Annotated in this window: 57 protein-coding genes (1 of these 57 only partly in view); 31 read left to right on the top strand and 26 right to left on the bottom strand. The window is 64.9% G+C overall.

Translation table 11 applies throughout. The features are described 5' to 3' along the window. The 4 genes from WG900_RS13730 to WG900_RS13715 all read left to right on the top strand — a co-directional run. Nucleotides 1–335, top strand: the 3' end of a protein-coding gene (locus WG900_RS13730) for a glycosyltransferase (protein ID WP_339967836.1). 793 nt of this gene lie to the left of the window's left edge; 335 of the gene's 1,128 nt are visible here — the last part of the coding sequence; its start codon lies off the left edge, out of view; its stop codon occupies nt 333–335. Nucleotides 336–441: 106 nt separating this feature from the next. Next, complete coding sequence (locus WG900_RS13725; protein WP_339967835.1) at nt 442–1,215, top strand: tetratricopeptide repeat protein; 774 nt, start codon at nt 442–444, stop codon at nt 1,213–1,215. 31 nt (nt 1,216–1,246) lie between these two features. Beyond that, the gene (locus tag WG900_RS13720; protein WP_339967834.1) at nt 1,247–2,587 is read left to right on the top strand and encodes a PQQ-like beta-propeller repeat protein; all 1,341 of its coding nucleotides are present in this window, start codon (nt 1,247–1,249) and stop codon (nt 2,585–2,587) included. Between the two features lie 40 nt (nt 2,588–2,627). Next, nucleotides 2,628–3,989 carry a methyltransferase family protein gene (locus WG900_RS13715; protein WP_417597932.1) on the top strand — a complete coding sequence of 454 codons (1,362 nt, stop codon included), beginning with the start codon at nt 2,628–2,630 and terminating at the stop codon, nt 3,987–3,989. Nucleotides 3,990–3,993: 4 nt separating this feature from the next. On the opposite strand, the gene WG900_RS13710 is transcribed toward WG900_RS13715, so the two are convergent. The 4 genes from WG900_RS13710 to WG900_RS13695 are packed head-to-tail and all read right to left on the bottom strand — an operon-like array spanning nt 3,994 to nt 7,374. Next, a complete protein-coding gene (locus tag WG900_RS13710; protein WP_339967830.1) occupies nt 3,994–4,296 on the bottom strand; it encodes a putative quinol monooxygenase in 303 nt (100 codons plus the stop codon). Next, nucleotides 4,296–5,669 (bottom strand): glutamate--cysteine ligase, encoded by a 1,374-nt coding sequence (locus WG900_RS13705; RefSeq protein WP_339967829.1) that lies wholly within the window; start codon nt 5,667–5,669, stop codon nt 4,296–4,298. The genes WG900_RS13710 and WG900_RS13705 overlap by 1 nt, the downstream gene beginning before the upstream one ends. Nucleotides 5,670–5,713: 44 nt before the next feature. Then, nucleotides 5,714–6,463: a 16S rRNA (uracil(1498)-N(3))-methyltransferase gene (locus WG900_RS13700; RefSeq protein WP_339968135.1), complete on the bottom strand. Its 750-nt coding sequence runs from the start codon at nt 6,461–6,463 to the stop codon at nt 5,714–5,716. A gap of 59 nt (nt 6,464–6,522) precedes the next feature. Beyond that, complete coding sequence (locus tag WG900_RS13695; RefSeq protein WP_339967828.1) at nt 6,523–7,374, bottom strand: OmpA family protein; 852 nt, start codon at nt 7,372–7,374, stop codon at nt 6,523–6,525. Between the two features lie 189 nt (nt 7,375–7,563). Here WG900_RS13695 and ubiA point away from each other — a divergent pair, with 189 nt between their 5' ends. Next, nucleotides 7,564–8,484 (top strand): 4-hydroxybenzoate octaprenyltransferase, encoded by a 921-nt coding sequence (gene ubiA / locus WG900_RS13690; protein ID WP_339967827.1) that lies wholly within the window; start codon nt 7,564–7,566, stop codon nt 8,482–8,484. Next, the gene (locus WG900_RS13685) at nt 8,484–9,134 is read left to right on the top strand and encodes an SOS response-associated peptidase (protein ID WP_339967826.1); all 651 of its coding nucleotides are present in this window, start codon (nt 8,484–8,486) and stop codon (nt 9,132–9,134) included. Before ubiA ends, WG900_RS13685 begins: the two co-directional genes overlap by 1 nt. Here WG900_RS13685 and WG900_RS13680 read toward each other — a convergent pair. Further along, nucleotides 9,131–9,505, bottom strand: coding sequence for a VOC family protein (locus WG900_RS13680; RefSeq protein ID WP_339967825.1), 375 nt, complete (start codon nt 9,503–9,505; stop codon nt 9,131–9,133). The two genes, WG900_RS13685 and WG900_RS13680, sit on opposite strands and share 4 nt — an antisense overlap. Before the next feature lie 110 nt (nt 9,506–9,615). Between WG900_RS13680 and soxR the strand changes: the two genes are divergently transcribed. Both soxR and WG900_RS13670 read left to right on the top strand, forming a co-directional pair. Further along, nucleotides 9,616–10,056, top strand: a complete 441-nt coding sequence (gene soxR / locus WG900_RS13675; RefSeq protein ID WP_339967824.1) for a redox-sensitive transcriptional activator SoxR — start codon at nt 9,616–9,618, stop codon at nt 10,054–10,056. A 77-nt stretch (nt 10,057–10,133) separates the two neighbouring features. Continuing rightward, nucleotides 10,134–11,951, top strand: a complete 1,818-nt coding sequence (locus WG900_RS13670; RefSeq protein WP_339967823.1) for a DUF885 domain-containing protein — start codon at nt 10,134–10,136, stop codon at nt 11,949–11,951. Between the two features lie 18 nt (nt 11,952–11,969). Here WG900_RS13670 and smc read toward each other — a convergent pair whose 3' ends face one another. From smc to WG900_RS13650, 4 genes are all read right to left on the bottom strand, one after another. Next, nucleotides 11,970–15,398 carry a chromosome segregation protein SMC gene (gene smc, locus WG900_RS13665; protein WP_339967822.1) on the bottom strand — a complete coding sequence of 1,143 codons (3,429 nt, stop codon included), beginning with the start codon at nt 15,396–15,398 and terminating at the stop codon, nt 11,970–11,972. Nucleotides 15,399–15,427: 29 nt separating this feature from the next. Further along, nucleotides 15,428–16,195: a thioredoxin domain-containing protein gene (locus tag WG900_RS13660; protein ID WP_339967821.1), complete on the bottom strand. Its 768-nt coding sequence runs from the start codon at nt 16,193–16,195 to the stop codon at nt 15,428–15,430. Nucleotides 16,196–16,303: 108 nt separating this feature from the next. Continuing rightward, complete coding sequence (locus tag WG900_RS13655; protein WP_339967820.1) at nt 16,304–16,999, bottom strand: thioredoxin domain-containing protein; 696 nt, start codon at nt 16,997–16,999, stop codon at nt 16,304–16,306. Next, entirely contained in the window at nt 17,000–17,611 is a 612-nt protein-coding gene (locus WG900_RS13650) for a DUF721 domain-containing protein (protein WP_339967818.1), read from the bottom strand. A 14-nt stretch (nt 17,612–17,625) separates the two neighbouring features. Here WG900_RS13650 and WG900_RS13645 point away from each other — a divergent pair, with 14 nt between their 5' ends. The 3 genes from WG900_RS13645 to nudC are packed head-to-tail and all read left to right on the top strand — an operon-like array spanning nt 17,626 to nt 20,856. Next, nucleotides 17,626–18,675, top strand: a complete 1,050-nt coding sequence (locus WG900_RS13645) for an A/G-specific adenine glycosylase (RefSeq protein WP_339967817.1) — start codon at nt 17,626–17,628, stop codon at nt 18,673–18,675. Further along, nucleotides 18,668–19,990, top strand: a complete 1,323-nt coding sequence (locus WG900_RS13640; RefSeq protein WP_339967816.1) for a serine hydrolase domain-containing protein — start codon at nt 18,668–18,670, stop codon at nt 19,988–19,990. The genes WG900_RS13645 and WG900_RS13640 overlap by 8 nt, the downstream gene beginning before the upstream one ends. After that, a complete protein-coding gene (nudC, locus tag WG900_RS13635; protein ID WP_339967815.1) occupies nt 19,990–20,856 on the top strand; it encodes an NAD(+) diphosphatase in 867 nt (288 codons plus the stop codon). The genes WG900_RS13640 and nudC overlap by 1 nt, the downstream gene beginning before the upstream one ends. Here nudC and WG900_RS13630 read toward each other — a convergent pair. Both WG900_RS13630 and mgtE read right to left on the bottom strand, forming a co-directional pair. Next, on the bottom strand, nt 20,853–21,251 hold the full coding sequence (locus tag WG900_RS13630; protein ID WP_339967814.1) for a DUF1489 family protein: 399 nt from the start codon (nt 21,249–21,251) through the stop codon (nt 20,853–20,855). The two genes, nudC and WG900_RS13630, sit on opposite strands and share 4 nt — an antisense overlap. Beyond that, nucleotides 21,251–22,696 (bottom strand): magnesium transporter, encoded by a 1,446-nt coding sequence (mgtE, locus tag WG900_RS13625; protein WP_339967813.1) that lies wholly within the window; start codon nt 22,694–22,696, stop codon nt 21,251–21,253. The genes WG900_RS13630 and mgtE overlap by 1 nt, the downstream gene beginning before the upstream one ends. A 110-nt stretch (nt 22,697–22,806) precedes the next feature. Here mgtE and WG900_RS13620 point away from each other — a divergent pair, with 110 nt between their 5' ends. Both WG900_RS13620 and WG900_RS13615 read left to right on the top strand, forming a co-directional pair. After that, entirely contained in the window at nt 22,807–23,262 is a 456-nt protein-coding gene (locus WG900_RS13620; protein ID WP_339967812.1) for a peptidylprolyl isomerase, read from the top strand. Between the two features lie 7 nt (nt 23,263–23,269). Further along, nucleotides 23,270–24,703: a hypothetical protein gene (locus tag WG900_RS13615; RefSeq protein WP_339967811.1), complete on the top strand. Its 1,434-nt coding sequence runs from the start codon at nt 23,270–23,272 to the stop codon at nt 24,701–24,703. Between the two features lie 6 nt (nt 24,704–24,709). Here the strand turns inward: WG900_RS13615 and WG900_RS13610 are convergent, their stop codons facing one another. The 12 genes from WG900_RS13610 to WG900_RS13555 all read right to left on the bottom strand — a co-directional run bounded on the left by WG900_RS13610 (nt 24,710) and on the right by WG900_RS13555 (nt 33,933). After that, a complete protein-coding gene (locus WG900_RS13610) occupies nt 24,710–25,588 on the bottom strand; it encodes a LysR substrate-binding domain-containing protein (protein ID WP_339967810.1) in 879 nt (292 codons plus the stop codon). Nucleotides 25,589–25,594: 6 nt separating this feature from the next. Next, nucleotides 25,595–26,497 (bottom strand): hemolysin family protein, encoded by a 903-nt coding sequence (locus WG900_RS13605; protein ID WP_339967809.1) that lies wholly within the window; start codon nt 26,495–26,497, stop codon nt 25,595–25,597. Between the two features lie 60 nt (nt 26,498–26,557). After that, nucleotides 26,558–27,043, bottom strand: coding sequence for an rRNA maturation RNase YbeY (ybeY, locus tag WG900_RS13600; RefSeq protein WP_339967808.1), 486 nt, complete (start codon nt 27,041–27,043; stop codon nt 26,558–26,560). Between the two features lie 92 nt (nt 27,044–27,135). Beyond that, nucleotides 27,136–28,155, bottom strand: a complete 1,020-nt coding sequence (locus WG900_RS13595; protein WP_339967806.1) for a PhoH family protein — start codon at nt 28,153–28,155, stop codon at nt 27,136–27,138. A gap of 108 nt (nt 28,156–28,263) precedes the next feature. Further along, complete coding sequence (gene miaB / locus WG900_RS13590; RefSeq protein WP_339967805.1) at nt 28,264–29,610, bottom strand: tRNA (N6-isopentenyl adenosine(37)-C2)-methylthiotransferase MiaB; 1,347 nt, start codon at nt 29,608–29,610, stop codon at nt 28,264–28,266. A 62-nt stretch (nt 29,611–29,672) separates the two neighbouring features. Further along, nucleotides 29,673–30,446, bottom strand: a complete 774-nt coding sequence (locus WG900_RS13585; RefSeq protein ID WP_339967804.1) for a lysophospholipid acyltransferase family protein — start codon at nt 30,444–30,446, stop codon at nt 29,673–29,675. Then, on the bottom strand, nt 30,446–30,889 hold the full coding sequence (locus WG900_RS13580; RefSeq protein ID WP_339967803.1) for a Fur family transcriptional regulator: 444 nt from the start codon (nt 30,887–30,889) through the stop codon (nt 30,446–30,448). The genes WG900_RS13585 and WG900_RS13580 overlap by 1 nt, the downstream gene beginning before the upstream one ends. A gap of 91 nt (nt 30,890–30,980) precedes the next feature. Next, nucleotides 30,981–31,463: a Ros/MucR family transcriptional regulator gene (locus tag WG900_RS13575; RefSeq protein WP_339967802.1), complete on the bottom strand. Its 483-nt coding sequence runs from the start codon at nt 31,461–31,463 to the stop codon at nt 30,981–30,983. Between the two features lie 163 nt (nt 31,464–31,626). After that, nucleotides 31,627–32,082 carry a GNAT family N-acetyltransferase gene (locus WG900_RS13570; RefSeq protein WP_339967801.1) on the bottom strand — a complete coding sequence of 152 codons (456 nt, stop codon included), beginning with the start codon at nt 32,080–32,082 and terminating at the stop codon, nt 31,627–31,629. Further along, nucleotides 32,079–32,747, bottom strand: coding sequence for a tRNA (adenosine(37)-N6)-threonylcarbamoyltransferase complex dimerization subunit type 1 TsaB (tsaB, locus tag WG900_RS13565; RefSeq protein WP_339967800.1), 669 nt, complete (start codon nt 32,745–32,747; stop codon nt 32,079–32,081). The genes WG900_RS13570 and tsaB overlap by 4 nt, the downstream gene beginning before the upstream one ends. A 14-nt stretch (nt 32,748–32,761) precedes the next feature. Further along, nucleotides 32,762–33,361 carry a malonic semialdehyde reductase gene (locus WG900_RS13560; protein ID WP_339967798.1) on the bottom strand — a complete coding sequence of 200 codons (600 nt, stop codon included), beginning with the start codon at nt 33,359–33,361 and terminating at the stop codon, nt 32,762–32,764. Beyond that, nucleotides 33,358–33,933, bottom strand: coding sequence for a NifU family protein (locus WG900_RS13555; RefSeq protein WP_339967796.1), 576 nt, complete (start codon nt 33,931–33,933; stop codon nt 33,358–33,360). The genes WG900_RS13560 and WG900_RS13555 overlap by 4 nt, the downstream gene beginning before the upstream one ends. A 316-nt stretch (nt 33,934–34,249) precedes the next feature. Here WG900_RS13555 and WG900_RS13550 point away from each other — a divergent pair, with 316 nt between their 5' ends. Together WG900_RS13550 and WG900_RS13545 are read left to right on the top strand one after the other, a co-directional pair. Then, nucleotides 34,250–34,627 (top strand): hypothetical protein, encoded by a 378-nt coding sequence (locus tag WG900_RS13550; RefSeq protein ID WP_339967795.1) that lies wholly within the window; start codon nt 34,250–34,252, stop codon nt 34,625–34,627. 24 nt (nt 34,628–34,651) lie between these two features. Next, the gene (locus WG900_RS13545; RefSeq protein WP_339967794.1) at nt 34,652–35,179 is read left to right on the top strand and encodes an FKBP-type peptidyl-prolyl cis-trans isomerase; all 528 of its coding nucleotides are present in this window, start codon (nt 34,652–34,654) and stop codon (nt 35,177–35,179) included. Between the two features lie 21 nt (nt 35,180–35,200). On the opposite strand, the gene WG900_RS13540 is transcribed toward WG900_RS13545, so the two are convergent. Then, nucleotides 35,201–35,713 carry a hypothetical protein gene (locus WG900_RS13540; protein WP_339967793.1) on the bottom strand — a complete coding sequence of 171 codons (513 nt, stop codon included), beginning with the start codon at nt 35,711–35,713 and terminating at the stop codon, nt 35,201–35,203. Between the two features lie 165 nt (nt 35,714–35,878). Between WG900_RS13540 and WG900_RS13535 the strand changes: the two genes are divergently transcribed. The 13 genes from WG900_RS13535 to WG900_RS13475 all read left to right on the top strand — a co-directional run bounded on the left by WG900_RS13535 (nt 35,879) and on the right by WG900_RS13475 (nt 49,103). Then, on the top strand, nt 35,879–38,830 hold the full coding sequence (locus WG900_RS13535) for a M16 family metallopeptidase (RefSeq protein ID WP_339967792.1): 2,952 nt from the start codon (nt 35,879–35,881) through the stop codon (nt 38,828–38,830). Nucleotides 38,831–38,918: 88 nt separating this feature from the next. Next, complete coding sequence (locus WG900_RS13530) at nt 38,919–40,292, top strand: class II 3-deoxy-7-phosphoheptulonate synthase (RefSeq protein WP_339967791.1); 1,374 nt, start codon at nt 38,919–38,921, stop codon at nt 40,290–40,292. A 109-nt stretch (nt 40,293–40,401) separates the two neighbouring features. After that, nucleotides 40,402–41,154, top strand: coding sequence for an SDR family NAD(P)-dependent oxidoreductase (locus WG900_RS13525; protein WP_339967790.1), 753 nt, complete (start codon nt 40,402–40,404; stop codon nt 41,152–41,154). 96 nt (nt 41,155–41,250) lie between these two features. Further along, nucleotides 41,251–41,913: a carboxymuconolactone decarboxylase family protein gene (locus WG900_RS13520; protein ID WP_339967789.1), complete on the top strand. Its 663-nt coding sequence runs from the start codon at nt 41,251–41,253 to the stop codon at nt 41,911–41,913. Further along, nucleotides 41,889–42,383 carry a nuclear transport factor 2 family protein gene (locus WG900_RS13515; protein ID WP_339967788.1) on the top strand — a complete coding sequence of 165 codons (495 nt, stop codon included), beginning with the start codon at nt 41,889–41,891 and terminating at the stop codon, nt 42,381–42,383. Before WG900_RS13520 ends, WG900_RS13515 begins: the two co-directional genes overlap by 25 nt. After that, entirely contained in the window at nt 42,380–43,165 is a 786-nt protein-coding gene (locus WG900_RS13510; protein ID WP_339967787.1) for an SDR family NAD(P)-dependent oxidoreductase, read from the top strand. Before WG900_RS13515 ends, WG900_RS13510 begins: the two co-directional genes overlap by 4 nt. Before the next feature lie 29 nt (nt 43,166–43,194). Next, nucleotides 43,195–43,638, top strand: a complete 444-nt coding sequence (locus WG900_RS13505; RefSeq protein ID WP_339967786.1) for a hypothetical protein — start codon at nt 43,195–43,197, stop codon at nt 43,636–43,638. Further along, on the top strand, nt 43,635–44,111 hold the full coding sequence (locus tag WG900_RS13500; protein ID WP_339967784.1) for a nuclear transport factor 2 family protein: 477 nt from the start codon (nt 43,635–43,637) through the stop codon (nt 44,109–44,111). The genes WG900_RS13505 and WG900_RS13500 overlap by 4 nt, the downstream gene beginning before the upstream one ends. 100 nt (nt 44,112–44,211) lie before the next feature. Beyond that, nucleotides 44,212–45,402 carry an FAS1-like dehydratase domain-containing protein gene (locus WG900_RS13495; protein WP_339967783.1) on the top strand — a complete coding sequence of 397 codons (1,191 nt, stop codon included), beginning with the start codon at nt 44,212–44,214 and terminating at the stop codon, nt 45,400–45,402. A gap of 3 nt (nt 45,403–45,405) precedes the next feature. Beyond that, the gene (locus WG900_RS13490) at nt 45,406–45,927 is read left to right on the top strand and encodes a nuclear transport factor 2 family protein (protein ID WP_339967782.1); all 522 of its coding nucleotides are present in this window, start codon (nt 45,406–45,408) and stop codon (nt 45,925–45,927) included. A 13-nt stretch (nt 45,928–45,940) separates the two neighbouring features. After that, the gene (locus WG900_RS13485; protein ID WP_339967781.1) at nt 45,941–46,408 is read left to right on the top strand and encodes a pyridoxamine 5'-phosphate oxidase family protein; all 468 of its coding nucleotides are present in this window, start codon (nt 45,941–45,943) and stop codon (nt 46,406–46,408) included. 41 nt (nt 46,409–46,449) lie between these two features. After that, the gene (locus WG900_RS13480) at nt 46,450–46,926 is read left to right on the top strand and encodes a (2Fe-2S)-binding protein (RefSeq protein WP_339967780.1); all 477 of its coding nucleotides are present in this window, start codon (nt 46,450–46,452) and stop codon (nt 46,924–46,926) included. Continuing rightward, nucleotides 46,923–49,103, top strand: a complete 2,181-nt coding sequence (locus WG900_RS13475; protein ID WP_339967779.1) for a xanthine dehydrogenase family protein molybdopterin-binding subunit — start codon at nt 46,923–46,925, stop codon at nt 49,101–49,103. Before WG900_RS13480 ends, WG900_RS13475 begins: the two co-directional genes overlap by 4 nt. Here the strand turns inward: WG900_RS13475 and WG900_RS13470 are convergent. Beyond that, nucleotides 49,100–49,924: an enoyl-CoA hydratase-related protein gene (locus WG900_RS13470; RefSeq protein WP_339967778.1), complete on the bottom strand. Its 825-nt coding sequence runs from the start codon at nt 49,922–49,924 to the stop codon at nt 49,100–49,102. The two genes, WG900_RS13475 and WG900_RS13470, sit on opposite strands and share 4 nt — an antisense overlap. Nucleotides 49,925–49,991: 67 nt before the next feature. On the opposite strand from WG900_RS13470, the gene WG900_RS13465 reads away from it, so the two are divergent. The 3 genes from WG900_RS13465 to WG900_RS13455 are packed head-to-tail and all read left to right on the top strand — an operon-like array spanning nt 49,992 to nt 53,473. Next, the gene (locus WG900_RS13465; protein ID WP_339967777.1) at nt 49,992–51,224 is read left to right on the top strand and encodes an MFS transporter; all 1,233 of its coding nucleotides are present in this window, start codon (nt 49,992–49,994) and stop codon (nt 51,222–51,224) included. Next, complete coding sequence (locus WG900_RS13460; protein ID WP_339967776.1) at nt 51,221–52,240, top strand: DUF2889 domain-containing protein; 1,020 nt, start codon at nt 51,221–51,223, stop codon at nt 52,238–52,240. Before WG900_RS13465 ends, WG900_RS13460 begins: the two co-directional genes overlap by 4 nt. 57 nt (nt 52,241–52,297) lie before the next feature. After that, complete coding sequence (locus tag WG900_RS13455) at nt 52,298–53,473, top strand: amidohydrolase family protein (RefSeq protein WP_339967774.1); 1,176 nt, start codon at nt 52,298–52,300, stop codon at nt 53,471–53,473. A gap of 124 nt (nt 53,474–53,597) precedes the next feature. Here the strand turns inward: WG900_RS13455 and WG900_RS13450 are convergent, their stop codons facing one another. Further along, nucleotides 53,598–54,575 (bottom strand): AraC family transcriptional regulator, encoded by a 978-nt coding sequence (locus WG900_RS13450; RefSeq protein ID WP_339967773.1) that lies wholly within the window; start codon nt 54,573–54,575, stop codon nt 53,598–53,600. Nucleotides 54,576–54,744 lie beyond the last annotated feature (169 nt).

Below are 54,744 nucleotides of genomic sequence, written 5' to 3'. Positions count from 1 at the left end.
TCGGCCTGTTCGATCTGTTCGCGCTGTCGTCTGACAGTGAACAGTTCCCGATCTCGGTGGTCGAGGCGATGGCAGCGGGCCTCGCAGTTGTTTCCACCGATGTCGGCGATGTCGCGCAGATGGTGTCGGAAGCCAACCGGCCCTACGTGATTCCTAAGGAGCGCGAGAGCGACTATGTCGACGCGCTTGAGGCGCTGGCGCTCGATCCGGTGGGCCGGAAAAAGGTCGGCGAGGCCAACCGCACACGGGCGCGGGCCGAATTCGACGAGGCGACGATGGTCGCCGCTTACCGTCAGGCGTACGCGAAAGCGATGAAACGCGAACGATTCGGGTGACAAACCCGGTTATTCAGGCGGGCTTCACGATCAATTCCGTTGAAAAGGCCCGGTCCGAACCCTAAACAGCCGCCAAACCGGACCCGCTTGCCGAAAGACACCAGACTTGGCCCTCAGCCCTGAAAATTCGAAATCCCCCGCACTCAGCCGCGATGATGCCCAGAAAGAGGGCTTCATGCGCGAGGTGGACGAGGCGCTGCGCGAAGATCAGGCACTTGACCTGATCAAGCGCTGGGGCAAGCCGATTGGCGCGGCGATATTCCTCGGCCTTGCTGGCCTTGGCGCGTGGATCGGCTGGGATTATCATCAGGATCAGGGCCGGGCCGAGCGCGCCGAAACCTATGTGAAGGCGCTCGACCAACTCGAAGCTGGCAAGCTCGATGAAGCCAGCAAGCTGCTCGATCCGCTGACCAAGGGCAGCAATGACGGCAGTCAGGCTTCGGCGCGGATGCTGCAGGCCGGGATTCTCGCCGAACAGGGCAAAAGCAACGATGCCGCCAAGGCCTTTGCCGCGATCGCCGCAGACAGCAGCGCCCCGCAGGCGTACCGCGATCTCGCAACGATCCGCCAGACCGCGCTAATCTTCGATAGCGCCGCGCCTGACAAGATTGTCGCCGCGATGAAGCCGCTGGCAGTGCCGGGCAAGCCGTGGTTCGGCTCTGCAGCGGAACTGCTCGGCATGGCCTATCTCAAGCAGGGCAAGAATGATCTCGCCGGCCCGCTTTTCGCCTCGATTGCGCGCGACAAGACAGTGCCCGACAGCCTGCGCCGCCGCGCGCGGCAGATGGCAGGATACCTTGGCGTCGATGCGGTCGATGACGTGAACGAGGCCGTGAAAGATGTGACCGCGGCCAATGCGCCGCAGCAGGGGCAACAGTAAGATGACTGGGATTAAAATGAAGGATGCCCCGATGACCTCCAAGACCCCGCTTCGCCGCGCGGCGACTCTGGCCGCGCTTGCCATGGCGGTGACGCTTTCGGGCTGCGGCGTATTCGGCAAGAAGGGCCCGACCACCCCCACCGTGGGCAACCGCGTGCCGATCCTCAGTCGGGTCGAATCGGGTGCCAAGGTCGATCCCAACCTCGCCTCGGTCGCTGTCGTGCTGCCGCCGGCAGAGCCCAATGCCGATTGGCCGCAGGCCGGCAACACGCCTACCAAGTCCTATGGCCACCTCGCTCTGGCCGAAGCGCCGGCGCGCGGCTGGACCCAGTCGATCCAGGGCAACAGCAAGAGCCAGCGCCTCGCCGCATCGCCGGTGATCGGCGGCGGCATGATGTTCGTGATGGACACCGCCGGCGTGGTTCACGCCTTTGACGCGGCCACCGGTGCCCAGCGCTGGACCAAGTCGTTCAAGATCACCGGTGACGGCGCCAGTTCAGTATTCGGCGGCGGTGCTGCCTATGATGACGGCAAAGTCTATATCACCACCGGCGTCGGTGAAGTCGCCGCGCTCAACGCCAATGACGGCAGCCAGCTGTGGAAGGTAAAGCCCGCCGGTCCGCTGCGCGGTTCGCCGACCGTGGAATTCGACCAGGTCTTCGTCATGACCCAGTCGAACCAGTTGATCGCGCTCAACGGCGCCGATGGCGCGCTGCTGTGGAATGAAAGCGGCTCGAACGGCCTGTCGGGCATCTTCGGCGTTGCCGCGCCGACTGTCGGGCAGGGTTCGGTGATCGCTGGCTATTCGACTGGCGAACTGGTTGCCTACCGCTATGAAAACGGCCGCACGCTGTGGTCCGACGCATTGGCGCGCACCTCGCTTTCGACCACCGTGGGCGTGCTGACTGACATTGACGCCGATCCGATCGTCGACCGGGGCCGCGTCTTCGCGCTCGGTCAGGGCGGCCGTATGGCGGCCTATGAATTGCTCACCGGCCAGCGCGTCTGGGAGCTAAACCTTGCAGGCATCTCCACCCCGGCGATCGCGGGTGAATGGATCTTCACGCTGACTGACGACGCCAAGCTGCTGTGCATCGCGCGCGGCACCGGCAAGGTGCGCTGGGCGACCCAGTTCCAGGCGTTCGAGAACGTCAAGAAGAAGAAGAACCCGATCTTCTGGACCGGCCCGGTGCTGGCCAACAACCGCCTGTGGGTGGCCAATACCGAAGGCGAAATCTACTCGGCCAGCGTGGCAGACGGTTCGGTGGCCCTGTTCACCAAGCTGTCGAGCAGCGTCAGCCTGGCGCCGATCGTTGCCGGCAACACGCTCTACATCCTCGACGACAGCGGCCGGATCACCAGCTTCCGCTGATTTGTCGCCGGTTTTACCGGGCGCTTAACCATTTGGCCTTATGGCGCAGGCTGTGAACACGCCTGCGCCTGTCGCCGATCCGCGGCCCAAGAGTGACGTTGCCGGAGCCGTCGGGCTCGTCGGCCTGTTGGGCCTCGCTGTGTGGGTGGCGTTCTGCCACTTCTGGCCCGAGATCGTCGATGCCTTCGTCCTGAGCAGCCCGCGCGAGCGGTTGACCGGGCCGAACGCAGCGCTGATGGGTCTGGTTTTCTGCGCTCTGCCGATGGTCCTGTGGTCGGTGCTGGTCGAAAAGGTCCACTTGCGCCCCTCGACCGGGATCGACTGGAAGATCAAGCGCCCGCTCGCCTCGGTGGTCGACATTTCGATCACCAAACTGGCCGGCCTCTGGGCGACATGGGCGATCATCGGCTTCCTCTATTGCCTGTTCCGTTGGTACTGGGATGGCCCCTATCAGGTGGCGATGACGGTACTCGGCTGGTCGGCGGTGCCGCTGTTCCTGCTCTCCGTGCCTTATGTCCTGTGGCTCGACCGCGTGCTGGTGGAGCCGCGCGATGCCTGCTGGCACCTCGGCGCCTGGCTGATCGGGCGCGAGGCGCATGACCCGGCGCAGATTGCGATTCACTTGCGGGCATGGGCCGTCAAAGGCTTCTTCACCGCCTTCATGATCTCGATCGTTCCGGGCGGTTTCGCCGACCTTGTCGGGCGCGACTGGGCCGGCTTCTGGCGCGATCCCGTTGCCATCGCCAACCTGCTGGTGCTGATGATGTTCGTCGTCGATGAACAGATCGGCACGGTCGGCTATATCCTGACGATGAAACCGCTCGATGCGCAGATCCGCTCGGCCAATCCGTTCCTTGCCGGCTGGGTCGCGGCGCTGATGTGCTATCCGCCGTTCCAGATGATGAACCAGGGCGGCCCGCTGTTCTACGAGGCGGCGACGGCGGACTGGACGTGGTGGCTGCAGGGGCAGACGGTGCTGCTGTGGGTCTGGGCGGCGCTGCTGGTTACCCTCACCGGCATCTATGCCTCGGCGACCGTGGCTTTCGGTATGCGCTTTTCCAACCTTACCTATCGCGGCGTGCTGACCCATGGCCCCTACCGCTGGACGCGGCACCCGGCCTACCTGTCAAAGAACGCGTTCTGGTGGCTTGCGACGATGCCGTTCCTTGTCACCAACGGGTCGACAACTGACGCGGTGCGCAACGCTGTCTGCCTCGCCGGCGTGAGCGCAATCTATTTCTGGCGTGCCAAGACCGAGGAAAAGCACCTGCTCTCGGAAGATGCCAAGTACCGCGAATACCACGCGTGGATGGACCGCAATCCCACGGTAACGCGCTTTATCAACCGGTTGTTGGCAGGGCTGAAGCCCCAGCGCGGCGCGGTGGTGCAGCCGGCTGAGTAGTCAATCAGACGGCGCGTTCGCTGGCGATTTCGTACATCGTCACCGAGCGGCCCGTCAGGCCAAAACCCTCACGCACCCGCTTCCACTCGTCCATGTGCGGCGCAGCAAGGTGCGCGGCGAGCGCTTCGGCGCTTTCCCACTTCTCGGCTATGCGGATCAGGCAGGGATCGAGCAGGTCGGGCGCATAGGAATAGCCGAGGCAGCCGTCCTCTGCGCGGGTCAGCGTGACCACCCGTTCCATCGCCGGGCGCGCGGCTTCGAGGTTCTCGGCGGGCAGGCGGAACTCGCCCATGACAATAACGCTCATCAGAAGCTCTTTTCTTCGTAGACGCGCGAAACGTCGCCGCCCCATTCGCCGTGGAAGCGGTCGAGCAGGCGCTGGGCCGGCACTTTCCCGCTGGCGACGATATCATCGAGCGGGCCGAGGTAGCCGCTTTCGTTGTCGCCGGCAGCGTTGAGCTTGGCTCGGGAGTTCAGGCCCGAACGTGAAATCGCCAGCACTTCGGCAGCGATATCGCGCAGGCTGCCGCCGCCGGGGATCGGCGCATCGAGCGCCAGCTTGGGCACCGAGGCGCGCAGTTTCTCGCGCCCTTCCATGTCCCAGTCCTTGACGAGGTTCCACGCCGCATCGAGCGCGCCCTGATCGTAAAGGAGGCCGACCCAGAAGGCGGGCAGGGCACAGATCCGGCCCCAGGGACCGCCATCGGCGCCGCGCATCTCGAGGAAGCTTTTGAGCCGCACTTCGGGGAAGGCGGTGGAAAGGTGGTCGTTCCAGTCGCTCAGCGTCGGCTTTTCGCCGGGCAGGACCGAGAGCTTGCCATCAAGGAAATCGCGGAAGCTGAGGCCGGCGGCGTCGATATATTTGCCGTCGCGGTAAACGAAGTACATCGGCACATCGAGCATGTAGTCGACATAGCGTTCGTACCCGAAGCCGTCCTCGAACACGAAGGGCAACATGCCGGTGCGCGCGGGATCGGTGTCCGACCAGATGTGGCTGCGATACGAAAGCATGCCGTTGGGCTTGCCTTCGGTGAAAGGCGAATTGGCGAACAGCGCGGTCGCCAGCGGCTGCAGGGCGAGCGACACGCGGAACTTCTGCACCATGTCCGCCTCGCTCGAATAGTCGAGGTTGGTCTGGATGGTGCAGGTGCGCAGCATCATGTCGAGGCCCATCGATCCGACCCGCGGCATATGGCGCAGCATGATGGCATAGCGGCCCTTGGGCATGATCGGCAGCTCTTCGCGGGTCTTGTCAGGCCACATGCCAAGGCCAAGGAAACCGATGCCGAATTTCTCGCCGATTTCCTTGACCTGAGCCAGGTGGCGGCCGGTTTCGGCGCAGGTCTGGTGCAGGTTTTCCAGCGGCGCGCCGGAAAGTTCGAGCTGGCCGGCGGGTTCCAGGCTGACATTGCCGTCCGCGCCCGACAGCGCAATGATCTTGCCACCTTCCAGAATCGGCTTCCAGCCATAGTCCTGCAACGCGACCAGCAGGTCGAGAATGCCGCCCTTTTCGTCGTAACTGGGGGCGTGGTGATCGCTCTGCGCATAGACAAATTTCTCATGCTCGGTGCCGATCCGCCAGTTTTCGCGGGGCTTTTCACCCTTGGCCATCGGCACGACGAGATCCTCGCGGCGCTCGATCACGGGATCGTTGCGTTCTGAAACCTGTCTTGTGCTCATGCGGGCGAGGTAGTGTTTTGTTCGCTCCGGCGCCAGTGCAAAAATCAGTCGGTCCAGTCGCCCGCAATCCCCATCCACAGCGCCATGCCGCCGATCGCCGCGGTTTCGCCGCGCAGCACACGGGGGCCAAGGGTTATCGCGCGGGCTTGCGGCAGGGCGCGGATCGCGGCGCGCTCGCTCTCGTCAAAGCCGCCTTCGGGGCCGGTGAGCAGGGCTGCCGTGCCGGAATGGGCGGAAAAGGACGCCGCTGCCGGTTCCCCGCCATTCTCGTCAGCGAAGAACAGCGCGCGGTTTCCGTCCCAATCCCGCAGCAGGGCATCGAGCTTCACTGGCGCGGAAATCTCGGGCAGCGCCGTGCGGGCGCATTGCTCGGCGGCTTCAACCAGCACGGCGCGGGCGCGTTCAAGGTTGAGCTTGTCCGCCACGCAGCGCCGGGTCAGCAACGGCTGAATGCGTGCTGCGCCCAACTCGCAGGCCTTTTCGAGTACAAGGTCGAACCGGTCCTTCTTGAGCAGCGCGGCGCAGAGGGTGAAATCGGGCACGCCCTCGCGCGGGCGCAGCAAGGTCTCAGGCGAAAGCAGGACCTCGCGCTTGCCGGCAGAGGCGACCCGCGCCGCCCATTCGCCAGTGACATTATCGCACAGGATCACCGCATCGCCCGCGGCCACGCGCATTACGCGGGAAAGGTAATGGGCCTGCGGGCCTTCGATCGAGATGGTTGCGCCTTCGGCCAGAACCTGTTCGACGAACAGGCGCGGTGCGCTTTTGGGCGGCCAGGCCGGAACTTTGGGCAGGGGCGTTGCGGGCATGGCGCAGCCATAACGACTGCGCCCGCCCGCGTCACGCCTGGTTCTTACAGCCCGTCGAGGCCCTTGCTGACCAGCACGTTCACCGCCACGCGGCGGTTCTGCGCCTTGCCTTCTTCGGTGGAATTGTCCGCCAGCGGGTCGGCCTTGGCCATGCCGGTCGGCGTCAGCATCCGGTACGGCTTCCAGTGGCACTGCTGCTGGAGGTAGTTGATCACGCTATTGGCGCGCTTTTCGCTGAGCACCTGGTTGTATTCGTCGCTGCCGACCGAATCGGTATAGCCGACGACAAGCAACAGCGCGTTGTTCGTGCCTTCCGCCGCAGCGGCGGCATTGCACAGTTCGGCCCGTGCCTGCGGGGAAAGCGCGGATTTGCCGGTATCGAAATAGACGTTGGTCGTTGCCTTGACGTTGTACTTGTCGATGTCGCCCATGCGGCCCTTGAGCGCCTCGGTGGCGGCGGTCTGTTCGCCAAAGCGCTGATCGGTGGCATTGCGGATCATCGCCGCCGTTTTGTAATCGCCGCTCTTGAAGCTGACCTGGCTGGCCATCAGCCCGGCTTCGGATTGCATGGTCTTGACCGTCACCGGCATGCCATTGAGCAGGGCTGCACTCGATGCCGGGTTCTTCTTCGAGAATCCGCCGCCGCTCGTTTTGAACTTCGTCGTTTCGCTCAGATCGATCACCGTTGCCGTGCCGTCCATCGCCGTCACCTTGATCCGGTTTTCGTTGCGCGCAGTGATCACGCCCTTGATTTCCGGACCTGGGGTCAGCACCGGCGCATTGACGACGATGTTGGCATTTGCCGTTTCCTGCTGGGCATGAACGCCTGCCGAAAGCGGCAGCGCCATCATGGCCAGAGCGATGTGCACCCCTGTTTCTCCGGAAATGAAACGCATGAAGTCATCCTTGATAGTGAACCTGCGCGGACCCGTGTTGGCCGCTACCTTGCTCGCAGATGAATGCAAGCATAAGTCGGGGTCGGGTAGTGAGCGGGGCGCGACGAGCGGAGCAATTCGGCTCAACTCCTGCCGCTGAGGGGAAGGGGCAAGTTGTCCAGACAGGCCTGCCTGTGCCATGGTGAGTCGATGACAGACACTCCTGCCAGCACTTCCGGCATCGTTCCCGACAGCCAGCACCGCGGCATCGTCGCCGCCCTGCCGCAACGATTGCGTGACTATGCCCTGCTTGCCCGGTTCGACCGGCCGATTGGCTGGTGGTTACTGTTCTGGCCCTGTGCCTGGGGCGTGCTTCTGGCGGGCGGACAGGCGCGGTGGGACCTGATCGCCTGGCTGCTGCTGGGTGCAATCACCATGCGCGGTGCGGGCTGCGTCTACAACGATCTCGTCGATGCTGACCTCGACCGGCAAGTGACGCGCACCGCCAGCCGTCCGGTGGCGAGCGGGCGGGTGAGCAAGCGCGCGGCGTGGATCTGGCTGCTGGCGCTGTGCCTGATCGGGTTGGTCGTGCTGCTGCAATTGCGCTGGGAGGCGCAGATCGTGGCCCTTGCCTCGATCGCGCCGGTGGCGGCCTATCCTTTCATGAAGCGCATCACGTGGTGGCCGCAGGCGTGGCTGGGCCTCGTGTTTTCGTGGGGCGCGCTGGTGGGGTGGAGTGAATTGCGGCTCGACCGGCTGGAGGTGCTGGCGCTGCTCTATGCCGGGTCGATTGCCTGGGTGATCGGCTATGACACGATCTACGCGCTGCAGGACCGTGAGGATGATGCGCTGGTCGGCATCCGTTCCTCCGCGCGGGCGCTGGGCGGCAGGGTGCGCGGCGGTGTCGCGGGATTCTATGGCGCGGCGATTGTCTGCTGGGCTGCGGCCTTCTGGCTCCTGCGCCCGGACCTGATCGCCAGCCTTGCGCTGCTGCCGGTCGCCGCCCACCTTTTCTGGCAGGTGACAACGCTGAAGCCGGGCGACAACGATAATGCGCTCGCCCGCTTTCGTTCGAACCGCATGGCTGGCTTGCTCATGGCGCTGGCTTGCTGGATCGTCGGGAACGCTTGATGTGCAACCTCTACCGCATGACCAAGGGCACAGCCGAAGTCGCCAAGCTGTTTGATGCGGAGGCACCGGTCGGCCTGAATGTCGCGGACGAACTCTATCCCGGCTACCCGGGCCGAGTTGTTGCAGAAGGGCAGGTGCGGGCGATGACCTGGGGCTTCCCGCTCGCGCTGAAGGGCAAGCAGGGGCAGAAGCTGAAATCCAAGCCAGTGACCAACGCGCGCGAGGACAAGCTGCTGACCGGCTTTTGGCGCGACAGTTTTGTCCGGCGCCGCTGCCTCGTCCCCGTCTCCGCCTGGGCCGAGGCCGAGGGCGAGAAGGGGCGCATGACCCGCACCTGGTATGGCCTACCGGGTGAAGACCTGTTCGCCGTCGCCGGCCTGTGGCGCTGGAGCGAGGAGTGGGGCGAGGTCTACACGATCGTCATGGTCGACGGGCATCCGCAGATGGCCGAAGTGCATGACCGGATGCCGCTGATCCTGTCACGCGCTGCTCAAAAGTATTGGCTGGAGGGCACGCCCGAAGACGCGCTCGCTCTCTGTGCGACGTGGGAAGACTCGCTGACCGTCGAGCAGACGCAGGAGCGCTGGACTGGCGGCGGCGCGGCCATGAACGCGCCGCTGAAGCCACCGGTCCAGCCCGGCTTGCTTTAGCCGTAAGTGACGATTTCGAACTCGATCCCGTCCCAGTCGAAGAAGTAGAACCGCCGGCCGGGATCGTAGTCGCCGTGGGCAAAGGGCTCGAGCCCGGCCGTCACGACGAGCGCCTCGGCGGCCTCAATATCGTCGACCACCAGTGCAACATGGTTGAGCGGCGCTCCCTTTGTGAACGGCCCGGCAGCACCGTCGGCGCGGGCATAAAGCGCGAGGTATTGCTTCTCGGTTCCGACATGGATTGTCCGCCTGCCAAGCTGCGCCGGGCCGCTCCAGCGTTCGTGCCAATTGCATAATTGCTGCAGCAGGCCGGACAGGCGGTCAGGATCGCTGACGGTGAGGTTGGTGTGTTCAAGGAATCCGTTTGGCACAATAAAGCTCCTGATTACATGCATTTGCTGCAGCTTCGAATTAAAGCGCTTTATCTTTGTACAACCTCAAGTTAACTTGAGATCAAGCAAAATCGACCGAAAGGGCGGCCATGGACAAGAACGATCTGCTCCCGATCGGTGAACTGGCGCGGCGTACCGGGCTCGCGGTATCGGCGATCCGCTTCTACGAGGATCGCGGACTGGTGCAGGCGTTCCGCACCATGGGCAACCAGCGCCGCTTCCTGCGCAGCGACATCCGCCGCCTGTCGTTCATCCTCATCGCGCAGAAGCTCGGGCTGAACCTGACCGAGATCGAGGAGCAACTCTCGCGCCTGCCGCAGGGGCGCACCCCGACACTCGCGGACTGGCAAGCGATCAGCCGCTCGATGCGCGCGCAGATCGATGCGCGGATCCAGTTGCTCACCCGCACCCGTGCCAAGCTGGACGAGTGCATTGGCTGCGGTTGCCTAAGCCTGCAACGCTGCCAGCTCTACAACCGCGACGACAAGATTTCGGCGGCTGGGGCAGGGCCGCGCTTCGTGCTCGGTTGACGCTGGTCGAATAGCCGCGCCCGCCAGTTGAGTGCGGCGGCAAGCCTGTTAGGCTGACGATCATGAAGGAGAATTCCATGAAGCGTTCGCTGTTCGCTATTGCCGTCGTCGCCCTTGTTCCGCTCACCGCCCCTGCCGTCCTCGCTGCGCCCACCGCTGCGTCTGCCGAGGCTGAGGATGCGCGTCTGACGGCCTTCCTCGACAATGAATTCGCCGCCGACCTGCGGCTGCGCCCGCAGCTCGCGACGCGGCTGGGGATCAAGGACGGGATCGACCGCTGGGATGATACGACTGCCGCCGGCCAGCTCGCCCGCCTGCAAGCGCGCCGTGCCAGCGCCGCGCGGATGAAGGCGGCGTTCAAGCGCGCGGGCCTCTCGGCCACGGGCAAGGCGAACTACGACATGTGGCTGGTCGAACTGGAACGTCTGGAACTGCAATACAAGTTCCGCCGTTATCAGCCGCCGTTCTATTCGACGCTCTATTCGGCCCACGCGCAGCTGCCCGACTTCCTTATAAACACCCACACGGTGAAGGACGCTGCGGACATGCGCGGCTACATCGCGCGGCTGAAGGGCCTGCCCAGAATGCTCGACGTCGCCCGCGTGCAAACGCTGCAGGCGCAGGCCCAGGGCATCAACGTGCCCAAGTTCCAGGTCGAGCGGATTATCGGTTCAGCCAAGGCGCTGACCAGCGGCGTGCCCTTCGATGGCGGCGCGGATTCGGCGCTGATGGCCGACGCCCGCACCAAGATCGGCAAGCTGGAAGCGGACGGCAAGGTCAGCGCGGGCGAGGCCAAGGCCCTGCTGTCTGATGCAGCCGCGGCCATCCTTGCCGCCAAGCCCGCCTATGACCGGGTCGGTGCATGGGCGAAGACCGCGCTGCCGGGTGCGCCCGCCGGCAAGGTCGGTGCCGGATCGCTCCCCGGTGGCACAGCTTGGTACGCCGCCGCGCTCAAACTCAACACCACGCTCGATCTGTCGGCCGCGCAGGTCCACGCCATCGGCCTTGGCGAGGTCAAGCGGATCGAGGCCGAGCAGGACGCGCTCGCGCAGGCTGCGGGGCTGGCCGACCGTCACGCCTTCTACGCCGACCGCGCGAAGAAATTCCCGCCGCAAATCTATACCGACGAACTGCGCAAGGCTTACCTCGATGCCTCGAACGCGGCAATTGCCCGCAACCGCGAACTGCTCGGCGCGCGGTTCAACCTCAAGCCGGTCCACCGCATCGAAGTGATCCGCGAACCCGCGTTCAGCGAAGTCGCGGGTGGCGCTGCCCATGCTTCCGGCCCTAGTCCCGACGGCTCGCGTCCGGGCCGCGTCTATCTCCACCTCCTCGGTCAGACGCTCGACCCGGCCAAGACCATCGACCTGATGTGCCACGAAGGCGTTCCCGGCCACGTCATGCAAGGCGACATCGCCGTGCGGCAGACCGGCGTGCCAAAGTTCCGCACCGCCAGCGGCTATGTCGCCTACAGCGAAGGCTGGGCGCTCTATTCGGAGCTGCTCTGCAAGGAAATGGGCGCATACCCGGATGTCGCGGCAGACTTCATGCGGCTCGACGCCGAACTGTTCCGCGCCTCGCGCCTCGTCACCGACACCGGTTTGCATGCCATGGGCTGGAGCGAGGATCAGGCGGTCCAATATATGACCGCCACCGGACGGTTGCCCGCGCAGCAGGCGCGTTCCGAAGTGCGTCGTTACATCACGCTGCCGGGGCAGGCGACCGGCTACAAGATCGGCATGATCAAGATCATGGACCTGCGCGCCAAGGCAGAGAAGGCACTTGGCGCCAGGTTTGACATCAAAGCCTTCGATGACCTTGTCGTCGGCGGCGGATCAATGCCGCTGCCGGTGCTAGAAGCCCGCGTCGACGATTGGATTGCCGGGCGGAAGTGAAAGTAATCTGGCGGCGGTCTACTGCGCTGCCGCCAGCAATTCCTCCGCCCCGCCAAGGTCGACGCTGACGAGGCGCGACACGCCCTGTTCGATCATGGTCACGCCGAACAAGCGGTGCATCCGGCTCATGGTCACGGCATTGTGCGTGACGATGAGGTAGCGGGTGTCGGTTTCGCCGACCATGGTATCGAGCAGATCGCAGAACCGTTCGATATTGGCATCGTCAAGCGGCGCATCGACCTCGTCGAGCACACAGATCGGTGCCGGATTGGTTAGGAACAACCCGAAGATAAGTGCCACTGCGGTTAATGCCTGTTCGCCGCCCGAAAGCAGCGTCAGCGATTGTAGCCGCTTGCCCGGCGGCTGGGCGAAGATTTCCAGCCCAGCTTCGAGCGGATCGTCGCTGTCGACCAACGCGAGGTGGGCCTGCCCGCCCTGAAACAGCTTGGCGAACAGCACCTGAAAGTGGCCGTTGACCGCCTCGAAAGCGGCGCGCAGCCGCTCGCGGCCCTCGCGATTGAGGTTGCCGATTGATCCGCGCAGCCGGTTGACCGCTTCGGCCAGTTCAGCCTGTTCGGCGAGGCTGGTGCCGTGGCGTTCCTCGGCGACCTTGAGTTCCTCGGCGGCGACAAGGTTTACCGGTCCGATACGCTCGCGCTCGGCAACTAGCCGGTCCATCGTCGCCGATTCCTCGCCCGATCCGGAGACTTCGGCGGCGGCGAATGCGAACCGCTCAGGCAGCAGCGGCGGCGGGCACTGGAAGCGCTCGCCTGAAATGCGGCCCATTTCCGCGCGACGCTCTTCCTCGTTCTCGGCGCGGGCGGCTGCGCCGGCGCGGGATTCGCGCGCCGTGGCGAGCACTTCGTTGGCGCGAGCGAATTCGGCATCGGCCTTGCGCGCCTCATCGGATGCGGCGGTCACGGCAGCTTCGGCGGCGACGAGTTCGGCGGCAAGGCGCGCGCGCACGGCATCGCCGGCCTCGATCTCTTTCATGAGTGACGCCGGCTTGGCCCCGACGATGGCGCGCTCGGCCTCGATCTCTTCATAACGCATGCCCATCTGGGCGAGGCGATTGGCGGCGTCCCCGGCGCGCGCCTGCCAGCCGGCCATGTCGGAGCGCTGCGCATTGGTCCGCTCGCGCGCCACGGCCAGCGCCTGGTCATGCGCGGCGAGCGCAGCGGTGGCGCCCTGCATCGCGGTGCGCGCGGCATCGTTCTTGCCTTGCGCGGCGGATAGCTGCGCGCGGCCGCTTTCAGGATCGGGCAGCGCGGCGCGGGCGCGTTCGGCAGCGGAAAGTTCGCCCTCGGCAGTGGCGCATTGGGCGGCAAGTTCGTCAGCTGCCGCAGCGAGTTCGACTTGCCGTGCTTCCAGCCGCGCCTTGGCGGCTTCGGCCTGATCGAGCGCGCGCAAGGCGCTGCGTTCAGCATCGGCCGCAGCGGCGACCGCGCGTTCCGAAGCGATCACCTTCAGCTGCAGTTCGCCGAGTTCGGATTGAAGCGCCTGCGCCGCCGCTTCGGCGGTCGCAGCGGCTTCACGCAGCGCTGGAAGTACTTCCACCAGCGCTGCGAAGCGGTTCTCCGCTTCCAGCCGGGCAGCCTCGGCCGCCCCTTCACCGCGCGCGAAGAAGCCGTCCCAGCGGCGCAGCGCGCCGTCGCGGGTGACCAGCCATTCGCCGGGAGCGAGGCTGCGGCCATCGTCGGCATCGGCAACGTGAACCAGCGCTAGGCGGGCGGCGAGTTGCGGTGGGCAGGTGCTGACGTGCGCGGCGAGGCTGCCCTTCACCGGGGCGGGGGCCTCGGCGCCAGCCCAGAAGCGGCCTTCCGCGCCTGCGGGAGCCGCGCCCAATCCCGCCTTGGCATCGCGCCCCAACACGGCGGCAAGCGCGCGTTCGTAACCGGGCGCTGCGCGCAAGGCGTCGATCGCGGCGGTGAGGCCGTGGCCGCCCTTTGCCTGCCGTGCGCGCGCTTCACGGTCGCGGGAAAGCGCGGCGTGTTCGCGCTCGACCCCGGCCAGTTCAGCGCGGGCCGAGGCGAGAGTGGAACTGACCGCATCGCGCGCCGCCTGCAATTCGGCCTTGCGCGCCTGCTGGCCTTCCAGCGCGGCGCGGGCATCGGCAAGCGCGGCTTCGGCATGCTGGCGCGCCGCATCGGCGGCGGCGAGCGCGGCGGCGGGATCGCCTTCACGGGCAAGCGAGGCGCGCAGGTCGGCCTGTCGGGCGATTTCGCTATCGAGCCGTTGCAGCCGCTGCTGCGCGGCAGACAAGGCCGCATCTGCAACGCGCCATTCGGCTTCAACCCCGGCCTGTGCGGCGGTCGCCTGCGCTAGCGCCAGTTCGGCCTGCCGCGCGGCGCGGTCGGCATTGTCGAGCGCAGCAGCCAGTTCGGGCCGGCGCTTTTCGTCGCGTTCAAGTGCGGCCAGACCTTCGGCGAGATCGCGTTCCAGCCGGGCCAAAGCCTCGGCAGCATCGCGGGTCAGCCGGTCGGCATCGCCGCGATCTTCCTCCAGCCGGGTGCGTTGCCGGTCGAGGTTTTTAAGCTGATGTTCCGCCGCTTCCAGCTGGGTGGTCAGCGCCGCCTGCCGGTGGCCGTGGGCCGAGGCATCGTCGCGCCGATCGGCCAGTTCGTCGCGCATCTCGGCGAGCTTTTCCGCGCCTTCGAACTGAGCCGTCTGCGCGACCTTCAGCACAGCCTGCGCCTCGTTGACGCGGGCCTCTGCCCCTTGCGCCTCGGCCCGCGCGGCATCGGCGGCGGCGGCGGCATCGCGCCAGCGGGCGAAGACCAGCCGTGCCTCGGCAAGACGGATCTTTTCCGACAGGGCGGTGTAGCGTTCGGCCTGCCGTGCTTGCCGGCGCAGCGCGCCGATCTGCTGGTCCAGCTGGCCCATGATGTCTTCGAGCCGGGCGAGATTGGCCTCGGTCGCGCGCAGCTTCTGTTCGGCGTCCTTGCGGCGTACGTGCAGCCCCGCGATGCCGGCGGCTTCCTCGAGCATCTGGCGGCGCTCGGCAGGCTTGGCAGCGATGACGGCTGCGATCTTGCCCTGGCTGACCAGCGCGGGGGAATGCGCCCCGGTGGCGGCATCTGCGAAAACCAGCGCAACGTCTTTGGCCCGCACGTCGCGCCCGTTGACGCGGTAGGCGCTGCCGGCGCCGCGCTCGATCCGGCGGACAACCTCAAGCTCCTCGCCCTCGCCGTCCTCGGCGTGGAGCACGACTTCGGCGAAATCGCGCGACGGGCGCTGGGCGGTACCTGCGAAAATCACGTCTTCCATGCCGCCGCCGCGCAGCGACTTGGCTGAATTTTCGCCCATCACCCAGCGGATGGCTTCGAGCAGGTTGGACTTGCCGCAGCCGTTAGGGCCGACAACCCCGGTCAGGCCGGTTTCAATGCGCAGTTCGGCCGGCTCGACGAAGCTTTTGAAGCCGCTGAGCTTGAGCCGCTTGATCCGCATCGCCGTGCCTGTCTGCCCTCGTGGCCTGCCTAACGCAGGCCGGCAGCCATCAGGGCCGCATCAAGGCTGTTCCATTCGGTCTTGTCGGTCTGGACATCGTTGATGAACAGCGTCGGGGTGGAGCTGATGCCCTTGGCGCCGTAAGCTTCGGCGTTCTTGGCGACCTGCGTGGCCTTGGTGAAATCGGCGAGGCAGGCCTTGCCCTGATCGACTGAAATGCCGCGCTGGGCGAAGAATTCGGTCAGGCCGAGCGCCTGTGCCATGGCGACGAAGCGCTGGTTTTCCGGCAGGGTCAGCGCCTGTTCGGCAGCCTGCGCTCCGCGCTGCGTGGCCTGGCCCAGCTCGTCAAAATTGGCGTAGACCTGTTCCACCCGATTGACGAAACCGTCAGGTGAACCACACTGGACCAGCACGGTCAGCGGCACGTCCTGAGGATGGATGGCAAAGGAGCGGAATTCAAAGCTCAGCCGGCCCGAAGTGATATATTCGCCGAACAGCTTCTTGAAGCTGTCCTGAGCCAGTTTCGCGCAGTGCGGGCATGACAGCGAGCCATATTCGAGCAGCCTTACCGGCGCGTCCGGATTGCCGACGCGGTAGCCGCCATCGGGGGTGACTTCGACCACTTCGACCCACGACTTGCCGGCCGGCGGGGGGACATTGGCGTGCGGCGTGGCCGAGACGACCGGCATGCCCGATGCGGCGGTCGAGGAATCTTCCTTGCCGCAGGATGCCAGGCCCAGAACGAGAGCGGCGGCAGTGGTGGTCAGGGCAAAGCGGCGGGCGACTCGGAAGTTCATTTCAGCATCCTTGGATATGGGCCATGTAGGCTAGCAAACGGCGGATTTAAGGGAAGGGGCAAGTCTCGCCTGCCCCCATATGTGTCCACAGCCGGTGCAGACAGGAATTCAGCGCGTGGCAGCGGCGAGGTAGGGGCGCAGCGAACGCCAGTCGCCCGCGTCGATCAGCCGGTCGTTGAGCACGAAGCTGGGCGTGCCCTGGATGCCAATGACGGATTCCGCCGTCCGGTTTTCCGACGCGATGCGGCGTGCCAGTGGTTCGTTGGTGAGGCAGCGTTCCAGTTCGATGCGGTTGTAGCCACGCCTGATGAACAGGTCGTAGAGCTTGAGGTCGTTGGCCACGGCCTGCATCTGGCTGGCGAATGTGCCGGTCTGCCAGCGGCGCATCTGCGCGTTGGTCACCGGGGTCAGCCAGCCTTTTTGCCCGCGCAGCAAGGCGGCGTGGTTGCCCATGAAGCGGCTGGGCGGGCCGCAATAGGCCATCAGGGTAGCGGCAATGTCGATCGGGTTGCGAAAATAGGGGCGCAGTTCCAGCGATCCGGTGCCGGGCTTGATGAAGCCCAGCGCCAGTTCGCTTCCGGCCTGAATCTCGAAATCGGCGCAGTGCGAGCAGGTGTAGCTGACATATTCGATCAGCTTGACCTTCGCCGCGGGGTTGCCGAGCAGGTGCGCCTCGCCCGACGTGCGAACGACGGTTGCGGTCCAGTTGGCTGGTGCCTTTGGCCCAAGCTTCGGGCTGGGCTTGCCCGCGCCGATCGAGGCGGTAGCGGTGAGGAGGAGAAGAGCGGCACGAAGGACGGTCATTCAGGCTTTTCCATTGTCAGATCGGGCATCGATGCTGCGCGCCAGTGATTCGAGCACGGTGCGCAGTTCCGGATCGCCGATATCGCGCAGGCTTTCGCCCAGTTCCATCGGAATGGGCTTCAGACTGGGCGGAGCGGACGGTTTTTCTCCAGCAGGCGGCGGCTTAACCGCACCTTGCCGAAGCTTGACGCGGACCACGGCATTATAGCCGAAGAAGCGGTTCACCCGGTCGATGATCTCGGGCACCACGTGCTGGATCATTGGCGCATGGGCAGCGACAACGACAAGGTCGAGGATGCCCTCGCTCTTTTCACCGGGGGGGAAACGGATCGCCTCGGGCATGCAGACGCGGGCGTGGCGGGCGCCGACAATCTCGGGCCAGCGGGTGACGACGCTCGATTGCACGAAGCCGAAGCGGCGGAAGGCGGTGCGACCTATATCGGGCATGAGATCAGCCACCGCGCGCGCCGCCCCGCCGCGCGGGCGTTCATACCGGCGCTGGCCAAGGCCGTCGTTGGCCTTGGCCCCGGCCTTGGAGCTCGCCTTTTGGCCGCCCTTCTTGGGCTTGCCGCCCTTGCTGTCGTCATCCCGTTCCATTGCGCCTCGCGCCATGCCATAGCGAGCCGATGGACGCCAGTGTGCAGGAAATTCCGGAACGCCTGCTCGGCTGGTATGACAACCACGCCCGAAGCCTGCCGTGGCGCGCGCCGCCGGGATTGCCCGCGCCGGATCCCTACAGAGTCTGGCTGTCCGAAGTCATGCTGCAACAGACCACGGTTGCGGCGGTGCAAGCCTATTTCGCGAAGTTCACCCAGCGCTGGCCGACCGTGATGGACCTCGCAGCGGCGGACGATGCCGATGTGATGAGCGCATGGGCCGGCCTGGGGTACTACGCGCGCGCCCGAAACCTGCTGGCCTGCGCCCGGGCCATTGCGGCGCGCGGCGGAGCTTTCCCCGATACAGAGGCCGAACTGCGCGCTCTGCCGGGGCTGGGCGACTATACCGCCGCTGCCGTCGCCGCGATCGCCTTTGGCCGCCGTGCCGTGGTGATCGACGCCAATGTCGAGCGCGTGGTCGCACGGTTGTTCGCCATCGACACGCCGCTCCCCGCAGGCCGCAAAGCAATCCGCGATGCGGCGGATCATATCACGCCGGACGATCGCTCGGGCGACTTTGCGCAGGCCATGATGGACCTCGGCTCGGCCATCTGCACCTCGCGCAGCCCGCACTGCCTGCTCTGCCCGCTGAGCGCCGCCTGTCGGGGCAAAGAGGCTCCCGAGCGCTATCCGGTGAAGCCAGCGAAGAAGGCCAAGCCGCAGCGCGGCGGCACTGCGTTCTGGATTGAGCGTGATGGCGAGGTCTGGCTTATGCGCCGTGCAGACAAGGGGATGCTTGGCGGAATGCGCGCGCTGCCTGACGATGGCTGGAACGCGCGGGCTGACGGAAATGGCGAACCTCCGCTCGCCGGGGAATGGCAGGCCGCCGGGCAAGTCGAGCACACCTTCACCCATTTCCACCTGTCCCTGTCGCTGAGGCTTTATTCGGGCAGCGTTCACGCTAGAACGGCAAATGACGATGGCGAATGGTGGCCGGTCACGCGCCTTGACGAGGCGGGGCTGCCCACGCTGTTTGCCAAGGCGGCGCGGCTGGCGCTGGCGCTGCGGAGAGATGACTGACGTGCCGATGCCCTTCGCCGACCCTTCGCGCCGCGCCTTCCTAGGCGGTAGCCTTGCCAGCCTGCTGCTCGCGCATCCCGGCCTTGCCCGCGCTGCATCGGCGGCGCTTGCGAGCGATGTTGCGGCAGACTGGCCGCAGGTGGCCGATCTGATCCGGCGCTATGTGGCCGAAAAGAAGCTGCCAGGCGTGGTCGCAACTTTCGGCTGGGGCAGCGCGCCGCCGCGGTCGCTGCTGCTGGGCAGTCAGGCTTTTGGCGATGCGGCTGCCGTGGGTCTCGACAGCCTCTACCGAATATATTCGATGACTAAGCCGGTTACCGGTCTGCTGACGGCGATGCTGATTACCGAGCGCAAGCTGTCGCTCGATACCCGGCTGGCCGACGTATTCCCCGCCTTTGCCGCTATGAAGGTGCAGGACGGCGGCAAGGCGGGTGCGCCGCTGCGGCCGACCGATAAGCCGATCACCGTGCGCCACCTGCTCACCCATACCTCGGGCTTTGGCTATGGCGGTATCGGGCGCGATGCGGTGAGCCTTGAGCTGACCCGGCGAGGCGTGGTGCCGGGGGCGGTGTCTCGGCAGATCATCCCGGGTGTGACCTCGCCCACGCCCACTCCCGGACCGAAGGAATTTCTACGCCGCGCGTCCGAAGTGCCTCTGATGTTCGATCCGGGGGTGCAGTTCCGCTATTCGATGAGCCTCGATATTCTTGGCCTGATGCTTCAGGAAATGACCGGCAAGCCGCTGTCGCGCCTGATGCAGGAACGGATTTTCGTGCCGCTCGGCATGACCAGCACTGGCTTCCGCGTGCGCGAGGCGGACGCGGGGCGGCTGACGACAAATTACGGCGTGCTCGGCAATATGCCGCTGCCGATCGATCCGGGCGCGAAGTCGGTGTTTCTTGATGCGCCGGCCTTTGAATTCGGCGGTGCGGGCCTCGTTTCCAGCCCGCGCGATTTTGACCGGTTCGCGCAAGTGCTGGTCAATGACGGCAAGCTGGACGGCAAGAAGGTGATCGACCCGGCGGCGGTGCGGCTAGCGGTGTCGAATCTGCTGCCGGCGGGCGCGGCGACCAAGGGTACGGGCATCGAAAGCGCGGGCTATGGCGCGGGCGGGCGCGTGGGTCTGGGCGATGACGCGGGCATGTTCGGCTGGTCGGGCGCAGCGGGGACGCTGTTCTTCGTCCAGCGCCGCATCGGGCTGCGCGCGGCGCTGTTCGCGCAGTTCATGCCGCCTGAGATCTACCCGCTGCAAAAGGAATTCCTCGCCGCCGCGAGGCTGGACGTCGCCCCGATGCTGACCAAGAAGGCTGCCTGATGAAGCTCGATATCGCGTTTTCCGGCTGCCGCATTGACCGCGCCGATCATTTGCGCGGTGATCCTCAGGCGCTGGCCGCGTTGATGACGCACCATGCGAGGCTGCTTGGCATGGGTGGCCTCGACCCGGCGCTGACAGCAGACGGCGAACTGGTCTGGACCAGCCTTGCCGAGGCTGACCCAGAAGGCGAACTGGTGTTCCTCGGCATCGAGGATGGCCGTGCATGCTTTGCGCCGGTTCCAGCCATCGCCAATGTCGGTCCGCCGAACCCGCGCTTGTGGCAAGCGCTGGCGGCTGTCTCCAGCGAAGACCTCGCGGCATATGGCGTCGCCCGCGCGCTCGTCGGCTGGCACGCGCGGCACCGCTTCTGCGCGCAGTGCGGCGGGGCGACCGTCCTGACAAAGGGTGGCTGGCAGCGCAATTGCACGGCGTGCCCCGCCGAACACTTCCCGCGCACCGATCCAGTGACGATCATGCTGGTCGAGCATGACGGCGCGCTGCTGCTTGGCCGCCAGCCACGCTTTCCTGCCGGGCGATTTTCAGCGCTTGCCGGCTTTGTCGAGCCGGGCGAGACGGTCGAGGAAGCGGTCGCCCGCGAAGTGCTTGAGGAAGCGGGGGTGACCGTGCGCGATGTGACCTATGTCGCCAGCCAGCCCTGGCCGTTTCCATCCTCGCTGATGATCGGTTGCCACGCGATTGCGGAAGGCACGGCGATCACCATCGACGTCAATGAACTCGAAGAAGCGCGCTGGTTCAGCCGGCCCGAGGTTGAGGCCGCGATGGCGGGTGATCCGGATGCCCTGTTCATCGCGCCGCCGGTCGCCGCAATCGCGCACCAGTTGCTGCGGTGGTGGCTGGCGCGCTAGACCAATCCCAGCCGCGCCAGATCGCCCGCCAGCTTCGACGGCATCAGATCACCGCTGTCCTCGCCATCGGCAATGTCGCGCGGGGCGTCGCTCTCGGCGAGGTAGCGCCAGCCCTGATGGGCGCGCTTGGGGCGGGGGTGGACCGGGATCATCTTTGCGGCGATGACGATGTTGGTGCGGCCGTCGGCAGCTTCCTCGAAGCGCAGGATCGGTGAACGCGCGACCAGCTGGTGCTTGAAGATCCAGAACAGTGAACCGCCGCCCACGATCTCTTCATGTCGCTTGGGCAGGTAGCGTGTGGTCAGGTACACTTCATCGCCGCGCCCGGTGAACCACTCGCCGATTTCCTCGAGCGACTGCGCGCCATAGGCGACCTTGGTTATCGACAGCGCCATCAGCCGACCAGTCCGCTGGCAACGGCAAGGCCGAGGAAGGCGAAGAAGCCCATCGAATCGGTGATCATCGTCACGAAGACAGAACTGGCCACGGCGGGGTCCTGATCGAAGCGATCGAGGAGGACGGGGACGACAAGGCCCGCGATCCCGGCGGTGAGAATGTTGAGGATGACGGCCGTCGCAATCACGCCGCCCAGCAACGGGTTGCCGAAGAAAGCCCATGTCGCACAGCCGATTAGCGTGGCGACCGTCGCGCCGTTGAGCATGGCGACGCGCATTTCGCGCCACAGGATGCGGCGGGTGTTGGTTCGGGTCAGCTGGTTGGTCGCCAGCGCGCGGACGGTGACGGCCATGGTCTGCGTGCCGGCATTGCCGCCGATCGAGGCGACCATCGGTGACAGCGCGGCCAGCGCAACCAGCTTCTCGATTGCACCGCCGAAGCTGGAAATGATCGTTGCGCTGAGCAGCGCCGTGACAAGGTTGGCGATCAGCCAGCGCACACGGGCGAAATAGGAATCGCGGATCGGCTCGTTGATGTCGCCATCGCCGGCGCCCGACAGCAGCAGCGCGTCTTCGCCCGCTTCTTCCTGAATGATGTGCACCACGTCATCGACGGTGATCTGGCCCACCAGCCGACCGCTAACATCGACCACGGCGGCGGAAATCAGCGCGTATTTCTGAAAGCGCAGCGCGACCTCTTCCTGGTCCATGCCGACGTCGATCAGCGTCTGATCGCGCTTCATCACGTCGGACAGGGCAACAGTGCGCGGGCTGCGCAGGATCCAGCTCAGCGAGCACGTGCCGACCGGGTGGTGGCGCGCATCCACGATGAACACTTCCCAGAATTCGGTGGCAAGGTTGGGCCGTTCGCGCAGGTAATCGATGAGGTCGCCGACGCGCATGTGTTCGGGCGCCGCGATGAAGTCGCGGCTCATCAGGCGGCCGGCCGACTCCTCGGGGTAGGCGAGCGCCGATTCGATCGCAGCGCGATCCTCGGGCTCCATCTCGGCAAGGACGGCCTCGCGGTCCTCCTCGTCGAGATCCTCGATCATGGCGACGGCGTCGTCGGTTTCGAGCTGTTCGGCGATGTCGGCGACTTGATCGGCTGGCAGGTCCTCGACGATCAGTTCACGGACGTGGTCGTTGAGCTCGGCGAAGACCTCCGGGCTCATCTGGTCGGAAATTGCCCGCGCCAGCGCGCCGCGTTCATCGGCATCGACCAGTTCGAACAGGTCGGCGATGTCGGCGGGGTGCAGCGGTTCGACAAGGTCGTAGACCACATCGCGCTCGCCCGCTTCCAGTGCTTCGCGCACCTTGCGAACGAAAGCGGGCTTGAGCCGGTTATCCTCGTCGAGGGTGTTCGATTCCTGCGCGTCGCCAGCACCGACACCGGCCAATTCGGCAGGTTCGATCAACACGGAAATGTCGCGATCCTCGGGAGTCATGCGGCTCGGTCTAGGCGACTCGAAACCAATTGCAACACCAGCAACCGCAGGGGCGTGACTTTATTTCCCGGCACCCTATATCGTGCCCGAAATTACTGGAGACTACGCAAATGGCCGAAGAATATCTCACCCTCTCGCTCGACACCGGTGACGTGAAGATCAAGCTGCGGCCTGACCTTGCGCCGGGCCACGTTGCCCGCATCAAGGAACTGGCCGGCGAAGGTTTCTACGACGGCGTGAAGTTCCACCGCGTGATTCCCGGGTTCATGGCGCAGGGCGGCTGCCCCAATGGCACCGGCATGGGCGGTTCGGACAAGCCCGACCTGCAGGCCGAATTCAACGCCGAACCGCACGTGCGCGGCGTCTGCTCGATGGCGCGCACCAGCGCACCGCACTCGGCCAACAGCCAGTTCTTCATCTGCTTTGACGATGCCAGCTTCCTTGACCGCCAGTACACGGTCTGGGGCCAGGTCGTCGAAGGCATGGAAAACGTTGACGCGCTGCCCAAGGGCGAGCCGCCGCGCGAGCCGGGCAAGATCATCAAGGCGACCGTAAGCGAAGGCTGACGGGAACTTGGCGCGGGGGGCGCCCGGTTCCGCTGAGCGGCGCACGATCGGCGAGGCCCTGACCGGGGCGGCGTGGATCGCGGTGCCGCTTTTGCTGGGCTGGTTGCTTCTCCAGCGCGAAATCAACGATTCCGATATCTACTGGCAGGCAGCGCTGGGGGACCTGGCGCTGCAGGCTGGCGGACCAATCACCCGCGAGGTGCTGGCCCCGACCTATGCCGGCACGCCCACGCCGCCGCTTTCCGCGCTGGGGCAAGTGATCCTCGCGCTGGTCCGCCGACTGGGCGACTGGCGCGCGGTGCAGGTATTTGACGCAGCGCTGTGTGCCGGCGGGTTTTTCTTCGCTGGCCTCGCCGCAAGACGGCGCGGGGCGGGCATGGTGACCACCGCTGCGGCGCTGGTCCTCGCTTGCGGCATAGCACTTTCCTTCCTCTCGCTGCGCCCGCAGAGCTGGTCGGTGCTGGGCTTCGGCCTCTTGCTGTGGATCCTGACGTGGCGCGGCAAGCTGGCGTGGCAACTCGCTGGTGGAGCGGCGGTACTGGTGCTGTGGCAGAACATGCACCCATCGGTGATGATCGCGGCGGTCTACTTGGGGGCGCGCGCGGTTCCGGGCTGGCTATCGGCGCTGCGTTCGCGGGACTTGTCGGCCATTCCGCTGCCTGAAACTGCGCTCGCTGCCATCGCCGCCGCCGCTCAGTTTGCCACGCCAGCTGGCTTCGACGTATTGGCGGTCAGTCTCGCCAACCAGAAGATGAGCGTCTTCATGGCGGCGACTGAATGGCTGCCAGTGAGCGACCCCGGCGCGCGCGACCTGCATCCGTTGCTGCTCACTCTCCATGCGGGCGTGCTGGCGATGATCGCGTTTAATTGGCAGCGGATCGACTGGGGCGTGGCGCTGGGCGCGCTGGCATTTCTGGCCCTCAGCTTTGTCTGGGCGCGGTTCATGCTGCCATGGGCGATTGCGCTGGCACCGCTGCTGGCGGTTCGTGAGAAAGTTGAACCGCAGGGACGGCATGAGGGCTGGGGCTTCTCTGCCGGTTTCGCCGCATTGGCGGCACTGGCCGTGCTCAAGACCCCGGTCGCGATATGGCCACTCGCGCCAGAAGGCGCCATCTCCCAGCTCAGGGCCCTGCCGCAAGGTGGCCGCATCTTCGCCAATTCCTACTTCGGCGGCATCATCGCGGATGAGACAGGGCGCAAGTGGCAGTCGCTCTACGACGGCCGCTATTACCGCTTCAGCGAGGACGAATGGCGCCTCTACAACCGCACCTTCGGCGGCGAGGCTGGGCTGGCCGAAATCGAGGCGCGCTTCCGTCCCGATGCGTGGCTGATCGCGCCAAATGACGCCAAGCGGTTGGTGGCGGACCTGCGCGCCGCGCCATCGCGTTGGCGGGAAGTTCCCGGCGATGGCAAGGCGCTGTTCTTCGTTAAAGCTCCGTAAGCGCCGTCAGATACCGGCGCCGACAAGCCAGTCGTGGAACAGCCGCACAGGCCGCGCATCCAGTGCGCGCGGGCGGCAGACGAACCAGTAGGAATAGGGGCTTTCCACCTCGACATCATAGAGCCGCGCCAGTCGCTGGTCACCCGAGCGGCGGAAATGGTCATCGTGCATGATGGCAATGCCGAGGCCTTGCGCCGCCGCTTCAAGGATCAGCTGACCCGAATCGAAATGGTCGATCGCTGCGGGTTCCAGCCTGGTCAGGCCCAGAGCTTCCTTCCACGCGGTAAAACTGTCGGGCAGCTCGTTGTGGATCAGGAAGGTCTGGCGCGAAAGTTTGGCGGCGTCGGGATTGGTGCCCAGTTCCTCCGCCAGCGCCCGCGAAGTGAAGGCATAGACCTTGTTATGGTCGAGCCGCACCGAATAGAGCGCGTCGTCAGGCGCCCCAGCCACGACAATCGCCGCGTCGAGCGTGTCGCCCAGTCGCGCGTCAAGGTGCGGGCCGGTGTCGATATCGATGTGCAGGCGCGGATGCAGCTTGCGCAGTTCCAGTAGGCGCGGGAACAGACGCTGCTCGGCAAACAGCGAAGGCGTGCCAAGGTGCAGGCGCAGCAGCTTGCCGGTATCGATCTGCGCCTCGACGGCTTCGGCGAGGTCTTCGATCAGCGGGCTGACGACTTCGTAGAAGGCTTGGCCTTCCTCGGTCAGCTTGAGCGCCTGATGCTGGCGCAGGAACAGCTTCTTGCCGAGGAATTCCTCCAGCGCCTGCAAGCGCCGCGACAGAGCCGAGGGGCTTAGGCCGAGCTCGCTTGCGGCGGCCTTGGCCGAGCCCTGGCGCACGACACGCAGGAACGCTTCAAGCGCGCGGAGTGGGGGAAGGCGGCGCATGGTCGCTTAGCCGTCTTCGCTCGTAGCGGTGTGATTCACCGGCGGGTGCAGACGCAGCCGCGTGACGTGGCGTTCATTGCCGGCGATCACTTCCAGCCGCCAGCCGCTCGAATGGTCAAGCATGGCGCCCACCGGCGGCACTTGCTCGGCGAGCAGGGAGGCCAGTCCGCCCAATGTATCGACATCTTCTTCCACTTCGCCAAGGCGCGGGTCGATCCGTTCGCCCACGTCCTCGAGTTCAGCCCCGGCGTCGACTTCCCACATGCCGTGTTCAAGCGGAACGAACAGGTCGGTCGGGGCGTCGTCATGCTCGTCTTCGATGTCGCCGACGATCTCCTCGACGAGGTCTTCGATCGTGACGATGCCTTCGGTGCCCGAATATTCGTTGAACACCACGGCGAGGTGCGTGCGGCTGGCGCGCATGTCGGCCAGCACGTCGATGGCGTTGCGCGATTGCGGCACGAATAGGGGCTGGCGCATCAGCGTGGTCCAATCCTTCGGCGGCGCCTTGGCCCCGGCGAGGAACGGAAACACGTCCTTGATGTGGATCATGCCCTTCACCTCGTCGAGGGTTTCGCGGTAGACCGGCATACGGCTGTGGCCGTGTTCGGCGAAGGCAGCGACCAGTTCGTCCCAGGTGAGAGAGGTGGGCACGGCGACAATCTCGCGCCGGGGGATCGCCACGTCATCGGCATCGTGTTCGGAAAAATGCAGCAGGTTGCGCATCATCTGCCGCTCGATCGGGGAAAGGTCCCCGGCGGGCGAGGGCGAGGTGTCTTCCTCATGCTCGTCGATCGCGTCTTCGAGCTGCGAGCGCAGGCTCTGGTCCTTGTTCATGCCCAGCATGGCGCGCAGGCTGCCCAGCAGCGAGCGTCTACTGTCCGCGTCTCCGGAATTATGGTCGGCCATTGCTGGAAGCAGTCCCTCAGAATCGCTGGCTTTTGAGAATCGCTAGCACTTGCGTTTCGTTCAACCGCAATATGGGTCGGCAATGCCCATCAGTGCAAGCGCCTTTGTTTCGAGCGCTTCCATTTTGGTGGCATCCTCGCTCGAATTTTCATGATCGAAGCCGGCAAGATGCAGCAGCCCGTGAACCAGCAGATGCGCGGCGTGATGTTCGAGCGGCACGCCTTTGTCCGCCGCCTCCCGCGCGCAGGTCTCATGCGCGAGCGCGATGTCGCCGAGCATTTCGGGCGGACCGTCAGGGGCGAGATCGAGCAGGTCGTCGCGTTCGATCATCGGGAATGACAGCACGTTGGTCGGCTTGTCCTTGGCCCGCCATTCGCGGTTGAGCACGTGGACTTCGGCGTCGGACGTGAACAACAGGCTAGTGGTCAGGCGCACATTGCCGAGCTCGGGGGCGACTGTTGCGGCCGCCTCTGCCGCCTGAAAAGCTAGGTCGGCCCAGTCAGGCGTGCCCGGCCAAGGGGCGTCGATATCGATTTCGAGATCCATGACGCGGGGCTAGGCGAGCGCGGGGGCTTCGACAAGCTCAGCCTTAGCGGGTTTTGCGAAACCTCCGCTCCTCCTGAGCCTGTCGATGGATTTCATCCGTCCTTGCCCTCGTAAGCCTCAACGATCCGCCCGACGATCGGGTGGCGCACGACGTCGGCGGCGGAGAAGCGGACGGTGGCAATGCCTTCTATGCCTTCCAGCCGGTCTACCGCGTCCTTCAATCCGCTCATTTGCGGTCCGCCGGGAATGTCGACCTGCTTGGGATCTCCGCAGATCACCATGCGGCTGTTCTGGCCAAAACGGGTGAGGAACATTTTCATCTGCGCCGGCGTGGTGTTCTGCGCCTCGTCGAGGATGACGAAGGCATCGGCGAGCGTGCGGCCGCGCATGAAGGCGATCGGCGCAATCTCGATCTCGCCGCTGGCGATGCGGCGCTCGACCTGTTCAGGCGGCATGCAATCATTGAGCGCATCGTAGAGCGGGCGGAGATAGGGATCGACCTTCTCCTTCATGTCGCCAGGCAGGAAGCCCAGCCGCTCGCCGGCTTCGACCGCCGGTCGCGAAAGGATCAGCCGCTGCACCGAACCGGCCATAAGCTGACTGACCGCCTGGGCCACGGCGACATAGGTCTTGCCGGTACCCGCCGGGCCCAGCGCGAAGATGATGTCTTCACGCGCCAGCGCCTGCATATATTCGATCTGGGTGGTCGACCGCGGGACGATGGTTTTCTTGCGGGTTCGGATCATCACCGAAGGGTTTTCGAGTTCCTTCGAGACGATGCCGTCTAGCGTGGGTTCGGCAGACATGGCGATCAGGGATTCAACAGCGCCGGCATCAATGTCATGTCCTTGCAAAAGTCGCTGGTGAAGTCCGCGAAGAACATCGCGCGCGCGAGCCACGTCGTCGCTCCTGCCTTCGATCTGGATGCGGTTGCCGCGAGCTGAGATGAACACGCCGAGCCTGTTTTCCAGTTGGACCAGGTTGGCATCGAATTGTCCGAACAACGCGCCGAGAACGGCTGGTTCATCGAATTCCAGTTCGGCCCGGGCACGCTGAGGTGGTTCGGGCCTGATTTGCGCCACATTGTGGGCACGTGCAGCTTTGCGGGCCATGCGCTCCTTTCACGATGGGGCCGCAGGGCAGCGGCCCGACTGCGATCAAGATAGGCCAAGCAAACCCGGGCGCAAGCCGTGCTGCGACGGGTGACGGTGGAAAACTGCTCAGGCGAGTGCAGGATGCAGCAGGCGCGCCGACAGCGAATTGGCTCCCGCTTCGGTCAATTCGACATCGACGAGATCGCCGATCGCCGCGTGGCCGGTGAAATGGGCCGATTGCAGCCAGGGCGTCTTGCCCAGCCGCTGTCCTTCCAGCTTGCCGCGCCGTTCGACGAGGACTTTACACTTCTTGCCGACCGAAGCCTTGTTGAACGCCATTTGATCGCGGTTGACCGCCGCTTGCAGGCGCTGGAGCCGATCGTCCATGACTTCGGGCGCAATCTGTCCGTCCATCGTCGCGGCAGGGGTTCCCGGGCGCGGTGAATACTTGAAACTGAAGCACTGGGCATAGCCGACGGCATCAATCAGGCTCAGCGTCTCTTCGAATTCCGCGTCGGTTTCGCCCGGGAAGCCGACGATGAAGTCGCCGGACAATGCCATGTCCGGCCGCACCGCGCGGACGCGGTCGAGGATCTTGAGGTAACTGTCCCGCGAGTGGCTGCGGTTCATCGCTTTCAGCACGCGGTCGCTGCCCGACTGCACCGGCAGGTGGAGGAACGGCATCAGCTTATTCAACTCGCCATGCGCGGCGATCAGGCCGTCGGTCATGTCGTTGGGATGGCTGGTGGTGTAGCGAATTCGGTGCAGGTCCGGGTATTTGGACAGCTCTCTTGCGAGGCCATCGAGGCCGACCGCGCGGCCAGCGGCATCTTCGCCGGACCATGCGTTGACGTTCTGGCCCAGCAGGGTGATCTCGCGCGCACCGGCATCGACCAGTCTTGCCGCTTCCTCGATCAGGTCCTTGAACAGGCGGGAAACTTCCGCGCCGCGGGTATAGGGCACCACGCAATAGGTGCAGAACTTGTCGCAGCCTTCCTGCACGGTGAGGAAGGCGCTCGGCCCCACCTTGCGCCGGGCGGGGAGTGAATCGAACTTCATCTCGGCCGGCATGTCGGTATCGACCGCGCGGCGGCCTTCCACGGCCTCGGCGATCATGCCGGGCAGGCGGTGATAGGCCTGCGGGCCGACGACCATCGACACGGCCGGCGCGCGCTTCATAATCTCCTCGCCCTCGGCCTGAGCGACGCAGCCAGCGACGGCGATCAGCGGCGCCGAACCATCTTCGCGCTTCCAGTTCTTCACCAGCCGACCGATGTCTGAATAGACCTTGTCGACCGCCCGCTCGCGGATGTGGCAGGTGTTGAGCACCACGAGGTCCGCTTCCTCGCCCTCGGGAGCCGGCGCAATGCCCTGATCGGCGAGCAGTTCGGCCATGCGCTCGCCGTCATAGACGTTCATCTGGCAGCCGAAGCTTTTGACGCGGTAAGTGCGGGGGGGCGAGGTTGAGGACATAGCGGCGGCGCTTACGGCAATTCGGCGGCGAAATGAAGAGGCGCGGGTGGTGAGATCGCCGCTCAGGCAGCCGCTGTCCTGAAGCTGGCCGAAAGCGCGTCACGCGCCGCTGCGGCCATGGTCTTGCGGTCGCGCACCTGTTCGCCTGACAGTGGTTGGCAGAAGGTCATGGTCACGACCACTGGGCGCCGGCGGGCCAGGATGCGCAGGAAATTGTCCACCCCGTGCTCCTCCCCCACCCAGGCGAGCGACGCGGCTTCGGCGCCGTAGTCGAGCAGCACCGGAACCACGCGCACGTTTTCGGGCACGGGTTCCAGCGCAGAAAGCAACGAGGACTTGAACGGCAGCAGGCCGGTTCCGTCGCTGGTCGTTCCTTCCGGAAAGATGGTCAGCGCGCCAGTATCGCGGATCGCGCGCCGCACGTCCTCGACCTGCCTGTGCACACTGGCGCGGTCGTGGCGGGCGATGAACACAGTGTCGTTCATCGCGCAGAGGTGCTTGATCAGCGGCACCGAGGCGAGGCCGTCATGCCCGACGAATGCGCTGCCGGTGCCCTGGGCGATGGCCGGAATGTCGATCCAGCTGACATGATTGGCGATCAGGAAGGCGCTGCCTTTGGGCCGTTCTCCCGAAACCCTGATCTGCACGCCGGCGATCCAGCAAATGCCGGCCAGAAAGGTGCGGGGCCACGGATTGCGCAGCCGGAGCAGGGCGAAAAGGTAATAGGGCAGCAGGCAGGCCAGCAGCAGGACCACCATCGCAAAGACGCGAACGATGATGCGCAGGATCGCAAACAGGCCGAAACGGCGGCGCGAGGCCTGCACCGCGGCCGCCATCAGCTTTCGCCCGAAGCTCCGCCGCCTTCGCGCACCAGCTTGACGCCGAATAGTTCCATGCGGTGATCGACCAGACGATAGCCGAGCTTTTCGGCAATCTGGCGCTGCAACGCTTCGAGTTCGGGATCGACGAATTCGATGACCTTGCCGCTTTCCACGTCGATCATGTGATCGTGGTGCGCTTCAGGAGCAGCTTCATAGCGGGCGCGGCCATCGCCGAAATCGTGCCGGTCAAGGATGCCGGCCTCTTCGAAGAGGCGGACGGTGCGATAGACCGTGGCGATCGAAATGCCCGGATCTATGGCGACAGCCCGTTCGTGCAGCTTGTCCACGTCCGGGTGGTCAGTACTTTCGGACAGCACCTTGGCAATCACCCGGCGCTGGTCGGTGATGCGCAGGCCGCGTTCGGCGCAGAGGGCCTCGATGTCGATTGCTTGGCGCAAGGGTTATGTTCCGAAACAGAATGCCTCGCGGGATATTAGTCCCGCGAGGCATTTGTGCAACCGGCGATACCGGTTCTGGTCAGGTAGTTGGTTAGGCGACCTTCTTCGGGCGGCCGCGCTTGGCGGGCGGCGCATCCGGAGAGACAACCTTTTTCGGCATCTTGGTGCCGGGCTTGCGGCCAAGGCCGATCTTCTTCGCCAGTTCGCGGCGACGTTCGGCATAGTTGGGGGCGACCATCGGATGGTCGGCCGCCAGGTTCCACTTGGCGCGGTAATCATCGACCGTCATGCCGTGGTGCGTCATCAGGTGGCGCTTGAGCATCTGCAGTTCCATGCCGCAATCCATGCAGACCACCTTGCTGGGCCTGACCGAGGCGCGCGCCGTAACGGCGGGCTTGGCTGCTTCGACGACCGGCGCTTCGACGGTACCCAGGCCGGCAAGGGCCTTGTAAACGTTCGTAATAAGCGCGGAGACTTCATCCGGCGAAACATTGTTGTTGCTGACGTGGGCTGCGACAATGTCGGACGTGAGCGTAATCAGCGTCTCCGTCATATCATTTTCAGGGTTATTCATTCCTGTATCCTGTTCTTTTGCGACCCTGGTTTTTTTATTCATGCGCGCCGCGTTAAACCGGCATTGCATCGCCGCGTTTAGTCCCGAACGGCAGCGAGATTCAAGCTTTGATCTAGGAATTGCGAATCCAATGCCTTGTCCCAAGTCAAAACAGGCATTTAAATCACTCCAAGGGGCAGGAAAACGTAAGGGCATCGATACTTTCGCCATTACCTTGCCGATAATACTTAGGCCGCTCGCCAATCTGGACGAATCCGAAGCCGCGATACAATCGCTCTGCAGGATTGCCGCGCCGCATTTCGAGCAGAAGGCGGCGCGCCCCGCGCCGTTTTGCTGTCTCGGCAAAGCGCGCAAGCAGGCGGGCGCCGATACCCTTGCCGCGGTGGTCGGGATGGACGGCGAACAGCAGCAGTTCCTCTTCCTCGAACCCATAGCGCGACAACGAGAAACCGACGGCGTCATCATCCGCCGAGTCCTCGCCATCAGTTCCGGCAAGGAGGTAATGTGTGTGCCCGAATACCATGGCATCCTCGACCTGCCGGCGGTTCCAGGCCTCGCCATAAAGCGGGTCGAAGGCGGCCTGCATCACCGCCATGATGCGGTCGACGTCGTCGGTCACGCGGCTTGCCCTGCCACCTGACCCGTTCGTCCCCCCCGCTGTTCGGGATTTGGCTTTTGGCCGGGGATCTGAGCATCGGGCGCGCGGCCATAGATCAGCGCGATGTCGCTGGTCAGCAGCGCGGGGTCCAGCAGGCCAAAGCTGCGCGCGTCGGGATGGATGGCCAGCGCCTCGCCAGATCCGCGCAGTTGGACCAGTTCGCTGGCCCTGGTTCCCGCAACCAGCGACTGCGCAGCCGTGGCGGCTTGGGCGGGTGCCAGCGAGGCCAGCGGCGCCGTCGTCACCAAATTGCGATCAAAGCCTTGCACGAACAATTCGCCATGGCCGCCGGTCATGCAGACCAGAACGTCGTCTGTCTTGCTTGCTTCCAGTGCCTGCGCAGCGACAAGCGCCAGAGTCGGATAGCCGAGCACCGGGCAATTCCACGCCAGCCCCAGTGCCCGGGCGGCAGCGAGGCCGACGCGCAGTCCGGTAAAACTGCCGGGTCCGAGCGATACGGCGATCCGATCGGCGCGGCCCTTGCCGGGCAGTGCGGCGACCATCGGCACCAGCGCCTCGGCATGGCCGCGGCCCAGCAGGTGCCAGTCGCCGGCCACCAACACATCGCCGTCAAACATGGCGACTGAACAGGCCTCGGTGGCACAGTCTATGACCAGGGTGCGCATCGCTGCCGGCAAGGTCAGACGACGGTATTGAAGCGCGCGAAATCGGGGCGCGGCAGGCGGGCATGCGGTGTTCCGGGTTCGCCGTAGCCCAGCGTGGCGATGAAGTTCGACTTCACTCCCGGCATATCGGCAAAGAACGCTTCGTCGACGGCGGCATTGTTGAAGCCCGACATCGGTCCTGTATCGAGGCCGAGCGCGCGGGCAGCGATGATGAAATAGGCCCCTTGCAGCGAGGAATTGCGCAGCGCCATCATTTCGCGCGCAAGTTCGGGAAGGCCATCCATCATCGTCTTCATCGCCGGCGCGTGCGGGAAGAATTCGGGCAGGTTGTCATGGAAGTTGACGTCCATGCCGATGATCGCGGTGACCGGAGCCTTGCGCACCTTGTCGGCATTGGTGCTGCTGCACAGCGGCGCGAGCTTTCCCTTGGCCTCGTCGCTGACGCACCAGACGATCCGCGCGGGCAGCGAATTGGCCGAGGTCGGGCCGAATTTCACCAGATCCCAGATCGCCTCAAGCACGTGCCCCTCGACCGGCTTGTCGAGATAGTGGTTGTAGGTCCGGGCATTGCGAAACAGCTGGTCGAGCGCTGCTTCTGGCAAGGCAGCGCTCACGCCGCGCGGACTTCGACGACTTCGGGGACGTAATGCTTGAGCAGGCTTTCGATCCCCTGCTTGAGCGTCGCGGTCGAACTGGGGCAACCGGCACAAGCGCCCTGCATGGTAAGGAAAACCACGCCGTCGCGGAAGCCGCGATAGATGATGTCGCCGCCGTCATTGGCCACGGCGGGGCGGACGCGGGTTTCGATCAGTTCGCGGATCTGCACGACGATATCCTCGGTGCCGGGATCGTCACCGAAAAGGTCATCCTCGGCCGGGACCATGATGCCGCTGGCATCGGCCTCGTTGAACAGCGGCGCCCCGGAAACGAAGTGATCGAGCAGCACCGCAACCACCTGCGGCTTGAGCGCCGACCAGCTGACGCCTTCGCCGGCGGTGACCGAAACGAAATCGCGGCCATAGAAAACCCCCGAAACGTCTCCGAGCGAAAACAGCGCGGCGGCCAGCGGCGAAGCTTGGGCCTGTTCCTCTTCGGCAAAGTCACGCGTGCCGGCGGCCATGACCTCGCGGCCCGGAAGGAACTTCAGAACCGCAGGGTTCGGCGTGGTTTCGGTTTCTATGTACATGGCACTGCATTTAGGAAGCTGGGGCCGGGGGTCAAGGGACTGCGCGAAAGCCGCAGAAAACCGTATCGACTGGACACAGTGGACACAGTCCTGAGAGAAAATGTCACCTTGGCGCCAAAAGTGTCACCTTTTCCGGCGCAAGTGTCACTTTCCAAGGCGCGGCCGTCATTCAAGAGCGGGGGCGCTGGGCGCGTGCCGATAGGGAGAGGCGTACTGTCCATCGGCGGCATCATGCCAGATAGGGCGCATGTAGGACATGCGCAGCCGCCCCTCAATCCATTGCCTGCCCGCCGGCAATGACCTAGCGCAGGCCGCGATGCCCATTGATCTTCCCAAGATGATTTATTTCGCCAAGATGTTCCTGGAGCGCAGTCTGGCGTTTCATAACGATGCCCTGCACGTGATGGTGGGGATGGGGCTGGCGCTGGTTTTTGCCGCGCTGCTGCGCCGGTCGCTGGCGGACTGGCTGCCCTGGCTTCTCGTCCTTGCGCTCGAACTGGCGAACGAGGTGAATGATTATTTCTTCGAAATCTGGGCCAATGAAGTGCCGCAGCAATTGGGGGAAATAGCCAAGGACATTGCCTTGACCATGGTTCTGCCAACGCTGGTGCTGATCGTCGCGCGGCGCTGGCCGCACCTGCTCACCGGCCAGCGCGGGTGCGATCCGGTGGACGATTCTGCTGGCGAGGGATGATTCCAGCGATTAGACGCCGACGCCATGAACATCACGATCAAGGCCGTTGCCGCCACCGCCCTGCTGTGCTTTCCCGCCATCGCATCGGCGCAGGTTGCCAGCCCGGTCATCCCGCTGCCGCTTAACCCGGTGGTCGATGCGGGACACCGCTCCTGCACGGCAAAGACCGCCTCGGGCCTCGGCTATACCGAGCTGCGCGCCGCTCCCGCCGGAGCCGCCAAGCCGGGTGACGCCGATGTCGTGCTGATCAATTACCTTGGCTATCTGGCGGCCAATGGCGCCGTGTTCGATCAGGCGATGCGCACGCCGATGCCGGTGTCCGGTGTCATCTCGGGCTTTGGCGAAGGCATCAAGCTGGCGGCCAAAGGAGCGGTGATGCGGCTCTGCATCCCGGCGGCGATTGGTTACGGCGCGCAGGCCAGTGGCCCGATCCCGGCCAATTCGGATCTGGTGTTTCAGGTCGAACTGATCGACTTCAAGTCGATGGCCGAGATCGAGGCGATGCAGAAGCAGGCCGAAGCGCAGACCGAGCCCAAAACCGCTCCGAAGTAACCAACACTCCGGGGGCAGGCGTCAGTTCTTGCTTGCGGTATATTCCTTCACACAGGCGCTGACGTAGCTGCTGAGGTCCTTGTTGACCTGCGCCTGCGCAGTGGCGGCTGACCAGACCAGCAGCCCGCCCTGGTTGCAGTACATGACCTTGCCGAAGTGCGCGCCCTTGGTCACCGGGTTGGTGAAATTGGTGTTGCCGTAAAGCTCGTAATTGATGCTGTAGGCGCAGGCCCCGGTTTCCTTGCCGCCCTGACCGACGGGCAAGGCGTTGATGTTGACATAGGCCAGCACGACGTCGCGCGACAGGGTGTTCGCCGTGTGAGTCACAGTGCGGATGCCGTTGCTGCGCAATGTCCGTTCGGTCGCGGCGACTGATGAGGCGTGGGTGACCCGGCAGGCCGCCATGTTCTCGTCATCGGTTTCACCATAGGCGCTATGCGGAGGGAAAGCTCCCTGTGCGGCTGTCTGGGCAAATGCCGGAGTGGCGGCGCAGGTCAGCGCCAGAGCCAGAACCGTGGTGGTGAAGCGTGCCATGTGTTTGCCTCTCGAAAATGCCCCGGGCAGAGCCACCGCCCAATCCCGGCAAGCAGTGCCTTCAAGCCGGTGCCGAGGCAAGGCACTTCAACTCCTTTTTCCGGAGCGTCGCCTGAGGGTTCTATTCACTGGCCCTTCACAATCCTGCCCCTTATACCTTCTACCATGATATCCCCGTTCCGCGCCGCCGCGCACCTTGCCGTCCTTGTTCCGCTGATCCTTGCGGCCCCTGTCATGGGGCAAGCGAAGAAGAAGCCGGCGCCCACTGCTACCGCCACGCAAGGCGATAGCGGCCCGTGGCTTTACCGCGGCAGCGACGTGCCGCAGGACAAGGCCTGGGTCTTTGGCGAACTGCCCAACAGGCTGCGATATGCCGTGCGCAACAATGGCGTGCCCCCGGGGCAGGTGTCGATCCGCGTGCGCGTCGATGCCGGATCGATGAACGAGACCGAGAGCGAGCGCGGCTATGCCCACTTCCTCGAACATCTCGTGTTCCGCCAGTCGAAGTACATCGGCGATGCCCAGGCAATCCCGACATGGCAGCGGCTGGGGGCGACTTTCGGGTCGGATACCAATGCCGAGACTACGCCCATCGCCACGACCTACAAGATCGACTTGCCCGAGGCCTCTGCTTCGGGCCTCGACGAATCGTTCAAGCTGCTGTCGGGCATGATGATCTATCCGACGCTGAGTGACGCCAATATCAAGGCTGATCTGCCCATCGTCCTCGCCGAAAAGCGCGAACGCGGCGGCACCGACGAACGCATCGACAAGCTGATGCGCGAGACGGTCTATTCCGGGCAATTGCTCGCCACCCGATCGCCGATCGGCACCGAGGAAACGCTCACCGCCGCAACGCAGGAATCGATCCGCGCGTTCCACAAGCGCTGGTATCGGCCCGAGAATACCGTTGTGGTCGTCGCCGGTGATGGGACGCCCGAACAGTTCGCCGCGCTGATCGCCAAGTGGTTCTCCGACTGGCCGGTCTCCGGCGCGCGCACGCCGACGCCCAGCTTTGGCGATCCGGTAGCGCCGCAGGGTGCCCTCAAGGCAGACGGTGCGCCCGTTGGCGAAGTCAGGGTCGCGGTCGAGCCTGACTTGCCGCGCAGCTTCTCATGGGCCGTGCTGCGTCCGTGGCGGCCGGTGAACGACACCGTCGCCTATAATCAGGGGCTGATGGTCGACCGGCTGGCCCGAGAAATCATCAACCGCCGTCTCGAAGCCCGCGCCCGCGCCGGAGGCAGCTACCTTGCCGCCGGGATTGAACAGCAGGACGTGCTGCGATCGGTTGACGGGACGTTTGTCACCGTGACCCCGCTCGGGCCGGACTGGAAAACCGCCGTGCGCGATGTCCGCGCGGTAATTGCCGACGCGCTCAAGACCGCGCCGACGCAGGAGGAGATTGACCGTGAGGTTGCGGAAATGCGCGTGGGCTACACCGCCTTTTCCGAACAGCGCACGCTGCAGGCCAGTTCAGCGCTGGGCGACGAGATCGTCGGTGCGCTCGACATTCGGGAAGCAGTGGCCGATCCGGCTGCGATCCTAACTATCTTCGACAGCGCCCGCCCGCAGTTCACTCCGGCCAATGTGCTTGCCCACACGCGCTCGCAGTTCAAGGGTGCAGTGACCCGCGGTGTCTATATAACACCGGCCATTGGCGAGGCCGACGAGGCCGCGCTGCGCACTGCTCTGGCCGAGCCGGTCACCGGCGATGCCGGATCGCGGCTGGCCTACAAGCCGATCGATTTCAAGTCGCTTCCGGCCATCGGCGCGCCCGGCAAGGGCACTGTGGTCTCGACCGGCATTGCGGAAATTTCGCAGGTCGATTTCGCCAACGGCGTCAAGGCGCTGATTAAGCCGAGCGAGGTCGAACCCGGCCGCGTCACGGTGAAGGTCCGCTTCGGCGGTGGTTACCGCGCGTTTGGCCCGAACGATCAGGCCAATGCCGCGCTGGCCGATCTCGCGCTGGTCGGATCGGGCATCGGCCCCTTGGGTCAGGAAGACCTCGACCGGATCACCACCGGCCGCAAGATGGGCTTCGACTTTGCCATCGACGATGCCGATTTCGTCTTCACCGCCAACACCCGGCGCGAGGATCTGGCCGACCAGCTTTACCTCTTTGCCGCCAAGCTCGCCATGCCGCGCTGGGACCCGAACCCAGTACTGCGCGCCAAGGCGGCGATGAAGTTGCGCGCCGATGCCTATGCCGCTTCGCCGCGCGGCGTGCTGGAACGCGACCTCAAGTGGATCGAGCATGACCGTGATCCGCGCTACCGCTCGCCGACCCCCGCCGAACTTGACGCGGCAACCCCTGAAGGCTTCCGCAAGCTGTGGGAACCGATCCTGTCGATGGGGCCGGTCGAGGTTCAGGTCTATGGCGATGTCGATCTGGCGCAGACAACCGCCGCGCTGGAACGCAGCTTCGGCGCGCTGACGCCGCGCACTGCGCTTTCCGCCGAAAAGGCCGCTGCGCCATACCGCGTCCCTGCCGGAAGCGATCAGCCGGTGGTTCTCACGCACCACGGCGATGCGCGCCAGTCTGCCGCGATGGTCTATTGGCCGACCGGCGGCGGCACTGCCGGCCTGCGCGAAAGCCGCCAGCTGCGCATCCTCTCCGAAGTGTTCTCCAACCGCCTGTTGGACCGGCTGCGCGAAAAGCTGGGTGCCAGCTATTCGCCGCAGGTCTATTCGACCTGGCCGACCGAGTTCCCGTCGGGCGGCTCGATCCTCGCGCTGGGTATGCTGGAACCGGGGCAGCTCAAGACCTTCTACGCTACGGCGGACGAGATCGCCGCCGACCTCATCGCCAACCCGCCGACCGATGACGAACTGGCCCGCGTGACCGAGCCGCTGCGCCAGCAGATCGCCCGCGCCTCGACCGGATCGAGCTATTTCATGCTGATGTTGGAAGGCGCCACGCAGCGCCCCGAACTATTCGGATCGCTGCGTTCGCTGATGATCGATTCGACCGTCACCACCCCGCAGGCGATGCAGGCGCTGGCGGCCAAGTATCTGGTCAAGCAGCGCTCATGGCGGCTGGCCGTCCTGCCGCAGGGGCAGACGCTGGCATCCGTTGGCGCGGCACCGGCCAGCGGGAGCGCACCGGCCACGCGATAAAAGCGCAGCTTTCGGACAGTGCAGAAAAGCCGGTTTTGCATTCCTGCGGGGCAGGGCCTATGGGCGCTCCCCTCAAAGGAGCAAGACTGTGGCAAGCAACTGGACCCCGGAAAGCTGGAAGAACGCCGAAGCGCGGCACCTTCCCGTCTATGGTGACGCGGACGAATTGACGCGCGTTGAAAAGACGCTCTCGAACTATCCGCCGCTGGTTTTTGCCGGCGAAGCCCGCGCGCTGAAGGCGGACCTCGCCGAAGTCGCTGCCGGCCGCGGCTTCCTGCTACAAGGCGGTGACTGCGCCGAAAGCTTCGCCGAATTCCATCCGGACAACATCCGCGACACCTTCCGCGTGCTGCTGCAGATGGCGGTCGTCATGACCTTTGCCAGCAAGCAGCCGGTGATCAAGGTTGGCCGCATGGCGGGGCAGTTCGCCAAGCCGCGTTCGGCCCCCACCGAAACGGTTGGCGGCGTTGAAATGCCCAGCTATTTCGGCGACATTATCAACGGGATCGAGCCCACTGCGCAGGACCGGGTTAACGATCCGCAGCGCATGGTGCAGGCCTACAGCCAGTCGGCATCGACGCTCAATCTGCTGCGCGCCTTCAGCCACGGCGGCTATGCCAACCTGCGGCAGGTGCACAAGTGGACGCTAGATTTCATGGGCCGCAGCCCCTGGGCCGCGAAGTTCGCCGAAGTGTCGGACCGCATCGGCGAAGCGCTCGATTTCATGCAGGCTTGCGGCATCGATCCGCAGACCGTCCCGCAGCTTCAAGGCACCAGCTTCTACACCAGCCACGAGGCGCTGCTGCTGCCTTATGAGCAGGCGCTGACCCGCCGCGATTCGCTGACCGGCGAATGGTACGATTGCTCCGCCCATATGCTGTGGATCGGCGACCGCACCCGCTTCGACAATTCGGCGCACGTCGAATTCCTGCGCGGCGTGGGCAATCCCATCGGCATGAAGTGCGGCCCCAGCCTTGAGCCTGACGCGCTGCTGCGCCTGCTCGACACGCTGAACCCAGGCCGCGAGGCTGGCCGCATCACGCTGATCAGCCGCTTCGGCCACGACAAGGTCGAAACCGGCCTGCCCGCACTGGTCCGCGCCGTGCAGCGCGAGGGCCACTCGGTGGTCTGGTCGTGTGATCCGATGCACGGCAACGTCATCAAGAGCCCGAGCGGCTACAAGACGCGTCCTTTCGAGCGTATCCTCGCCGAAGTGCGCGGCTTCTTCGCCGTCCACCGCGCCGAGGGCAGCCATGCCGGCGGCATCCACATCGAGATGACCGGCCAGAACGTCACCGAATGCACCGGCGGCGCGATGGGCATCACTGACGAGGCGCTGGCCGACCGGTATCACACGCACTGCGATCCGCGCCTCAACGCCGCGCAGTCGCTCGAACTGGCGTTCCTGATCGCCGAGATGCTCAACCTCGAAGCGGTTGAGCGGACGAAAAAGGCGGCCTGATCGCCGCAGGTGCCGGTTTCGATCAACGCTTGCGCGATATGCGCCAGCGGGGATTGAACCCGGCGACCGCGCTTGCTTTGCTCGCCGCAATCAACTTGCGAGGCTGGCGATGAGCAATCCATTTTCCCTTGATGGCCGGGTCGTCATCGTTACCGGCGGCGCGATGGGCATCGGCGAGGGCGTGGTGCGCCTGCTTGTCGATTGCGGTGCGTTGGTTGCTATCGCCGATCGCGATATGGCCAAGGCCGAGGCGCTCGCCGCCGAACTGGGCGACAGCGCGCAGGCGTTCGCCGTCGATATGGGCGATGAAGCCTCGATCGTCGCCATGACCGCCGCCGTGGTTGAACTGCTCGGAACCCCTTGGGCGCTGGTCAACAATGCCGGCGTTCAGGACCGGCAATTGCTGCTCGATGGCACGGCTGAGGAATGGGACCGCAACAACGCGATCAACGCGCGCGGGCCGTTCCTGCTGACACGCGAGGTTGGCCGCGCGATGGTAGCCGCCGGGCAGGGCGGACGTATCGTCAACCTCGCCTCGTGTTCCTTGCGCGGTCAGGCGATCAAGGGGTTGGCCAGCTACATGGGCTCCAAGGGCGCGCTTGCCGCGCTGACCAAGGCTTCGGCGCTCGAACTCGCGGAATATGGTATCACCGTGAACACCGTGCTTCCCGGCGGCGTAGCTTCGCCCGGTGCGATTGGCGCCAAGGGCCCGCCGGCAGAAGGCCCGGCACGGCGGATGCCGGCGCTCGGTTTCTGCGAGCCGTCAGATATTGCCGCAGCGGTTGCCTATTTCGTCTCGCCCGCCGCGCGTTATGCGACCAACCAGACGATCTGCGTCGACGCAGGTTGGTCGGTTACCTGACACGCCCCGGCGATAGGCTTTCATCCCTGCTTGACCCGGCGCGGTGGACGCGCTGAACCTCCGCTCAAATTCCACTGCCATACCGGGAGAGCTTCCTTGTCGTCCGTCCCCAACGAATTCCGCATCAAGTGGCCGCCCAAGGAAACGTGGACCGACGCCACGCGCGAAGTGCAATCCTTCTGGGGCGAGCCCAATTCGTGGGAGGAAGGTTCGAAGACCAACATCATCCAGATCATGGCGAACCATCCGCCCATGGCGCTGGCATGGAGTCACTTCGGCAAGTATTTCATGACGGGGCACACGCTGAACAATCGTCAGCTGGAATTCGTCGTGCTGCGCGTCGCGGTGCTGGTGAAGTCTCATTACGAATGGCACAACCATGTGGGCTACGCGATGCAGGCTGGCATCACGCTGGAAGAAATCGCCCAGATCCGTGACTTTCCTGAAGGTGAGAACGCCTTCACCGACGAAGAGCGCGCGATCCTCTCCACCTGCGATGAACTGATCAAGTCGAACAACGTTTCCGACGCAACCTGGGCCACGCTGCAGAAGACCCTGCGGCAGGAACAGATCATGGATCTCGTCATGCTGGTCGGCAATTACGTGATGACGAGCTGGGCGATCTCGGCCTTCGGCGTGCCGATCGAGGGCGGGGCGGATGCCATCGGTTTCGATCTCAAGACCAAGTCGGGCAAGACGCCCGGCGTCACCTATCGTCCCGGGGAGCACGAAGATTGGATCGAGACGCGCGGCTACTAGAGCTTGAAAGCCGCCTGCGGGCGGTGGAAGACCAGCTTGCCATCCAGAACCTGCTGATGACGTACGGCCCGCTGGTGGATTCCGCCACGGCGGAGCCGGCAGGGTCGCTGTGGGTTGATGGCGGGGGGTACAGTTTCACGCTGCCAGACGGCGGCACCAAGCGCCTTGCCGCGCCGGATGAAATCGCCGGCATGTATGGCTGGCCGGGGCATCTTGACCTCGTCAACACCGGCTGCGCGCACATGACGGCAACGCCGAAGATCACTGTGAGTGGCGACGATGCTCAGGCGGTCGGCTATTCGGTGGTGATCCTGAAAGAGGGCGATCGCTGGTTCCTCTGGCGCGCGGCCGTCAATCACTGGACGCTGAAGCGCACCGCTGACGGCTGGCGTATCGCCGAACGCTTTAACCGCGCGCTTGATGGTTCGCCAGAGAGCCACGCCACGATGAAGAAGGTGATGGAGATATGAGCCGCCCGCCGCGCTTCGCCGGAAAGGTCGCCATCGTCACCGGCGCTAGCACGGGCCTTGGGCCCGTGATGGCGCGGATGCTGGTGGAGGAAGGCGCGATGGTCGTCATGGCCGCGCGCCGGCTGGAAATGGTCGCGGCCGAGGCGGAGGCGATCGGGCCGGATGCTATCGCCGTGCAAGCCGACGTCACGAACGAGGCCGATGTGATCGCCATGGTCGGTGCCGCGATGTCGCGCTGGGGCCAGGTCGATATCCTGCTGAACAACGCCGCCGTTCCCGGAACCGACAAGTTCATCTGGGAACAGACGGTCGACAACTTCCTCGACACCTACAAGGTCGATTGCATGGCGGCGATGCTGTGCAGCAAGGCCGTGCTCAACGCCTCGATGCTCGAACGCAAGAGCGGCGCCATCGTCAATTTCTCCAGCGGCGCGGGCTGGGACGGGCTGGTGCGCAAGAGCCACTATTCCGCCGCCAAGGGCGCGCTGCGCGTGCTGACCAAGGTGATTGCAAAGGAAGTTGGCGAATTCGGCATCCGCTGCAACTGCGTGGTGCCGGGCGCGATCGAGACCGAACTGATGGTCAATTACATGAAGCGGATCGCCGGCGAAAAAGGCGTTACGCCAGAGGAAATCAAGGCCGGGCTGACCGGCACGGTGGCTCTGCGTACCTTCTCGACGACCGAGGACGTCGCCAACCTCGCGCTGTTCCTCGCTTCTGACGAGGCGCGCACGATCACCGGGCAATCAATCAATGTCGACGGCGGGCAGGTAATGTCCTGACCCAAGCCGCAACTGGAAGAGGAAGACCCATGGCCAACGAAATGCCGCCGTCGAGCGAGTTTACCGGACTGTCGCGCGCAGTGATTGCTTATAGCGAGGCCTTCAGCGGGATCGCGGCTAAGGCCAAGGCCGGCACGCTCGGCGATGCTGACTGGGCGGAGATGGAGAAGCTGGTCGATGTCGATGGCTTCGTGCGCGAGGGCGTGTTCCTCGGGCCGCAAGCCGAGGTCATCGATTGGCCGACCTACCGCCATTACGTTACCCAGTATGGCGGCCACACAGACTGGGAAGGCACGCTGCGGCGCATGACTGAAGTGCCCGGCCTCGTTGCGCTGGAACTGGAGGAACGCAACACGCGCGGCGGGATGACGCACGTTTCCAACACGGTGACGATCTACGAGTTCAACGATGCCGGAAAGCTGAAGCGCCTCCACGTCTATGTCTCGCCGATCGGCGAACGTCCGGCAGCATGACCATCGATGACCTTCTGGCGCGCGAGGCGATCCGCGATACGCTGGCGAAGTACAATGTGTCGGGCGACCGGCTGAAGGTCGACGACTATGCCGCCTGCTTCACCGAGGACGGGGTGATCCAGTCCGAACGCGCGCCGGGGGACTTCATTTTCCGCTATGAAGGGCGCGAGACGATCCGCGCCTGGCAGAACCGCTGGTTGAGCCGTGAGCCCGGACAGGACACGGTCCACAAGGCAAGCTTCGTGCGCCACCACCTCGGCACCTGCAAGATTGATCTGACCGGGCCGAACACGGCGAAAGTCCGCACTTATTGGGCCGCCTGGACCGACATCGGCCCCGATCACTGCGGCGTTTACATCGACGATTTCCGCAAGGTGGACGGCGAATGGCTGATTGCGCTCCGCCGCGTGCGCAAGGACTGGGTTAGCCCGCAGGGCCTGTTCGAGAGCGCGATCAGCAATACTGACGGTTGATTGCCGTCTGCGGCACTTGGCTCTGCGGCTGGGGCCATTGGCAGGACTGGGCCATCCGCCCATGGATTCGGACAAATCGCAATTCCGGGAGTGGAACGCCATGGCTGAAACCGGCCACAATAATGCCCCTGCGCTCGACACCAGCGATGTCGACAAATGGATCGGCAAGCAGATCGTCTATGCCGAGATGTGGGACCCCTGCAACGCCACCGATATCCGCCGCTGGGTTCAGGCGATGGACTATGCCAATCCGCTCCACTGGGACGAGAATTTCGCCCGCGCCAGCAAGTTCGGCGGCATCGTCGCGCCGCAGAGCTTCACCGTCGCGATGGACTATGGCCACGGCTGCCATCCGAGCTGCGTCGGCAAGATCCCCGGATCGCACCTGATCTTTGCGGGCGAGGAGTGGTGGTTCTATGGCACCCCCGTGCGCCCGGGTGACAAGCTGGTGCAGGAGCGCCGATTTGCCGGATACAAGGTCACCGACACCGCATTTGCCGGGCCGACGATGTTCGCCAACGGCGATACCGTCCACCGCAACCAGCACGGCGCGCTGGTTGCCAAGGAGCGCGCGACCTCGATCCGCTACCTGATCGAGGAGGCCAACAAGCGCGGCGTCTATGGCAAGGAAAAGCGCAGCCCCAAAAAGTGGGACAAGGCCGAACTGGCCGAGATCCACAAGCTGCGCCACCAGTGGATCCTGTCAAACCGCGAAGGCATCACGCCCAGCTACGCCTCGGTCAATGTCGGTGACAAGCTGCCCCGCCGCGTGATCGGGCCGCACTCGGTCGTCACCTTTGCGCTGGAATGCCGCGCGCATCGGCAGAATATCTGGGGTTCGTGGCGCTGGAACGTGCCTGAAGGCGCTTACGATCCAGCCACCGAAGACGCCGGTTTCGCCGAGGACATGACCTACGATTTCGACATGCGAAAGATCGATCCGCGCCACGCCGACGGGCTGTTCCACGGGCCGTCATCGGGGCACATCAACAGCGAAAAGGCGGAGAACGTCGGCATGGGCGGGGCCTATGGCTATGGCTCGTCGATGAACGCCTGGCATATGGATACGGTCGCCTATTGGGCGGGGCTCGACGGCTATGTCTGGCATTCGAAAACCCAGTTCCGCAGCCCGGCCTTTGAAGGTGACGTGACCTTCGTCGATGCCGAGATCGTCGACAAGCAGGATCAGTCGGCATACGGTGTGCCGATCGTCACGGTGAAGACGAAGATGACCACGCAAGACGGTGATACGATCCTCACCGGCACGGCGGACGTTTCACTGGGGGGCTAAGCCATGTCAGACCGCAGCGACATCATCCAGGCGCTCAACCTCTACGGATTCGCCGTCGATACGCAGCGTTGGGACCTGTTCGACGCGGTGTTTACCGAGCATGTCGATGCGGACTTCGGCGGTTCGGCCCATTGGCACGGGCTGGAAAACTGGAAGGCCGATTTCGCCGCTTTCCACGCGCCGCTCGACGCCACCCAACATGTCATGACCAACCATCAGGTGCGGGTGCTGGGCGATCACGCGCATTCCTTCACGTACGGCCAGTGGCGACTGGTGAGGCATGCCGCAGAAGGCGGATCTCTGTGGGATGGCTCCGGCTGGTACGACGATGAATGGGTCAAGACCCACGCCGGTTGGCGCTGCCGCAAGCGGGTGTGCCGCGTTGTCGGGGCGACAGGAAATGACCGGGTGAAGGAAACCATACCCGGCGTCACCTTCGAAAACGTGTGCGATTCGATGAAGGCGGAGGCCGCTGCCGGTTCGCTGGGTTTCCTCGCGGCGATTGACGCGCGCGACGGAGACTGACTACCTCCCCGCCATGGCAAAATCCCGCGACGCAGTCCGCATGAACGATGCGGAGGTCTCCGCCTTCCTCGCCGAAGCCCATTCGCTGCAGGTGGCGACCCTGGGCAAGGACGGCGCGCCGCACCTGACCACCGTGTGGTTTGCGGTCCATGACGGCGCGATCCTGTTCGAGACTTATGGCAAGTCGCAGAAGGTGGTGAACCTCCAGCGCGACCCCCGCATTGCCGTTCTGGCCGAGGATGGCCGCACTTATGACCAGCTGCGCGGCGTCTCGATCAACGGTACGGCCGAGGTTATCGAGGACAATCCCGAACGCACCGCGCTGATGCGGGTGCTGGTCGATCACCACTTCCCCGGACAGACTGCGAAGTCGCTCGATGAAATGGCAGCGCGCATGGCCGAAAAGCGGGTGGTCATTCGCGTAAAGCCCGATAAGATCATGTCTTGGGATCACAGAAAACTGGGTGGCAAAGGGCCGTAAGATTCGGTCAGCCATCCCGCGCGCAATACAGGTGAGCGACAATGGCCGAAGCGAAGACCTTTTCGATCCAAGTTAACGGCAAGGCGCGCAGCGTCACTGCCCAGCCGACCATGCCGCTGCTGTGGGTGCTGCGCGATGAACTGGGCCTGTCGGGCGTCAAGTTCGGCTGCGGCGCCGGGCTGTGCGGGGCCTGCACGGTCCATGTCGATGGCGCGCCAACCCGGTCATGCCAGCTTACCGTGGTAGATCTAGGCAAGGGTAAGGTTACTACGCTCGAAGGACTGAACGATGCCCTTGCCGAAAAGTTGCGCAAGGCATGGCTCGAGATTGACGTGATGCAGTGCGGTTATTGCCAAGCCGGGCAGATCATGTCCGCCCACGCACTGCTGCGTGAGAATGCCAAGCCGAGCGAGTCCGAGGTGGACGCGGCGATGGAAGGCAACATCTGCCGCTGCGCCACCTATCCGAAGATCCGCGCCGCGATCCGAAGTGCCTCAGGCCAGGGAGAGAAGGCATGAACGCCCATGTCCTTCATCGTCGCGCATTCCTCAAGGTTTCGGCGCTCGCCGGGGGCGGGATGGCCTTTGCCGTTGGTGTGCCGGGCGCGCTGGCTGCGGACAAGGCTGCCGCCGCCGCCCTGTCGGTCTGGGTATCGATCGCTGCCGACAACAAGATCGTCATCACCAGCAAAAATCCGGAAATCGGGCAGGGCATCAAGACGTCGCTGCCGATGATGGTGGCGGAAGAGCTCGACTGCGACTGGTCACAGGTCTCGGTGGTCCAGTCCGACTATAATCCCAAGCTCTACGGCCGGCAGTTTGCGGGCGGCAGTCAGTCGACTCCGCAGAACTGGCTGCTGATGCGGCAGTCGGGTGCGGCGGCGCGGGCCATGTTGCTTGCTGCGGCGGCTTCTAAAGCGGCGCTTCCTGTATCCGAACTGACGACCGACAAGGGCTGGGTGCTGCACAAGGCATCGGGCCGCAAATGGTCCTATGGCGAACTGGCCGCGCTCGCCGCGACCATGCCCGCGCCTGACCTCGCCAAGGTTCCGCTCAAGGACGCAAAGGCCTTCCGCATCATCGGCAAGCCGACCGTCGGCGTTGACAGTGCCAGGGTGCTGCGCGGCGAGCCGCTGTTCGGCATCGATGTCCGGCTGCCGGGGATGCTCCACGCAATTTATGAGACCGGGCCTGCGCATGGCGGCAAGCTGGTGAAGGCAAACCTCGCCGCGGCGAAGGCTGCGCCGGGCGTGGTTGCGGTGCTGCAGATCGCCGGAACCGCCGTGGCCGATGGGCTGGTGGACGGCGTCGCCATTGTCTCGACTAACCACTGGTATGCCGAACAGGCGCGCGAACTGCTCGCTGTCGAATGGGACACCTCGGCTTCAAAGGGCCATTCGTGGTCTGCCTATGCCGCCGAAGCCGCGCGCCTGCATGAAACGGGCGTTCCCGCTGACCTGCGCCGCGATGGCGATGCGCTGGCGGCGATCAAGGCGGGCACGCGCCAGATCACCCAGCGCTATTCGTACCAGTACCTCAGCCACGCCCCGCTTGAGCCGCAGAACTGCACGGCCCTTTTCCAGGACGGCAAGCTGGAGCTATGGGCGCCGACGCAGAACCCCGGTTCGGGGGCTGACGCCATCGAGCGTAATCTCGGTATTCCGCAAGCCAGCCAGACGATCCACATTACCCGCAACGGCGGCGGCTTTGGCCGGCGGTTGATGGGCGATTTCATGCTGCAGGCCGCCGCCATCGCCAAGGCACTTCCCGGCAAACCGATCAAGCTACTGTGGAACCGCACCGAAGACCTGCAGCGCGACTATTTCCGCCCCGGCGGCTGGCACAACCTGCGCGCCGGTATAGACGGGCAGGGTAAGCTGGTCGGCCTTGCCGATCACTTTGTCACCGTGGGGCAGGGCGGCAAGGCCGGTCGTTCCGCCGGAATGCGTGACAGCCAGTTCCCGGCGGGCCTGATCCCCGACCTGCTGTTTGCGCAGAACGTCATTCCCTCGATCATCCCAACCGGCCCGATGCGCGCGCCGGAATCGAACGCCATGGCCTTCGTGATGAACGGCTTCCTTGATGAAGTGGCCGAAATGGCGGGCAGGGACTTGCCGAGCCTCGTGCTCGAACTCTGCGCCGGGGACCGGGTGGTCGGAGATCGCGGCGATCCCACGCGCGCCTCGGGGGCCTTCACCACGGGCCGCGCGCGCGGCGTGGTCGAGCGGGTGCTGGCGGACTGCAATTGGGCGGGCCGGCCCAAGTCGGGCAACCGCCGGCTCGGCTTCGGGTTCTATTTCTGCCACCTCGGCTACTTCGCCGAGGTCGCCGACGTCAGCGTGGAGAACGGCGAGGCCAAGGTCCACAAGGTCTGGGTCGCTGCCGATGTCGGGCGGCAGATCGTCAACCCGTTCGGCGCGGAATCGCAGGTGCGCGGATCGGTGATCGACGGCATTGCCGAGGCGCTGCACCACCAGATCACCTTTACCGATGGCGAAATTGAACAGAAGAATTTCGACAGCTATGCCCTGCCGCGCATTTCGGCGACGCCCGAAATCGCGATTTCGTGGGTGCTGAGCGATTACCCGCCGTCAGGTCTGGGCGAACCGGCGCTGCCGCCGGTGCTGCCCGCCGTGACCAACGCGATTTCAGCGGCGACGGGCAAGCGGATCAGGGACCTGCCGGCGAAACTCTAGCGCCCCCGCCAGACCGGTTTCCGCTTTTCGACGAAGGACTGCATCCCCTCGGCGGCGTCCTCGCTGGCGATCCATGCCTTGTAGGCGGGGTAATGGTCCTGCGCCGCGATGGCTGAGGCGAGGTCGGGTTCGTCCATCGACTTATAGGCGATTTCCTTGGTCGCCCGCACGGCGAGCGGTGCGCAGGCCATGATCTCTTGCGCCAGGGCGCGGGCTCGGGTCAGCGCTTCGCCGCCCGCAACAACCTCGCTGACAAAGCCCTGAGCAAAACCTTGCGCGGCGGTGACCTGGCGCCCCGTCAGCAGCGGGATCATCGCCTGCTTGGGGCCCACCGCGCGGACCAGCCGGGTAATGCCGCCGGCAATCGCGATCAGCCCGACCTTCGGTTCGACCAGCCCGAAGTTCGCGCTCTCCTCGCCGATGATCACATCACACGCGAGCGCCATTTCCATGCCGCCGCCCAGCGCGAGGCCGTTCACCGCCGCGATCACCGGCTTGACCAGATCGTGGCGCTTGATCAGCCCGGCATAGCCATGCTCCGGGTAGGGCGGCGCGTCCTTGATGCGAAACGCCTTGAGATCGCTGCCCGCGCAAAACGCCCGAGACCCCGCACCGGTGACGATCGCTACCTGCAGATCGTCGTCGCCGGCGAACATATTGAACGCCGCCTCCAGTTCGCCATGCATTTGCGGAGTGATCGCATTGAGGCTGGCCGGGCGGTTGAGCGTGATGACCAGCAGGCCATTTTCGCGTTCGATGAGCAGGGTTTCGAAGTCCATGGCGCCATCCTGCCCGGCATCGCAGCGACGCTCAATGTCCATGTGCGAAACGCGCAATCGACAAGGGGGCAATAATGGCAAGAATGCGCAGGCCGATGAGGGAGAGACCATGAGCGAGCGCAAGGAATACCTGGGCGAACTGGCGCGCAATTGGCGCGTGCTCCTCGCGGCGAGCCTTGGCATGGCGGTGGGGCTGTCGATGTTCTCCTACATCACCTCGATCTTCGCGCCGTTCCTGATCAAGGACTTCGGCTGGACGCGGTCCACCTTTGCGCTGATCGGCTTCACCATGCTGGCAACGCTGCCGACCATGCCGATCGCCGGGCGGCTGACCGATCGTTACGGCGCCAAGCGCATGGCGACGCTCGGCGTGCTTCTGCTGCCGGCGGTGATCTGCCTGTTTGCCTTTCTGAAGGGTGATTTCCGGTACTATTTCGCCTGTTCGGCGGGCGTGCTGGTAGTCGGCTGCCTGACCAGCCCGGTGACCTACACGCGGCTGGTCGTCGAAAAGTTCGAGAATGCCCGCGGCCTCGCGCTGACCATCGTGATGAGCGCCCCCGCGCTCACCGGGATCATCGCGCCGCCGTTCATCACCGGTTATATAGCCGAACATGGCTGGCGCTCCGGCTACATGGTGCTGGCCGGAATTGTGCTGGTCGGCGGGCTGATAGCCGTCGCGCTGATCCCCAAGGGCAGCGGCGCGGCGCCGGTCCGAGCGAAGGCGGTTGCTGGCGCGCCCAAGGAACGCCATTTCCGCGAAGTGCTGGGCAGCCCGGTCTTCTGGGCGATCTTCGCCGGGGTGCTGCTGACCACGATCCACACGCCGCTCCACGGCTCGCAATTCGTGCTGCTGATCAAGGAACAGGGCTTCGATGCGATGGCAGCGGCGCGGATGCTGCAAGTCTACTCGCTGGGTACGCTGATTGGCCGGATCACTTGCGGGCTGGCGCTCGATGCCTTCCCCTCGAGAATTGTCGCCACGGTTTCGATGGTGCTGCCCGCCTTCGGCCTCGCGCTGCTGGCCGGGCCGGTCGATACGGCATGGGCCGTGGCAATGGCCGTGTTCCTTGTCGGGGTGACGGTGGGGGCCGAGGGTGACCTGCTCTCGTTCCTCGTCGGGCGCTTTTTCCGGATCGAGGTTTTCGGCACGGCGCTCGGCCTGTGCTACTGCGCGCTTTACATCGCCTCGATCAGCGGCGTCCTGCTCAACAGCCGGCTGCTCGCGGCCTATGACACGTTCACGCCATTCCTCTGGATCACCTCGGTTCTGGTGCTGTTCGGCAGCCTGCTGTTCCTGCGCTTGCCAAAGGAGGCAGCGGTGCCCAAAGGCGGGGGATCATGAATTACGATCAGCCCGTCCGCTCGACCGCCAATCCCTCGCCGCTGCGCCGCGCCGGATCGATCCGCCGGACCTCCAGCCTCGATGTCACATGGCCAAATGGCAGCGTGGACCTGCGCCGGTTCGAAGGCCGCTCGCGCGATGTAATCAAGGGCGCGGACGGTGCGGACAGTGTTCGGGCAGAGGCGCGGCTTAGTGCTGACCTCGATTTCGACCGAAAGATCATCGCGATCAGTGCCGATCCTGCGCCGCCGCAGTTGCAGCAGCTCATCGGGCAGAAGGGCGGGGGCCACCTGCGCGTGTTCATGCGCGATCTGCTGCCTGACCTGATTGCAGAGGCGCACCCGCTGTACCTGCTACTCGATGATATTTCCGGCACCAGCCTCGTGTCGAACTGGGGCTGGTCGCAGTGGGGCGAGGACTGGCTGGCGAAAATGCAGGGCGTTACCGGCGCTGTGAACATGGCCGAGATGCTGGCCGAGCGCACCAACGTTTGCTGGGGGTTCCAGCCGGGATTTTCATCGCACGATCCCGATACACGGCTCAGCCATCACATCGCCGCCGATGGCAAGGAACTGCGCAATCCGGCCGATCCCGATGGCTGGCACGCCTTCCCGGTATCCGAAGGCGTGTCATTCCGCCGCGCCCGCCGCATCGATGTGTGGCGCGAAACCGATGCCATCCGTGTCGAAGCCTCGTTCCAGGATTCGGCCCCGCGTCCCGATGGCGGGCGGGCGGCGCTGCATGAGTATATCCTGCACGTTGCGCTCGATCCTGTGACGCGGGTGATTGCCAGCCTTGATGCCGAACCGCGCGTCCTGCCGTTTCGCGAGTGCCCGGGCGCGATTGCCAATGCCAAGGCGCTGGTCGGCACGCCGATGGATGCCATCCGCGAGGCGGTGCTGGAGCGGCTGCGCGGACCGGCAGGCTGCACGCACCTCAACGATGCCTTGCGCTCACTCGCAGATGTACCGCAGCTCGTCGCGGCGCTGGACGCAAAGGCAGTCGCAGCGGCCTGACAGCGATTGGCCCATCTCCCGCAGCCGCCTAGTCTGGCGTCCACAAGGGAGAGTGCCATGTCCACCGCCGCACCGCTGATCATCGATGCCGATACCCACCTGACCGAACCGCATGACCTGTGGGTCAAGCGCGCGCCCGCCGCGCTGCGCGACCGGGTGCCGCAGGTGAAGATGCTGAACGGCCAGCGGTGCTGGGTGATCGATGGCAACCAGTCGATCGGCCACGGCGCCCATCCCAACAGCGCGGTGCTGAAAGAGGGCGGCAAGATCCGCGATCTCGACACCTTCCTCAAGGTCCAGTTCGAGGAGGTTCATGTTGGATCGTCCTCAGTCAAGGAACGGCTGGCGCTGATGGACGACGCGGGGATCTTCGCGCAGATCGTCTACCCCAACATCCTCGGCTTCGGCGGTCAGGCTTCGGCGCGCGTCGATCCCGAACTGCGCCTCGCCTGCGTGCAGATCTACAACGATGCCATGGCTGAACTTCAGGAAGAAAGCGGCCAGCGGCTCTTCCCGATGGCGCTGCTGCCATGGTGGGACGTCAAGCAGGCGGTGATCGAAACCGAACGCTGCATCGCCATGGGCCTCAAGGGCATCAACATCAATTCTGACCCGCACACGTCTCAGGACGAGGACGGAAACCAGATTCCCGACCTCGGCACCGAACACTGGTTCCCGCTGTGGGAAGTCTGCGAAGAAAAGAAGCTGCCGGTCAACTTCCACATCGGCGCGAGCGAAACCGCGATCGACTGGATGGGCAAGCAGGGCTGGCCCAGCCTGCCGCGCGACCTGCGTTCTGGCATTTCGGGCGCGATGATCTTTTTCAACAACGGCGCGGTGATGTCGAACCTGATCTATTCGGGCATCCTCGACCGCTTCAAGGGGCTGCAATTCGTCTCGGTCGAAAGTGGCATCGGCTGGGTGCCGTTCCTGATGGAAGCGCTCGATTACCAGCTCGCCGAGATTGCCGAGACCAAGGGCTTTGAAAAGAAGCCGAGCGAATACTTCCGCAGCAACTTCCACGCCTGCTTCTGGTTTGAGCAGGGCAAGAACATGGCCGACATGGTCCGCCGCGTCGGGGTGGAGAACTGCCTGTTCGAAACCGATTTCCCGCATCCCACCAGCCTGTGGCCGGTCGACAACCTTGAGGAGCGCACCGGCGCGCTGACGCCGGATGAGCGCGCGAAGGTGCTGGGGCTGAACGCGGCGAAGTTGTACGGGATCAAGGTGTGAGACAAAGCCCTCTCGCCGCCGGGGAGAAGATTGGGAGAGGGGCCGTGCAACGCGCAGGTCCCTCTCTACTTCGGCTAGGCAGCAAGCTGCCAAGCCTGCCTATCTCTCCCCAGTGGGGAGAGATCTATTGTTTGTCCTCCGCCGTCCCGTGCCGCATCTGCCCAGGCGACATACCGAAGAAGCGGGCGAAGCGCCGGCTGAAGGCGGCTTCGGACTGGTAACCGACGCGGCCGCTGATTTCAGCGATCTTGATGCGGCTGTGCTGCAGCAGTTCGGCGGCGGCGTGCATCCGTTTTTCGGTGAGCAGCTCCATCGGTGTCTGGCCGACCTCCGAAGTAAAGCGCGCGGCGAAGCTCGATCGGCTCATGCCAACCTTGCGCGCCATGCGTTCGACCGACCATTCGCTGGCGATGTCGGCATCGATTAGTTGCAGCGCATGGGCAATCGGATCGGCCGAAGCCGACATGCGGAACAGCAGCGGGCACTGCGGATGGTTGCGCAGTGTGATCGCCAGCCACAGCGCAGCGAGGCGGGTGAGCAGCGCGGTCGATCCCGCACCGACAGAAAAGCGTTGCAGCGTTTCAGTGCGCACGACGTTGAGTTCGTTGCCCAGCACCTGCTCCTCGATGCGGACCGATGCCGGCATCGCGGTGCGGCGCAGACCGGCGGGCCATGTCACCTTGAGTCGCGCGCACAGCACTCGCGCCGCGATCGGTCCGGTGCCGATGGTGAAGGTGGGCGGGGTATCGACCGCCTGTTCGTGGCGAAGGAAATCGAGCACCACAGTCGGGCTGTCCGCTTCTGAACGGATGGCATGGGCCTCACCAGACAGGACGATTTGCACCTGTCCCTGGCCTACCTCGATCGTGCCACCGGCGACCCCGGCAATGCGGACGCTGCCCTTTATCACACCGTAAAAGGCGACGCCATCGTCCCCCGGCAGGTTGAACCCGGCCGATCCGCGCAGTTCGACAATGCACCAGGTCTGGCCGCGCAGGTCGAGCAGGTTGAGGAAATCGGACAGCGACCACCCGTCGCTGCGGCTGCGCTCAGGGGGCGCAGCGCTGGGCTGGAATTCAGAAATCTCCCGTGCGGCTATCATGGCCAACCTCCGTCAATGGTGTGCGGATATGGTCAGCAGGCTATGGCGCAGCCAGGATTAGAGCAACCATCCGTCCATGCATCTGGACGATCTGCAAAGTAAATCGCGGTTTCTATGCCATTCGTCCCATAATTGAGGTCAGGCGCGGCCGATGCTATGGTAGGTGAGC

Origin of the sequence: Novosphingobium aquae (assembly GCF_037572715.1) — a bacterium.
GTDB classification, from domain to species: Bacteria; Pseudomonadota; Alphaproteobacteria; order Sphingomonadales; family Sphingomonadaceae; genus Novosphingobium; species Novosphingobium aquae.
Note: the sequence above shows the minus strand (reverse complement) of the source record. Positions and strands in the feature narration are given on the sequence as shown.

What these genes read in the sequence shown, in the direction of transcription:
- WG900_RS13630 (WP_339967814.1), bottom strand. Translation starts at nt 21,251, where the DNA reads ATGGCGCTGTCGATAACCAAGGTCGCCTATGGCGCGCAGTCGCTCGAG.
- WG900_RS13545 (WP_339967794.1), top strand. Translation starts at nt 34,652, where the DNA reads ATGAACATCACGATCAAGGCCGTTGCCGCCACCGCCCTGCTGTGCTTT.
- WG900_RS13705 (WP_339967829.1), bottom strand. Translation starts at nt 5,669, where the DNA reads ATGAGCACAAGACAGGTTTCAGAACGCAACGATCCCGTGATCGAGCGC.
- nudC (WP_339967815.1), top strand. Translation starts at nt 19,990, where the DNA reads ATGAAGCTCGATATCGCGTTTTCCGGCTGCCGCATTGACCGCGCCGAT.
- WG900_RS13640 (WP_339967816.1), top strand. Translation starts at nt 18,668, where the DNA reads ATGACTGACGTGCCGATGCCCTTCGCCGACCCTTCGCGCCGCGCCTTC.
- WG900_RS13685 (WP_339967826.1), top strand. Translation starts at nt 8,484, where the DNA reads ATGTGCAACCTCTACCGCATGACCAAGGGCACAGCCGAAGTCGCCAAG.
- WG900_RS13510 (WP_339967787.1), top strand. Translation starts at nt 42,380, where the DNA reads ATGAGCCGCCCGCCGCGCTTCGCCGGAAAGGTCGCCATCGTCACCGGC.
- WG900_RS13660 (WP_339967821.1), bottom strand. Translation starts at nt 16,195, where the DNA reads ATGAACTTCCGAGTCGCCCGCCGCTTTGCCCTGACCACCACTGCCGCC.
- WG900_RS13605 (WP_339967809.1), bottom strand. Translation starts at nt 26,497, where the DNA reads ATGGCCGACCATAATTCCGGAGACGCGGACAGTAGACGCTCGCTGCTG.
- WG900_RS13465 (WP_339967777.1), top strand. Translation starts at nt 49,992, where the DNA reads ATGAGCGAGCGCAAGGAATACCTGGGCGAACTGGCGCGCAATTGGCGC.
- WG900_RS13525 (WP_339967790.1), top strand. Translation starts at nt 40,402, where the DNA reads ATGAGCAATCCATTTTCCCTTGATGGCCGGGTCGTCATCGTTACCGGC.
- smc (WP_339967822.1), bottom strand. Translation starts at nt 15,398, where the DNA reads ATGCGGATCAAGCGGCTCAAGCTCAGCGGCTTCAAAAGCTTCGTCGAG.
- WG900_RS13575 (WP_339967802.1), bottom strand. Translation starts at nt 31,463, where the DNA reads ATGAATAACCCTGAAAATGATATGACGGAGACGCTGATTACGCTCACG.
- WG900_RS13550 (WP_339967795.1), top strand. Translation starts at nt 34,250, where the DNA reads ATGCCCATTGATCTTCCCAAGATGATTTATTTCGCCAAGATGTTCCTG.
- miaB (WP_339967805.1), bottom strand. Translation starts at nt 29,610, where the DNA reads ATGTCCTCAACCTCGCCCCCCCGCACTTACCGCGTCAAAAGCTTCGGC.
- WG900_RS13710 (WP_339967830.1), bottom strand. Translation starts at nt 4,296, where the DNA reads ATGAGCGTTATTGTCATGGGCGAGTTCCGCCTGCCCGCCGAGAACCTC.
- WG900_RS13450 (WP_339967773.1), bottom strand. Translation starts at nt 54,575, where the DNA reads ATGATAGCCGCACGGGAGATTTCTGAATTCCAGCCCAGCGCTGCGCCC.
- WG900_RS13655 (WP_339967820.1), bottom strand. Translation starts at nt 16,999, where the DNA reads ATGACCGTCCTTCGTGCCGCTCTTCTCCTCCTCACCGCTACCGCCTCG.
- WG900_RS13480 (WP_339967780.1), top strand. Translation starts at nt 46,450, where the DNA reads ATGGCCGAAGCGAAGACCTTTTCGATCCAAGTTAACGGCAAGGCGCGC.
- soxR (WP_339967824.1), top strand. Translation starts at nt 9,616, where the DNA reads ATGGACAAGAACGATCTGCTCCCGATCGGTGAACTGGCGCGGCGTACC.
- WG900_RS13460 (WP_339967776.1), top strand. Translation starts at nt 51,221, where the DNA reads ATGAATTACGATCAGCCCGTCCGCTCGACCGCCAATCCCTCGCCGCTG.
- WG900_RS13455 (WP_339967774.1), top strand. Translation starts at nt 52,298, where the DNA reads ATGTCCACCGCCGCACCGCTGATCATCGATGCCGATACCCACCTGACC.
- WG900_RS13500 (WP_339967784.1), top strand. Translation starts at nt 43,635, where the DNA reads ATGACCATCGATGACCTTCTGGCGCGCGAGGCGATCCGCGATACGCTG.
- WG900_RS13620 (WP_339967812.1), top strand. Translation starts at nt 22,807, where the DNA reads ATGGCCGAAGAATATCTCACCCTCTCGCTCGACACCGGTGACGTGAAG.
- WG900_RS13645 (WP_339967817.1), top strand. Translation starts at nt 17,626, where the DNA reads ATGGACGCCAGTGTGCAGGAAATTCCGGAACGCCTGCTCGGCTGGTAT.
- WG900_RS13585 (WP_339967804.1), bottom strand. Translation starts at nt 30,446, where the DNA reads ATGGCGGCCGCGGTGCAGGCCTCGCGCCGCCGTTTCGGCCTGTTTGCG.
- tsaB (WP_339967800.1), bottom strand. Translation starts at nt 32,747, where the DNA reads ATGCGCACCCTGGTCATAGACTGTGCCACCGAGGCCTGTTCAGTCGCC.
- WG900_RS13490 (WP_339967782.1), top strand. Translation starts at nt 45,406, where the DNA reads ATGTCAGACCGCAGCGACATCATCCAGGCGCTCAACCTCTACGGATTC.
- WG900_RS13485 (WP_339967781.1), top strand. Translation starts at nt 45,941, where the DNA reads ATGGCAAAATCCCGCGACGCAGTCCGCATGAACGATGCGGAGGTCTCC.
- WG900_RS13475 (WP_339967779.1), top strand. Translation starts at nt 46,923, where the DNA reads ATGAACGCCCATGTCCTTCATCGTCGCGCATTCCTCAAGGTTTCGGCG.
- ybeY (WP_339967808.1), bottom strand. Translation starts at nt 27,043, where the DNA reads ATGGATCTCGAAATCGATATCGACGCCCCTTGGCCGGGCACGCCTGAC.
- WG900_RS13540 (WP_339967793.1), bottom strand. Translation starts at nt 35,713, where the DNA reads ATGGCACGCTTCACCACCACGGTTCTGGCTCTGGCGCTGACCTGCGCC.
- WG900_RS13715 (WP_417597932.1), top strand. Translation starts at nt 2,628, where the DNA reads ATGGCGCAGGCTGTGAACACGCCTGCGCCTGTCGCCGATCCGCGGCCC.
- WG900_RS13555 (WP_339967796.1), bottom strand. Translation starts at nt 33,933, where the DNA reads ATGTACATAGAAACCGAAACCACGCCGAACCCTGCGGTTCTGAAGTTC.
- WG900_RS13670 (WP_339967823.1), top strand. Translation starts at nt 10,134, where the DNA reads ATGAAGCGTTCGCTGTTCGCTATTGCCGTCGTCGCCCTTGTTCCGCTC.
- mgtE (WP_339967813.1), bottom strand. Translation starts at nt 22,696, where the DNA reads ATGACTCCCGAGGATCGCGACATTTCCGTGTTGATCGAACCTGCCGAA.
- WG900_RS13505 (WP_339967786.1), top strand. Translation starts at nt 43,195, where the DNA reads ATGGCCAACGAAATGCCGCCGTCGAGCGAGTTTACCGGACTGTCGCGC.
- WG900_RS13650 (WP_339967818.1), bottom strand. Translation starts at nt 17,611, where the DNA reads ATGGCGCGAGGCGCAATGGAACGGGATGACGACAGCAAGGGCGGCAAG.
- WG900_RS13470 (WP_339967778.1), bottom strand. Translation starts at nt 49,924, where the DNA reads ATGGACATTGAGCGTCGCTGCGATGCCGGGCAGGATGGCGCCATGGAC.
- WG900_RS13720 (WP_339967834.1), top strand. Translation starts at nt 1,247, where the DNA reads ATGACCTCCAAGACCCCGCTTCGCCGCGCGGCGACTCTGGCCGCGCTT.
- WG900_RS13595 (WP_339967806.1), bottom strand. Translation starts at nt 28,155, where the DNA reads ATGGCCCGCAAAGCTGCACGTGCCCACAATGTGGCGCAAATCAGGCCC.
- WG900_RS13610 (WP_339967810.1), bottom strand. Translation starts at nt 25,588, where the DNA reads ATGCGCCGCCTTCCCCCACTCCGCGCGCTTGAAGCGTTCCTGCGTGTC.
- WG900_RS13495 (WP_339967783.1), top strand. Translation starts at nt 44,212, where the DNA reads ATGGCTGAAACCGGCCACAATAATGCCCCTGCGCTCGACACCAGCGAT.
- WG900_RS13535 (WP_339967792.1), top strand. Translation starts at nt 35,879, where the DNA reads ATGATATCCCCGTTCCGCGCCGCCGCGCACCTTGCCGTCCTTGTTCCG.
- WG900_RS13695 (WP_339967828.1), bottom strand. Translation starts at nt 7,374, where the DNA reads ATGCGTTTCATTTCCGGAGAAACAGGGGTGCACATCGCTCTGGCCATG.
- ubiA (WP_339967827.1), top strand. Translation starts at nt 7,564, where the DNA reads ATGACAGACACTCCTGCCAGCACTTCCGGCATCGTTCCCGACAGCCAG.